General features: G+C 54.9%; 49 protein-coding genes and 1 tRNA gene (1 of these 50 running past the window's edge). 22 read left to right on the plus strand and 28 right to left on the minus strand.

The features are described from left to right. Positions 1-402 precede the first annotated feature (402 nt). From BMW46_RS00005 to BMW46_RS00030, 6 genes are all read left to right on the plus strand, one after another. Positions 403-1,227: a methane monooxygenase/ammonia monooxygenase subunit A gene (locus tag BMW46_RS00005; protein WP_074703664.1), complete on the plus strand. Its 825-nt coding sequence runs from the start codon at positions 403-405 to the stop codon at positions 1,225-1,227. Further along, the gene (locus tag BMW46_RS00010; protein WP_074703665.1) at positions 1,227-2,477 is read left to right on the plus strand and encodes a methane monooxygenase/ammonia monooxygenase subunit B; all 1,251 of its coding nucleotides are present in this window, start codon (positions 1,227-1,229) and stop codon (positions 2,475-2,477) included. The genes BMW46_RS00005 and BMW46_RS00010 overlap by 1 nt, the downstream gene beginning before the upstream one ends. A 165-nt stretch (positions 2,478-2,642) precedes the next feature. Then, positions 2,643-3,233, plus strand: a complete 591-nt coding sequence (locus BMW46_RS00015) for a hypothetical protein (protein ID WP_074703666.1) — start codon at positions 2,643-2,645, stop codon at positions 3,231-3,233. Positions 3,234-3,317: 84 nt separating this feature from the next. Beyond that, on the plus strand, positions 3,318-3,974 hold the full coding sequence (locus BMW46_RS00020; RefSeq protein WP_081355601.1) for a hypothetical protein: 657 nt from the start codon (positions 3,318-3,320) through the stop codon (positions 3,972-3,974). Between the two features lie 293 nt (positions 3,975-4,267). Continuing rightward, entirely contained in the window at positions 4,268-4,693 is a 426-nt protein-coding gene (locus tag BMW46_RS00025) for a copper resistance CopC family protein (RefSeq protein ID WP_081355602.1), read from the plus strand. Continuing rightward, positions 4,690-6,798, plus strand: a complete 2,109-nt coding sequence (locus tag BMW46_RS00030) for a CopD family protein (protein ID WP_074703667.1) — start codon at positions 4,690-4,692, stop codon at positions 6,796-6,798. Before BMW46_RS00025 ends, BMW46_RS00030 begins: the two co-directional genes overlap by 4 nt. A gap of 342 nt (positions 6,799-7,140) precedes the next feature. Here the strand turns inward: BMW46_RS00030 and scpB are convergent, their stop codons facing one another. The 6 genes from scpB to BMW46_RS00065 form a co-directional block, all read right to left on the minus strand. Then, entirely contained in the window at positions 7,141-7,776 is a 636-nt protein-coding gene (gene scpB, locus BMW46_RS00040; RefSeq protein ID WP_074703669.1) for an SMC-Scp complex subunit ScpB, read from the minus strand. Beyond that, entirely contained in the window at positions 7,742-8,590 is an 849-nt protein-coding gene (locus BMW46_RS00045; RefSeq protein ID WP_218141729.1) for a segregation and condensation protein A, read from the minus strand. The genes scpB and BMW46_RS00045 overlap by 35 nt, the downstream gene beginning before the upstream one ends. A gap of 88 nt (positions 8,591-8,678) precedes the next feature. Next, positions 8,679-9,881, minus strand: a complete 1,203-nt coding sequence (locus BMW46_RS00050) for a tryptophan--tRNA ligase (protein ID WP_074703670.1) — start codon at positions 9,879-9,881, stop codon at positions 8,679-8,681. 50 nt (positions 9,882-9,931) lie between these two features. Then, positions 9,932-10,582, minus strand: coding sequence for a site-2 protease family protein (locus tag BMW46_RS00055; RefSeq protein ID WP_074703671.1), 651 nt, complete (start codon positions 10,580-10,582; stop codon positions 9,932-9,934). Further along, positions 10,575-11,207, minus strand: a complete 633-nt coding sequence (locus BMW46_RS00060; RefSeq protein WP_074704407.1) for an L-threonylcarbamoyladenylate synthase — start codon at positions 11,205-11,207, stop codon at positions 10,575-10,577. Before BMW46_RS00060 ends, BMW46_RS00055 begins: the two co-directional genes overlap by 8 nt. Positions 11,208-11,272: 65 nt before the next feature. After that, the gene (locus BMW46_RS00065) at positions 11,273-12,115 is read right to left on the minus strand and encodes a 3',5'-nucleoside bisphosphate phosphatase (RefSeq protein ID WP_074704410.1); all 843 of its coding nucleotides are present in this window, start codon (positions 12,113-12,115) and stop codon (positions 11,273-11,275) included. A 202-nt stretch (positions 12,116-12,317) separates the two neighbouring features. Here BMW46_RS00065 and cysG point away from each other — a divergent pair, with 202 nt between their 5' ends. Further along, positions 12,318-13,739 carry a siroheme synthase CysG gene (gene cysG, locus BMW46_RS00070; protein WP_074704413.1) on the plus strand — a complete coding sequence of 474 codons (1,422 nt, stop codon included), beginning with the start codon at positions 12,318-12,320 and terminating at the stop codon, positions 13,737-13,739. Positions 13,740-13,919: 180 nt separating this feature from the next. On the opposite strand, the gene BMW46_RS00075 is transcribed toward cysG, so the two are convergent. Continuing rightward, positions 13,920-14,558: a peroxiredoxin gene (locus BMW46_RS00075; RefSeq protein ID WP_074703672.1), complete on the minus strand. Its 639-nt coding sequence runs from the start codon at positions 14,556-14,558 to the stop codon at positions 13,920-13,922. A 143-nt stretch (positions 14,559-14,701) separates the two neighbouring features. Then, positions 14,702-16,138, minus strand: coding sequence for a membrane-bound lytic murein transglycosylase MltF (mltF, locus tag BMW46_RS00080; RefSeq protein ID WP_074703673.1), 1,437 nt, complete (start codon positions 16,136-16,138; stop codon positions 14,702-14,704). A gap of 66 nt (positions 16,139-16,204) precedes the next feature. Between mltF and BMW46_RS00085 the strand changes: the two genes are divergently transcribed. Continuing rightward, positions 16,205-16,297, plus strand: a tRNA-Ser gene (locus BMW46_RS00085). Positions 16,298-16,743: 446 nt separating this feature from the next. Here the strand turns inward: BMW46_RS00085 and BMW46_RS00090 are convergent. Together BMW46_RS00090 and BMW46_RS00095 are read right to left on the minus strand one after the other, a co-directional pair. Further along, positions 16,744-18,627 carry a glycoside hydrolase family 15 protein gene (locus BMW46_RS00090; protein WP_074703674.1) on the minus strand — a complete coding sequence of 628 codons (1,884 nt, stop codon included), beginning with the start codon at positions 18,625-18,627 and terminating at the stop codon, positions 16,744-16,746. Then, the gene (locus tag BMW46_RS00095) at positions 18,624-19,460 is read right to left on the minus strand and encodes a glucose 1-dehydrogenase (RefSeq protein ID WP_074703675.1); all 837 of its coding nucleotides are present in this window, start codon (positions 19,458-19,460) and stop codon (positions 18,624-18,626) included. Before BMW46_RS00095 ends, BMW46_RS00090 begins: the two co-directional genes overlap by 4 nt. A 573-nt stretch (positions 19,461-20,033) precedes the next feature. Between BMW46_RS00095 and BMW46_RS00100 the strand changes: the two genes are divergently transcribed. Together BMW46_RS00100 and BMW46_RS00105 are read left to right on the plus strand one after the other, a co-directional pair. Further along, a complete protein-coding gene (locus BMW46_RS00100; RefSeq protein ID WP_074703676.1) occupies positions 20,034-21,047 on the plus strand; it encodes a methyltransferase in 1,014 nt (337 codons plus the stop codon). 47 nt (positions 21,048-21,094) lie between these two features. Continuing rightward, complete coding sequence (locus BMW46_RS00105; RefSeq protein WP_074703677.1) at positions 21,095-21,415, plus strand: hypothetical protein; 321 nt, start codon at positions 21,095-21,097, stop codon at positions 21,413-21,415. 10 nt (positions 21,416-21,425) lie between these two features. Here BMW46_RS00105 and BMW46_RS00110 read toward each other — a convergent pair whose 3' ends face one another. Then, entirely contained in the window at positions 21,426-22,022 is a 597-nt protein-coding gene (locus tag BMW46_RS00110) for a diguanylate cyclase (protein ID WP_074703678.1), read from the minus strand. Then, a complete protein-coding gene (locus tag BMW46_RS00115; RefSeq protein ID WP_074703679.1) occupies positions 22,012-23,790 on the minus strand; it encodes a RecQ family ATP-dependent DNA helicase in 1,779 nt (592 codons plus the stop codon). The genes BMW46_RS00110 and BMW46_RS00115 overlap by 11 nt, the downstream gene beginning before the upstream one ends. A 258-nt stretch (positions 23,791-24,048) precedes the next feature. Here BMW46_RS00115 and BMW46_RS00120 point away from each other — a divergent pair, with 258 nt between their 5' ends. Continuing rightward, positions 24,049-25,878, plus strand: coding sequence for an alpha/beta hydrolase family protein (locus BMW46_RS00120; RefSeq protein ID WP_074703680.1), 1,830 nt, complete (start codon positions 24,049-24,051; stop codon positions 25,876-25,878). A gap of 137 nt (positions 25,879-26,015) precedes the next feature. Here BMW46_RS00120 and BMW46_RS00125 read toward each other — a convergent pair whose 3' ends face one another. From BMW46_RS00125 to BMW46_RS00135, 3 genes are read right to left on the minus strand one after another with little or no spacing between them, the layout of a single operon-like run. Continuing rightward, positions 26,016-26,879 carry a hypothetical protein gene (locus BMW46_RS00125; RefSeq protein ID WP_074703681.1) on the minus strand — a complete coding sequence of 288 codons (864 nt, stop codon included), beginning with the start codon at positions 26,877-26,879 and terminating at the stop codon, positions 26,016-26,018. A 10-nt stretch (positions 26,880-26,889) separates the two neighbouring features. Further along, entirely contained in the window at positions 26,890-27,291 is a 402-nt protein-coding gene (locus BMW46_RS00130) for an ExbD/TolR family protein (protein ID WP_074703682.1), read from the minus strand. Next, positions 27,278-27,925 carry a MotA/TolQ/ExbB proton channel family protein gene (locus tag BMW46_RS00135; protein ID WP_074703683.1) on the minus strand — a complete coding sequence of 216 codons (648 nt, stop codon included), beginning with the start codon at positions 27,923-27,925 and terminating at the stop codon, positions 27,278-27,280. Before BMW46_RS00135 ends, BMW46_RS00130 begins: the two co-directional genes overlap by 14 nt. A 452-nt stretch (positions 27,926-28,377) precedes the next feature. Between BMW46_RS00135 and BMW46_RS00140 the strand changes: the two genes are divergently transcribed. From BMW46_RS00140 to BMW46_RS00160, 5 genes are all read left to right on the plus strand, one after another. Further along, positions 28,378-30,327 (plus strand): PAS domain-containing sensor histidine kinase, encoded by a 1,950-nt coding sequence (locus BMW46_RS00140; protein ID WP_256376890.1) that lies wholly within the window; start codon positions 28,378-28,380, stop codon positions 30,325-30,327. A 12-nt stretch (positions 30,328-30,339) separates the two neighbouring features. After that, positions 30,340-30,780: a response regulator gene (locus BMW46_RS00145; RefSeq protein WP_074703685.1), complete on the plus strand. Its 441-nt coding sequence runs from the start codon at positions 30,340-30,342 to the stop codon at positions 30,778-30,780. Between the two features lie 131 nt (positions 30,781-30,911). Further along, entirely contained in the window at positions 30,912-33,992 is a 3,081-nt protein-coding gene (locus BMW46_RS00150) for an EAL domain-containing protein (RefSeq protein WP_074703686.1), read from the plus strand. A gap of 165 nt (positions 33,993-34,157) precedes the next feature. Beyond that, complete coding sequence (gene pbpG / locus BMW46_RS00155) at positions 34,158-34,994, plus strand: D-alanyl-D-alanine endopeptidase (RefSeq protein ID WP_074703687.1); 837 nt, start codon at positions 34,158-34,160, stop codon at positions 34,992-34,994. A 247-nt stretch (positions 34,995-35,241) separates the two neighbouring features. Continuing rightward, positions 35,242-35,535, plus strand: coding sequence for a LapA family protein (locus tag BMW46_RS00160; RefSeq protein ID WP_074703688.1), 294 nt, complete (start codon positions 35,242-35,244; stop codon positions 35,533-35,535). Between the two features lie 91 nt (positions 35,536-35,626). On the opposite strand, the gene BMW46_RS00165 is transcribed toward BMW46_RS00160, so the two are convergent. From BMW46_RS00165 to glnA, 3 genes are all read right to left on the minus strand, one after another. Continuing rightward, positions 35,627-36,889, minus strand: coding sequence for a putative Na+/H+ antiporter (locus BMW46_RS00165; protein WP_074703689.1), 1,263 nt, complete (start codon positions 36,887-36,889; stop codon positions 35,627-35,629). A gap of 231 nt (positions 36,890-37,120) precedes the next feature. Then, on the minus strand, positions 37,121-37,786 hold the full coding sequence (locus tag BMW46_RS00170; RefSeq protein WP_074703690.1) for a tetratricopeptide repeat protein: 666 nt from the start codon (positions 37,784-37,786) through the stop codon (positions 37,121-37,123). A 59-nt stretch (positions 37,787-37,845) separates the two neighbouring features. Further along, on the minus strand, positions 37,846-39,255 hold the full coding sequence (gene glnA / locus BMW46_RS00175) for a type I glutamate--ammonia ligase (RefSeq protein ID WP_074703691.1): 1,410 nt from the start codon (positions 39,253-39,255) through the stop codon (positions 37,846-37,848). Positions 39,256-39,518: 263 nt separating this feature from the next. Between glnA and BMW46_RS00180 the strand changes: the two genes are divergently transcribed. Next, positions 39,519-39,977 carry a rhodanese-like domain-containing protein gene (locus BMW46_RS00180; protein WP_074703692.1) on the plus strand — a complete coding sequence of 153 codons (459 nt, stop codon included), beginning with the start codon at positions 39,519-39,521 and terminating at the stop codon, positions 39,975-39,977. Between the two features lie 148 nt (positions 39,978-40,125). On the opposite strand, the gene BMW46_RS00185 is transcribed toward BMW46_RS00180, so the two are convergent. Further along, positions 40,126-40,947: an undecaprenyl-diphosphate phosphatase gene (locus BMW46_RS00185; RefSeq protein ID WP_074703693.1), complete on the minus strand. Its 822-nt coding sequence runs from the start codon at positions 40,945-40,947 to the stop codon at positions 40,126-40,128. A gap of 304 nt (positions 40,948-41,251) precedes the next feature. Further along, a complete protein-coding gene (thiC, locus tag BMW46_RS00190; RefSeq protein ID WP_074703694.1) occupies positions 41,252-43,159 on the minus strand; it encodes a phosphomethylpyrimidine synthase ThiC in 1,908 nt (635 codons plus the stop codon). Positions 43,160-43,426: 267 nt separating this feature from the next. Between thiC and BMW46_RS00195 the strand changes: the two genes are divergently transcribed. The 4 genes from BMW46_RS00195 to hpnA all read left to right on the plus strand — a co-directional run bounded on the left by BMW46_RS00195 (position 43,427) and on the right by hpnA (position 48,853). Next, entirely contained in the window at positions 43,427-44,098 is a 672-nt protein-coding gene (locus BMW46_RS00195; protein ID WP_074703695.1) for a protein-L-isoaspartate O-methyltransferase family protein, read from the plus strand. 96 nt (positions 44,099-44,194) lie between these two features. Beyond that, positions 44,195-45,637: a TolC family outer membrane protein gene (locus BMW46_RS00200; protein WP_143049048.1), complete on the plus strand. Its 1,443-nt coding sequence runs from the start codon at positions 44,195-44,197 to the stop codon at positions 45,635-45,637. A 235-nt stretch (positions 45,638-45,872) separates the two neighbouring features. Next, positions 45,873-47,516 carry a MutS-related protein gene (locus BMW46_RS00205; protein WP_074703696.1) on the plus strand — a complete coding sequence of 548 codons (1,644 nt, stop codon included), beginning with the start codon at positions 45,873-45,875 and terminating at the stop codon, positions 47,514-47,516. Between the two features lie 344 nt (positions 47,517-47,860). Continuing rightward, positions 47,861-48,853, plus strand: coding sequence for a hopanoid-associated sugar epimerase (gene hpnA, locus BMW46_RS00210; protein WP_074703697.1), 993 nt, complete (start codon positions 47,861-47,863; stop codon positions 48,851-48,853). Positions 48,854-48,909: 56 nt separating this feature from the next. Here the strand turns inward: hpnA and BMW46_RS00215 are convergent, their stop codons facing one another. The 7 genes from BMW46_RS00215 to prfB all read right to left on the minus strand — a co-directional run bounded on the left by BMW46_RS00215 (position 48,910) and on the right by prfB (position 56,983). Beyond that, a complete protein-coding gene (locus BMW46_RS00215) occupies positions 48,910-50,199 on the minus strand; it encodes a c-type cytochrome (protein ID WP_074703698.1) in 1,290 nt (429 codons plus the stop codon). Next, a complete protein-coding gene (locus BMW46_RS00220) occupies positions 50,196-50,927 on the minus strand; it encodes a c-type cytochrome (protein WP_074703699.1) in 732 nt (243 codons plus the stop codon). The genes BMW46_RS00215 and BMW46_RS00220 overlap by 4 nt, the downstream gene beginning before the upstream one ends. Positions 50,928-50,993: 66 nt before the next feature. Then, positions 50,994-51,305 (minus strand): metal-sensitive transcriptional regulator, encoded by a 312-nt coding sequence (locus BMW46_RS00225; protein ID WP_256376891.1) that lies wholly within the window; start codon positions 51,303-51,305, stop codon positions 50,994-50,996. Beyond that, positions 51,289-51,498 (minus strand): heavy-metal-associated domain-containing protein, encoded by a 210-nt coding sequence (locus tag BMW46_RS00230; RefSeq protein ID WP_074703701.1) that lies wholly within the window; start codon positions 51,496-51,498, stop codon positions 51,289-51,291. Before BMW46_RS00230 ends, BMW46_RS00225 begins: the two co-directional genes overlap by 17 nt. A 54-nt stretch (positions 51,499-51,552) precedes the next feature. Beyond that, on the minus strand, positions 51,553-53,958 hold the full coding sequence (locus BMW46_RS00235; protein WP_074703702.1) for a heavy metal translocating P-type ATPase: 2,406 nt from the start codon (positions 53,956-53,958) through the stop codon (positions 51,553-51,555). A 381-nt stretch (positions 53,959-54,339) separates the two neighbouring features. After that, positions 54,340-55,863, minus strand: a complete 1,524-nt coding sequence (gene lysS / locus BMW46_RS00240; protein ID WP_074703703.1) for a lysine--tRNA ligase — start codon at positions 55,861-55,863, stop codon at positions 54,340-54,342. A gap of 15 nt (positions 55,864-55,878) precedes the next feature. After that, a protein-coding gene (gene prfB / locus BMW46_RS00245; protein WP_143049049.1) for a peptide chain release factor 2 occupies positions 55,879-56,983 on the minus strand; the annotation gives its coding sequence in 2 pieces (ribosomal slippage) (positions 55,879-56,901 and positions 56,903-56,983; 1,104 coding nt in all). A 116-nt stretch (positions 56,984-57,099) separates the two neighbouring features. On the opposite strand from prfB, the gene BMW46_RS15510 reads away from it, so the two are divergent. Beyond that, positions 57,100-57,450: a hypothetical protein gene (locus tag BMW46_RS15510; RefSeq protein ID WP_074703704.1), complete on the plus strand. Its 351-nt coding sequence runs from the start codon at positions 57,100-57,102 to the stop codon at positions 57,448-57,450. Between the two features lie 89 nt (positions 57,451-57,539). Here the strand turns inward: BMW46_RS15510 and BMW46_RS00255 are convergent, their stop codons facing one another. Next, positions 57,540-57,671 carry the end of a PEP-CTERM sorting domain-containing protein gene (locus BMW46_RS00255; protein ID WP_074703705.1) on the minus strand. The gene runs 693 nt beyond the window's last position, so 132 of the gene's 825 nt are visible here — the last part of the coding sequence; its start codon lies beyond the right edge, outside the window; its stop codon occupies positions 57,540-57,542.

Raw genomic sequence — 57,671 nt, forward strand, 5'->3', positions numbered from 1 at the left:
GTCGTCTGGAACGGCCAGAGCAAAGTCATCCTCAACAACCGCATCGTACCGTACGACAAAGCGTTTTAAGGACTGACTCGCTGACACACGCATAGAAGAGCAGCACATAGCCGCATCGCTTCCGAACAGGAGAGCGATGCGGCCAGCGGTAACACAGCCGGGCAGGCTCAAGCAATGCGAAGCGGCGGCACCTGGAGCAAAAGGGGAAGGGAGTCGCTGAATCTGGGGGCAACAAGGAAGCAACAAGGGATTTATACAGTCATGTAGACCCTTATTGAATCAAGAGGTTCCCTGGAACTCGCGGCAAGGTCATCAGGGACTGCAAGGATGACAGGCTGTCAAAGAAGCAACAGCAGCAACGATTGATATGTTTTAGTCGCGTAACATTTGAGGGAGGGTGCGATGAGCAGAACAGATGAAATACTGAAGGCGGCGAAGATGCCGCCCGAAGCGGTAAAGATGTCCAGGATGATAGACGTGATTTACTTCCCGATTCTATGCATCCTGCTGGTTGGAACCTACCACATGCACTTCATGCTGCTGGCGGGTGACTGGGACTTCTGGCTTGACTGGAAGGACCGGCAATGGTGGCCGGTGGTAACCCCGATTGTAGGGATCACCTACTGCGCTGCCATCATGTACTACCTGTGGGTGAACTACCGCCTGCCGTTTGGAGCCACACTGTGCATCGTGTGTCTGCTGACAGGTGAATGGCTGACCCGCTTCTGGGGTTTCTACTGGTGGTCGCACTACCCCATGAACTTCGTATTCCCCTCCACCATGATTCCGGGCGCCCTGGTGATGGATACCGTCATGCTGCTGACGCGCAACTGGATGATCACGGCTCTGGTTGGCGGTGGTGCCTTTGGTTTGTTGTTCTACCCTGGCAACTGGACCATCTTCGGCCCGACCCACCTGCCGCTGGTGGCAGAAGGCGTGTTGCTCTCGGTAGCCGACTACACGGGCTTTTTGTATGTTCGTACCGGCACCCCTGAGTACGTGCGTCTGATCGAACAAGGGTCGCTACGCACCTTTGGCGGTCACACCACCGTTATTGCCGCCTTCTTCTCCGCGTTCGTCTCCATGCTCATGTTCACCGTCTGGTGGTACTTTGGCAAGGTCTACTGCACCGCCTTCTACTATGTCAAGGGTGCACGCGGCCGTGTCAGCATGAAGAACGACGTGACAGCATTTGGCGAAGAAGGCTTTGCCGAGGGGATCAAATAATGAACGCAAAGAACCTGTTCAAGAAGAGTATTGCCGGGGTATGCAGCATTGCCGCCCTGGGACTGGCCCTGACGCTTGATATTCAGCCGGCTGCAGCACACGGAGAGCGCTCGCAGGAACCGTTCCTGCGCATGCGTACCATCCAGTGGTATGACATGAAATGGGGCCCCGAGACCACCAAGGTCAACGATATTGCCACCATGACCGGCAAATTCCACCTGGCCGAAGACTGGCCGCGTGCGGTGGGCAAGCCTGGACGCGCCTTCTTCAACGTAGGCAGCCCAAGCCCCGTGTTCGTGCGTCTTAGCACCAAGCTCAACGGTGAGCCGACCTACATCTCCGGACCGATGGAGATTGGTCGCGACTACGCCTTTGAAGTGAGGTTGAAGGCGCGTATTCCCGGACGCCACCACATGCACGCCATGGTCAACATCAAGGATGCAGGTCCGATTGCAGGTCCTGCCGCCTGGATGAACATCTCCGGCAGCTGGGACGACTTCACCAATCCGGTGAAGCTCCTGACGGGTGAGACCATCGACACCGAGACCTTCAACTTCAGCAACGGCATCTTCTGGCACATCCTGTGGCTGTCCCTTGGCGTCTTCTGGATCGGCTACTATGTAGCGCGGCCCATGTTCCTGCCAAGAAGCCGGGTGCTGCTGGCCTACGGGGACGAACTCCTGCTCGACCCCATGGACAAGAAAGTTGCCTGGGTGGTGTTGATACTCACCTTTGGCATCGTCTGGGGCGGCTATCGCTACACCGAGACCAAGCACCCGTACACGGTGCCGATCCAGGCAGGCGAATCCAAGGTTGAACCGCTGCCGGTGAAACCCAACCCGATCGCAATCAAGGTCACGCACGCCAACTACGACGTGCCGGGACGCGCCTTGCGGGTGACGATGTCTGTTACCAACAGCGGCGACAAGCCCTATCGCATCGGGGAATTCACCACTGCGGGTGTGCGCTTCATCAACAAGGTTGGCCTGAAGCACCTGGACCGCGGCTATCCGAAGGAACTCGTGGCCACCGGCCTGTCGTTTGACAACGAGACGCCGATCCAGCCTGGCGAGACGCGCGAAGTCAAGATGGAAGCGAAAGACGCGCTGTGGGAAGTACAACGGCTGATGGCGCTCCTGGGTGACCCGGAAAGCCGCTTTGGCGGACTTCTCATGACCTGGAGCGATGATGGCGATCGCAACATCAACAGCATCGCAGGTGCGGTCATCCCGGTCTTCACCAAGCTGTAAGGACAAACCCCGGGGTCAAACCCGGGTCAACCTTAAAAGCCGCCCGGCTCCTGCCTGATCAGGGCAGGAGCCGGGCAAAGACTGGAATAGGCAACACGCAAACACCGGTCCGCCACCGTTACAGACGGCAAGGTGGGTCGGTGTTTTTTTAACGAATCTAGAGAAATGCAAGCGAAAGGCACTTCGAGCAGACAAGGCAGCCGGGCAGGTGCCCTGGCACTGCTGCTGATTACCACCCTCTACAGCGGGTTTGTTAGCGCGCATGGCAAGGAATCGCTGGAAGAAGACAGCTGCGTGCGCCGTATCGGCGAGAACATGGTGCATTTGAGCGCCTACCAGCCGCAATTTGAACCCACTGCCCAATATTGCACCGAGATTCCCAAGGGAGGCGATACCTTCCTCGTGATAGACCTGATCGACCCTGCCATGCGCGACATGCCCATTGGCATGAAAGTGGTACGTGGCACGAGTGAAGAGGACGAGACAGTCACGCAACTGCGTCCCGTTCACCATCCGGATGGCGTCATCCAGGGCCAGACCAACCTCGATCAGGGACTCTACACCGTATTCATCACCGCAGAAGGCGTGCCGCCCCTGCGCTACCAGTATCCCCTGCGGGTACAGATGATCAACTATGCCGAAATATTCCGCGCCGCAGTAGGCCCCCTGATTGGCCTGCTGCTGCTTGCCGTGCTGGGATACAAGCTCATGAAATCCCCACGCGTGCAACGCTGGCGCTCCTCGCGCAACCCGTAATGCAGGAAAGATCACCGGATAAATCGGCTCCTGCCGCTGCAGAGGAGCACTGAGCACCCACCCGGGCAAAACAGCGGCGGATAAATGCAACCGCGACCCTTCAGGATCATTGATTCACTGACTCATCATACTTATATAGGCGAATTGATAATGTTCTCATCCTCACTCAAACCTGCCTTGATCGGACTGGTATTTGCCCTGGCCCTGCCCTTCTCCTCCCAGGTGGAAGCGCACGGCGGCCTGGCGCTTGCCGATGATATATGCAAGCTCACCATCGGCCCCTTCACCATGCACTTTACCGGCTACCAGCCGGATGCCACGCAGGAAAAGGAATTCTGCGAAGACATTCCCAATACCGGCCGCACCGTAGTCGCCCTGGACTACATCGAAGAAGCGCTGCGCCCCCTGCCCACCGAAGTGCGCATCATCCGCGACACCGGTTCAGGCGGACAGCCCGCACCCGACGAACAGCAGAAGCTCGATGAAATCACCATCCTGCACATACCGCCCAAGGTCTATCCCAATGGCTCCATCAACTTTGAATACAACTTTACCCAGCCTGGCAAGTTCGTGGGGCTCGTGACCGTCACCGACAAGGAACCGATGGTCTCGCGCTTCCCCTTCTCCGTGGGTGAACCCAAGGGTATGTCGCCCTACCTCATCATCGCCATTGCGGCAGTGATCATAGGAGCGGTCGTCTTCTTCCTGCGCGGACGCAAATCCGCAGGTGCAAGCGCCTGACAGGAAAGGAAGAGAAGTAAGCGCTGACTTCAGTTGACTTGAGCTTGGCTGGCCGCAGCGCCTTTGTTCAAGTGACACCCCCTGCATGGGCCGCGGCCTGACTCTGCTCTGAACCATGAGCGTGGGAAAGAGTCCAAGGTGCAATAAGGAAGGAAGGCAGGAACAAACTAGTCAACAATGAAACCGAGCGCAGATCAAACAAGAACAACCGGGGACAAATAAAAAAGACAAGGACCACAGTGGCTGCCCGAAGCCTGATCTTCGGGTGCAGAGCCCATATAAGAGGAGCAAAAATGCAACCATCGATGATATCTGCCGACAGGAAAGCAAGTCTTCACTTACTGGCAGGCAGCCTTTTGTCGTTCCTGCTGCTGGTGGCGGGGCTGCACAGCAGTCCGGTGCTGGCGCACGCCATGCTGGTCAAGGCAGAACCTGCGCGCCGCGCGCAACTGACACAAGCCCCCACCCAGGTGCGGCTGTTCTTCAACGAAGAAGTCGAAAAGGACTATGCTGCGCTTTCCGTGCTCGACGCCTCCAAGACCCCTGTCACCGAAACCAAACCGCATATCGATGCGAGCGACCCCAAAGCCATCGTTCTGCCCCTGCCGGAATTGAATCCGGGCAAGTACACGGTCAAGTTCCGGGTGCTGTCGGTGGACGGACATGTGGTTGACTCGTCCCACGACTTCACGATAAAGAACAAAGCTGTCGCGAAATGATCGAGGTCATCGCGACGCTCCTGCGCTGGTCGCAGCTGGCGTCCAACATGATCCTGGTGGGCGGCTGCGTGTTTCTGGCCATTGCCGGCTCCGTCCACTCGCCCTGGGTCACGCGGGTGGAGCGCGCGCTGCCGTGGCTTGCCCTCATCCTGCTCACCGGCCTGTTTGGCATCCTGGCAACCACCACGGCACAAGCCACCGGGATTGACGAGAACGCGTGGCATCCGGCCGCCTGGCTCTCCCTCATGGAGAATACGCGCATGGGGCATATCTGGCTGGCACGCGCCGCCTGCGCGCTCGTCGTCTTTGCCATTGCCCTCTACATCCGCTTCTCCCCGCCTGCGCGCTGGCAATACATCCTGTGCGCAAGCGTGGCGGCCTTGACCTTGGGGGTCGGCTCGCTTGCCAGTCACGCCGCAGCCGAGGACCTCTCGGTCATCTCGCTTCTGCCCTACGCCCTGCACATCATCCTGGGCAGCGTCTGGTTTGGCGCCCTGCCGGCTTTCCTGGTGGTCTGCTTTGCCTGCAAGCCCGAGAGCGAATTGAAACAGGCGCAGGCCAGAAACAGCGGGACACAGCCTGCCCTGCAGACGCAGGCGCTCCAGCGCATCCACGCCGTATTCCAGTCGCGCGAGGAAGCCTTCCGGCATGATGCCCAGGCCCTGCGGCGCTTCTCCACCCTGGCGCTGCCCGTCATGCTGGCGGTAATTGCAACCGGCATCCTCATCACCTACCGCATGGTCGATACCAACTACAGCGGACTGGTTGCCACCCAATACGGCTGGCTGCTCAATAGCAAGATCGCCTTGCTCCTGATGGTGCTCATCATCGCCTCACGCGCGCGCTCGAGCTGGCTCCCGCTGTTCTACAAGGACGCAGGCGCAAAAGGAGCGGATAACGGCGGACGCAAACTCAGGAAATGGGTGAGCCTGGAATTCGTGCTGGCCTTAGGCATCGTGCTGCTTGCCACCATCGTAGCCAACACGGTTCCTGCCAAGCACGCCCTGATCCAGGACTGGCCCTATTCCTTCCGTTTCTCCCTTGCCGCCACCTGGGGTGAGCCTACGATCATGGCGCGTGTCTACAGTGGCATCGCCCTGCTCGTTTTAGCCGCGGCCGCAGTCTTCTTTGGGCGCAGGAAGCACTGGGACAAAAAGCTGCGCTTCGGGTTGCCTGCCCTCCTGGCAGTCATCGGACTGGGCGTGGGCCTGCCGCCTTTGACGGTGGATGCCTATCCCGAGACCTACCGCAAGACCCCGGTGCCGTTTGACACCATCTCCATTTCCAATGGCGCCGTCCACTTTGCCGAGAACTGTGTCGCCTGTCACGGGCTGCAAGGCAAGGGCGATGGCGTGATGGCCAAGAGCTTTGCCAAGCCGCCAGTGGACCTTTTGACCGAACCGCACACGGCCCGCCATACCGCAGGCGACTTCTTCCACTGGCTCTCCTTCGGCATTCCCGATACCGGGATGCCTTCCTTTGGCGACAAGCTCGATGAGGAAGACCGCTGGGACGTGGTGAACTTCCTGCACGCCATGTCGCGCGGCTACCAGGCGCGCCTGATGAGTCCCACTGTCAAGCCCGAGCAGCCGCAGCCCAACATGGGTCCGCCCAATTTCTCGTATGTGGCGCAGGATGGCTCAAGCGGCACCCTGAAGGACTTCCGCAACCAGAAGAACGTGCTGCTGGTATTATTCTCCTGGCCGCACTCCCGGGAGCGCCTGGCGCAACTGGAAGCGCTCCATGCAAAATTGCAGGCCGGCAACACGGTGCTTCTGGCGGTGCCCGAGCATGATTTGAGCGCAGCCGCGCTTGACCAGCTCAAGGCGAGCGTTCACTTCCCCATCGTGACCGAAGGGGCGGAGGAGATCGTGCGCAGCTATGCCCTGTTCCGGCGCACGCTCTCCCATCCGGACCTCCTGGGTGCGGGCACGGTGCCTGACCACATGGAGTTTCTGGTGGACCGCTTCGGCTTTCTTCGCGCGCGCTGGATACCCGAACTCGATGGCGCAGGCTGGTCCAGCTCCGACATGCTGATGCAGCAGGTGGCGCAGCTCAACCGCGAAGAGGAGATCCTGCCCCCACCAGGCGAGCATGTGCATTAAACAGCAACGGTAAAATAAAAGGACGGATGCAGAAGTCAGGACGAAGAGGGCGCCAGCCCCCTTAAAGCAGTGTCCGGGCAGGTTCAACTGCCCGATGACGCTTGACATGTCCGCCTTGAAAGCGTTCGTTCTTTTACAGGGCGATCCCGGACGCCACTTCCCTTCGACAGGCATGTACCAGCCCTTCAGGCTCAGGCGCATGGAAAACCGGGGCAATACACCCGGAAAGCAAAAATACGCCGAGGGGGATCACGATCAGAGAAGGGGAAGGGAGAAAGGCGAAATGCAGCATTCCGGAAGGAAGGCTGCCTCAAATTACAATTGAGCCGTGATTCCTCATGTTCAATCGGGATTGCCTGTTTGGGGCATGTTCTCTGGATCAGGCAGTTGTTCCAAGCTTTCCTTCGGTTCAATCAGTGAGCCCAGCTCTTCCAATGGCGGCAATTCCTCCAGGGAGCGAAGTCCAAGATCATTAAGAAATTCAACAGTCGTAGCATACAAGATGGGTCGGCCCGGTACCTCACGGTGACCGACGGCAGATATCCAGCCTCTTGATTCCAATGCCTTTAGTACTGAACTGGCGACCGCAACGCCCCGTATCTCCTCGATATCACCGCGTGTCGCCGGCTGGCGATACGCAATGATGGCGAGCGTTTCCAATACCGCCCGCGAATAGCGGGGTGGCTTTTGCGGATTGAGGCGATCGAGAAATTCCTGCATTTCCGCTTGAGCCTGAAAGCGCCACCCGCCTGCAACCTGTACGAGTTCCACGCCTCTTCCTTCCCAGTCCCTGCTCAACTCGTCCAGCAGGCGCCGCAGGATTTCCGAGCCTAGTTCACCCGCGAACAGTTTTTTCAGTTCCGACAGAGGGAGAGGTTCCGGGCTGGTGAGTAACGCAGCTTCCAGAACCTTTTTTACCTGAGTAGGGGATGAAACAGAGAAACTAGGCGGTGGTAAGGACGCTGATCGGTCGGACATAGATCATTCCAAAAGCACACGGCTGACTGACCTCTACCTGACGTTCCTTCACAAGCTCCAATAACGCCAGAAACGTCACCACAAGTCCCGCTGCTCCAGCAGCGGCATCAAATAAATCACTGAATTCCACAAAATGGTGGCCCTGCACGTGCCGCAGGATACGGGTCATATGTTCGCGGACTGAAAGTTCTTCCCGTGTGATATTGTGCCTGCGATTTACGTTCAGGCGCGCCATCAGGATAAGCCAGGCATTGCGAAGATCATCGGCGTTGACTTCCGGTAGGCGTTCAATCACCTTTTGCTCGATCCATACGCTCGTCAACGCGAAATCGCGTTCTGCCTGGGGCAACTTGTTGAGCTTCTGCGCAGCGACCTTCATCTGCTCGTATTCCAGCAGACGCCGCACCAGTTCTGCTCTTGGATCCCCCTCGTCCTCATCCCCCTTGGCAACGGGTTTAGGCAGCAACATTCGCGACTTGATTTCGATCAGCACAGCCGCCATCAAAAGGTATTCCGCAGCCAGTTCCAGTTTATTCGCACGCATCATTTCGATATAAGCCAAATATTGACGCGTGAGTTCCGCCATCGGTATATCGAGTACATCCAGATTGTGCTTGCGAATAAGATAAAGCAGCAGGTCCAGTGGCCCCTGAAACGTATCAAGAAATACTTCCAGCGCATCCGGTGGAATATATAAATCCGATGGGAGCTCCGTCACCGGCTCGCCATGTATGCGGGCAATGGGATTTACCGCAGGATTTGTCACTGCCGGAGCAGGAGATTCCTCTATGGAAAGGCTTTGAAAGTCGTTCATTCTCGGGTAAGTCGAGCAATGTTTATGACAGATAGCAAGCGTCGATGCGGCCGAACGGACTGTCTATGTGCTCGGCGCGAAGCAAAAATCAGGAATAATCCAGTCCCATTGCCTCTCTCACCTCGCGCATGGTTTCCTGTGCCAGCTTATCGGCCCTCTCGCAACCGTCAGCAATGATATTTCGCACCAATGAAGGCTCTTCTTCGTACATGCGCGCACGTTGATGCATTGGCCGCTGCTCGGTCAGTATTGCATCGATGACAGGCTGCTTGCAGTCCAGACAGCCAATACCCGCAGTGATACAGCCCTCATGAGCCCACTTCTTTGTATCTTCGTCGGAGTATACGAGATGGAATTGCCATACCGGACACTTCTCCGGGGTTCCGGGATCGATACGCCGGACACGCGCGGGATCGGTCGGCATCGTACGAATCTTTCTGGTGACGCTCTCCGGGTCTTCGCGCAGGGTAATGGTGTTGTTATAGGACTTGGACATTTTCTGGCCATCCAGCCCCGGCATTTTCGACGCTGTCGTCAGCATCGCTTCCGGCTCGGAAAGAATCATCTTTCCACCGCCTTCCAGATACCCAAACAAGCGTTCCTGGTCACCCATACTCAAATTTTGCTGCTCATCCAGCAATGACTTCGCCGCCGCAAGCGCTTCCTCGTCTCCCTGTTCCTGGTAGCGATTCCTCAAGTCCCGATAGAGGCGGGCTTTTCGAGAGCCCAGTTTCTTGATCGCCGCTTCCGCCTTTTCCTGGAATCCGGGATCCTTTCCGTAGACATGATTAAAGCGTCGCGCAATTTCCCGAGTGAACTCGATATGCGGCGTTTGATCCTCTCCCACCGGCACTCGTGTAGCCCGGTAAATAAGGATGTCTGCGCTTTGCAGCAAGGGGTATCCAAGAAAGCCATAGGTGTTCAATTCTTTTTCAACCAGCTTTTCCTGCTGATCCTTGTAGGATGGGACACGTTCCAGCCAGCCGAGCGGGGTGATCATGGAAAGCAGCACGTGCAACTCTGCGTGCGCGGGAACACGTGACTGTATGAACAACGTCGCCTGCCCCGGGTCGACACCGGCTGCAAGCCAGTCGATCACCATGTCCCAGACATGCTCCTCGATGATTTCCGGCGTATCGTAATGGGTTGTGAGAGCATGCCAGTCGGCGACAAAGAACAGGCATTCAAACTGGTGTTGCAGTTCTATCCAGTTTTTGAGCACTCCATGATAATGCCCCAGATGCAGGCCTCCCGTCGGCCGCATTCCCGACAAAACGCGATCAGCGAACATAGATCATTGCCTCGGTAACTCCAACCAGAATCCTTCAGTAGAGAAGCAGTTCAATAAGTATCGAAACCAAAAAACAACGCCATCAAATGGATCGTGATTGCAATCAGCGGTCCCATAACAGCCCCGAGTACACCCGTCGCCAGCAGAAACAAAAGGATCATGAAGCCGTAAGGCTCGATCTTCGAAAAATTATAGGCCAGGCGGGGGGGCAGCAGGCTTACCGCAACCCGACCTCCATCGAGCGGCGGCAGAGGTAACAGGTTCAGCACCATCAGCACCACGTTGATCTTGATTCCCGCCTCACCCATCAATATCAGCGGCTCGGCCAGTCCGTCCTGTGGCAACCCGAGAGCAAACTTGATGACGAATCCCCAAAGCATCGCCATGAAGAGATTGGCGCCCGGACCGGCGAGTGCCACCCACATCATGTCTTGTTTGGGATTGCGTAACGCGGAGAAGTTGACTGGCACCGGCTTGGCCCAGCCGAATAGGATTCCGCCGAGCAGCATCGTCACGATCGGCAGAACGATGGTCCCCAGCGGGTCGATATGGCGTATGGGATTAAGGCTGACGCGCCCCTGCGTATAGGCGGTGAGATCGCCGAAATGCTTGGCTACATACCCGTGTGCAGCTTCATGCAGCGTGATGGCAAAAATGACCGGAAGCGCATAAATGGCAATGCTCTGGATAATGCTATCCATTCGGCATTCCAAAGGGTGCAAGGCTGCCCTTGCCTTGCCGGACTACCACAGGCGTATTCCCGGTCAGATCGACCACCGTGCTCATCTCCAGGCCGCAGGCGCCGCTATCCAGTATCAGTTCTACCCGATGCTCGAGACGTGCGCGGATTTCCAGAGGATCGTTAAGTGGAAGCTCCTCCCCTGGCAGTATCAGGGTAGAGCTCAGCAGGGGTTCATTCAGTTCCGCCAGCAGTGCCTGGACGACAGCATGGTCCGGAATTCTCACACCGATCGTATTGCGCTTGGGATGCAGCAGGCGCCGCGGCACTTCCCGGGTAGCCTGAAAGATAAACGTGTAGCAACCGGGGGTACAAGCCTTGAGCAATCGGTATTCCGTGTTATCGAATTTGGCGTAGTGCGAAATTTCCGTAAAGCCCCGGCACATGAGGGTGAAATGGTGGTCCTCATCCACTCCGCGCAGTGCACGAATACGACTCATGACGTTCTTGTCGCCCAGCTGCCCCCCCAGCGCGTAGCAGGAATCAGTCGGGCATACGATCACGCCCCCCGCCTGCACGATGGCCGAAGTCTGCCGTATCAGCCGGGGCTGAGGGTTATCGGGGTGAATGGAAAAGAATTGAGCCACGTAGCAAACAGCAAATTGAATTTTTGGGAATGCCGCCCTCATAAAAAGCGGGCGCGATTTTCGCCTTACATCAGTCCGGGCCAGTCATGCCAGACGGGAGCACAGTTGGCAGGTAAAGGAGGCATTCCACCGAGGTCGAAATAGCTCTCGCCCGGCCCATGAAAATCGGAACCGCGCGACGCCAGCAAGCCCAGCCGCCGGCTATGGTTGGCGAAAAGCAGGGATTGCTCAGGTGTATGGCTTCCGGTAACCACTTCTATAGCCTCCCCACCCAAGGTCTGAAACTCCAGCAGCAGTTCTTCCAGTGCATCCTTGCCCAATTTATAACGCCCCGGATGGGCGATCACAGCTCTGCCGCCACTGCTGCGGATCCAGTTTACTGCATCACTCAGCGAGACCCATTGATGGGGAGCATAGCCTGGTTTGCCTTTTACAAGATATTTCTTGAATACTGTCCGCACATCCTTCGCGTAACCCTGCTCAACCAGAAAACGCGCAAAGTGCATGCGTCCGATCAGCTGTCCATTGCCTGCATTCCTGCGAGCGCCCTCAAAACTACCGTGAATACCGAATTTGTCGAGTTGCGCTGCAATATTGCGTGCGCGCGCCGTCCTGCCCTGGCGGATGGTGCGCAGGCCTTCGACCAGTTGAGGGTCTGCGGGATCGATTCCCAGTCCCACAATATGCACGGTCTGTCCGCGCCAACTGACGGAGATTTCCACGCCATCAATAAACAAAACGCCGTTTTTATCTGCAGCCTCGCGCGCCTCTTGCAGGCCGCCAATATCATCGTGATCGGTCAGCGCCAGCACTTCCACGCCGCGCACAGCCGCATGCTCCACTAACTGGGTAGGAGTCAGTAAACCATCGGAAACCGTGGAATGGCAGTGCAGATCGATATTGAGCATGAAGAGCGGTTCGCACGAAGCGAGAGAATGCATCATAGCAAATAAGGCGCGGTATGAAAAATTTACCTGGAAAAGAAGCCGAAATTCACAACCTCGACTGATGCAAGCGCCCATGCTGCAGCCATGTTCACGGCGCTCTAAACCGGAAGAGTATTTTCGGGTAAAGTATGGAAAAGACTCCTTCCTCATTCAAGCCAAAAAAGTGAATTTCCTGCCGATTTTTCTCGATATCCATGATCGCAACTGTGTGGTGGCAGGCGGGGGAGAAGTGGCCGCGCGCAAGGTCGCAATGCTGCTACGCGCGGGAGCGCGCGTTACCGTAGTCGCTCCGCGGCTTTGTTCCGAACTGCTGGAACAACTGAATGAACAATCACGGGAAGGAAAGCTGGTTTACCGTGCCGAAACTTTCCATGGCGATCATCTGGCAGATGCTGTTCTCGTCATCGCGGCCACGGACGATTTCGCCGTCAATCAAAGGATCTCGGAAGCAGCCAATCGGCTGCGCATTCCTGTCAATGTCGTCGATAATCCTGCCCTATGCTCCTTCATCATGCCCTCGATCGTGGATCGTACGCCGGTTGTTGTCGCGGTTTCGAGCGGGGGTACATCACCTGTTCTGACAAGGCTGCTGCGAGCGCGTCTGGAAACCATGATACCGACGGCTTACGGGCGCTTGGCTGCATACGCTGGCGAGTTCCGCGACAGGGTAAAACACCGTTTCTCGCAGCCGGCGAAGCGTCGCCGGTTCTGGGAGCGGGTATTGCAGGGACCGTTTGCGGAAATGGTGTTCGCGGGTAAGGATCAGGCGGCAAAGGCCTGGCTCGAGCACGAACTCGAAAATGAAACCGAAGAGCCGGTCAAGGGAGAGGTGTATCTGGTAGGCGCTGGGCCTGGCGACCCTGAACTGCTGACTTTTAGAGCCATGCGACTCATGCAGCAGGCAGACGTGGTCGTGTACGATCGGCTCGTATCACCGGAAATCCTGGATATGCTGCGGCGTGATACTCCGCGGATTTATGCCGGCAAGGAACGCAACCGGCACACGATGCCGCAGGAGTCGATCAATGATTTGCTGGTGCGCCTGGCCAGAGAAGGCAAACGCGTGTTGCGCCTGAAAGGTGGCGACCCGTTTATTTTTGGTCGAGGCGGCGAGGAAATCGAAACGCTTTCGGGAAACGGAATTCCCTTCGAAGTGGTGCCCGGCATTACCGCGGCAAATGGAGCTGCATCCTATGCGGGCATTCCGCTCACACATCGGGATTACGCCCAGTCCTGCATATTCGTCACTGGACACCTGAAGGATGGCAGTGTGGACCTGGACTGGCCAATGCTGGCGCGACCGAAGCAGACCATCGTTGTTTACATGGGGTTGCTTGGATTGACCGTGCTATGCAAGCAACTGATCGCACACGGTCTGCCCAATACCACTCCGGCCGCAATCGTGCAGCAGGGCACTACCCGCAAGCAGCGGGTGCTTGCCGCTACCCTCGAAACGCTTCCCGACCTGACCGCTGCCGCTCATCTCGTTCCCCCCACTCTTGTTATCGTGGGTGAGGTTGTGAAGCTGCACCGAAAACTCGCGTGGTTCCAGCCGGAGGGAAATTTACCCGGTGATGCAGAGTGAAATTATTGCGGACGGGTATTCTGCAAGGAGCATTCAATATCAGATTAGACTTTGCCTGGGTCCATCCCGGGCAGAGCCGGACTCCTGGTCTGCATGCCGTAGGCTGAGCTCCACTTGATAATGGTAATGGTGTTTGGCGGCCAGCCAAATGCTACTATTGCTACTATTCGGGGCCTGGGTTTATTTATTCGGCTGGGGCGTGATGCGCAGATAGGGACGTGGAGCGGTATAGCCTTTCGGAAACTTCTGCTTGATCACTGCCTCATCCTGAATAGTCAGCGGGATAATCACATCACCGCCGTCATTCCAGTTGGCGGGGGTGGCGACCGTATAGTTATCGGTCAGTTGCAGCGCATCGATCACCCGCAGCACCTCATCGAAATTGCGTCCGGTGCTCATGGGGTAGGTGAGGATAAGCCGCACTTTCTTCTTTGGGTCAATCACAAAAAGCGAGCGCACCGTCATGGTTTCCGACTGATTCGGGTGAATCATGTCATATAGTGCCGCGACCTTTCTGTCCTCGTCCGCAATAATGGGAAAAGCGACGGTACAGCCTTGCGTTTCCTCGATATCCTTGATCCACCCGGTATGTTTTGCCGCAGGATCGACCGACAACCCGATCGCCTTCACATTACGCTTGTCGAATTCAGACTTGAGCTTGGCTGTCATTCCCAGTTCGGTTGTGCATACCGGCGTGTAATCCGCGGGATGCGAAAACAATACTACCCAGGAATCATCTATCCATTCGTGAAATTTGATCCTGCCGATGGAGGATTCCTGTTCGAAATCGGGTGCGGTATCGCCTAAGCGTAAAGTCATGGCATTCTCCGTGAGTTAAAACATCGATGGGAATTTCATAGGAAATCGGCTCAATATAGCCTGCTTGCTGCAATCACTCAACAACTATTATTTGCTGTCCATTTATGCCTTGAGAGGGTTATTGTTGCCCTCGAAAGAAGGCATCAGAACTCCTGCCACGAATCATCCTCCTTCCTGGCAACGATGGGAAAACCCCACGAATATGGAGGTTCGTATTTCTGCAAAATCTCATAATAGATCCGCACTGATTCTGCCAGTACCACTGCTTGACCTCCGCGCGCAAAGCCATGCTTGAGAGCACGGAAGTGTTCGCTTTGGCTCAGCAACGGCAGCGTTTTTTTCAGGTCGACCCACGCATCAGGACTCAACCCCATCTTTTGCGCCAGTCTGCGCGCATCTTCCAGGTGACTCGGCCCCTGATTATAGGCAGCCAGTGCCATCCAGGTGCGATCCGGCTCCTTGATGCGTGTGGGCAGTTTATCCTTGAGTAATGCGAAGTAGCGTGCTCCGGCAAGTATGCTTTGGCGTGCATCCAGCCTATCCGTCACTTTCATCCGGTCTGCCGTGATTTCCGTCAACATCATGATGCCCCGCACGTTGGAGGGAGAAGTCGCCAGGGCGTCCCAGTGCGATTCCTGATAGGCGAGTGCGGCAATCAATCTCCAGTCGATGCCGCTCAACTCTTCGGCTTCATAAAAATGTTCGCGCAACTCAGGCAAAATGGTGCGGCGTTTCGCAAGAATGCCGTTTACATCCGTATGATGAAGACGTTCTATGTGTCCGTAGTATCGGTCGAGCAAGCGCGTCAACGTCCCATCCTGCTGGATGCGAGTGAAGAATTTTTGTGTCGCCTCCAGTAACGCCTTTTCGGCAAAGGGTGAAAATGCCCATGCTCGTCCTACCGAATCGCCCAAATTGAATGCTGCATTCAGATTAGGGTAAAAATTCTTCGCGAGATTGATCTGGGTTGAATCCGCTACCACATAATCGACCTTGCCTTCCGCCAGTCTAGCCAGCAGTTCGTCGGGCGTGAGGTCCATCTCTTTCCATTTCAGCTCGGGCACCTCGTGCTTTGCCTTGTTCAGCTGCTCAGCGTGAGTTACGCCTTTCGCAATGCGAATGGTTCTTCCACCGAGCTGATGAAGGTTTTTTGGCTTGCTGTAGTCCGTGTTATAGGCGAGCTGGGGTTGTACGAGCTGGTAAATAGGGCCGAACTCGACATGCCGCGAATGCTTTGCGCTGATGTTCATGCCGGCGGCAAGATGTCCCTTATGCTTTTCAAGGAGAGACCATGCCTTATCCAGTCTGGGCACTGTCTTGAATCTCACTTTCATTCCCAGATCTTTCGCAAATTCAGTGGCGAGGTCGTAATCCAGTCCGGCATAACTGCCTTCCGCATTCTCGTAATACGTATCCGGACTATTGACGGTGATCACCACCAGCTCATCCGTTTTGTCGAACGGCAATACCGATCTTTCAAACGAATCACAGGAAGCGAGCAGAGCGCCGCAACCGGAAATAGCAATTAAAAAACGAGAAAGAGATCGCATTGAGAAGAGATAACTAGAATCGGGAAACATTCTGCCATCGAGTCTTGTCCAAGCGCGAGAAAAACATAGGATAAGCTGATAAAATAGTTCATCAACGGAGAGGTACCGAAGTGGCCATAACGGCGCTGACTCGAAATCAGATGGTCAGGGTAACCTGGCACGTGGGTTCGAATCCCACCCTCTCCGCCAACATCTCCAAGTTATTGGCAATTCAATAACTTTCTGATTGGATGCGAGCTCTCATGCTTTGCTGCATAAAATGCTGCAAGCATCCCCTACAGATCAATGTCTAGAAAAATCCTTTACTTGCAAAGCCGCGGGGATAGCTTCTCATTCCGCGTTGCCCCATCCTGATGAGTTTCAGGCGATGACTGGCAAGCGAGAGTTTACCAAAACTCTTGAAACAGCGGATAAAAGTGTTGCTATTCCGAGAATACTCATGCTTGCGGTTGAGCTATAACAACCGGTTGGCAGTTGAAATCAACCTGTTCAAAAACAAAAGCGAGATAAAAGCGGGGGGGCTTCAGTGCTGGTAGGTAGTCTTGGCTTATAGATGTTTGTCGGCAGGCAGACTGCTTTTCTCTGCATCGTGTTTCGCCGCGTCGAAAAAGTCCTGTGGAACTTTGAAAGGGAGGTCAGTCTATCGATCGTTCGCGGTGCTGCTCGCCGGCAGTTCCGGTCCAGGAGGTGTGAGTGGCATGAGGCGACGCGCTGCGATCGGCGCGCTGCTGGGCGGGGCCATTGATGCGGCGAAGATTGTACGCGGTATTGATCAAACCCACGTGGGAAAACGCTTGGGGGAAGTTTCCCAGCTGGCGTCGGTGACGGGGGTGGTATTCCTCGGCAAGAAGTCCGAGGTCGTTGCGTAGAGACAGGAGGCGCTCGAAAAGAACTGCCGCGTCGTGACCGCGGTCAATCATTGTATAGGCATCAGCAAGCCAGAAGCTGCAAACGAGAAAAGTTCCTTCCTCGCCGGCGAGCCCGTCTTTGGTTTCGCCAACGCGATAGCGCAGCACGAGTCCATCTTCCATCAGGTCGCGTTCAATGGCTTCTACCGTTCCCCGAAAGCGGGGATCGTCCGGTGGCAGAAATCCTACTTCCGCCATCAGCAGCAGGGAGGCATCCAGCCCCACGCCGTCGTAATGCTGCACGAATGTGTTCCGTTCCTTATCGTAGCCGCGCGCCAGCACTTCCCGATGAATTTCGTCGCGGAGCGTGCGCCATTTCCCCACAGGACCAGGGAAGCCGAATTGCTCCACAGCCTTTACGGCTCGATCAAACGCGACCCAAGCCATCATTTTCGAATAGACGAAGTGCTTGGCCCCACCGCGCACCTCCCAGATGCCTTGGTCTGGCCCACGCCAAAGACTCTCCAGTCGGGAAAGAAGCGCTTGCTGGAACCGCCAGGCTTCCTGATGCGGCCCGAGTTGCGACTTGCGGGCAGTATAAAGTGTGTCCATCAGTTCGCCAAACACGTCTACCTGAATCTGGTCATGTGCGCCGTTGCCGATGCGCACGGGGAGGCTGTTCTCGTAACCCGGCAGCCAGGGCAGTTCGATTTCAGTCAGACGGCGTTCACCCTCGATCCCATACATAATCTGCATCTGATCAAGGGCGCCCGCGGCAGCTCGGAGCATCCATTCCCTGAATGCCCCGGCCTCGTCGAAGCGTCCTGCATTCATGAATGCATATAACGTGAGGGTGGCGTCGCGGATCCAGCAGTAGCGGTAATCCCAGTTTCGGACTCCGCCGAGCTCTTCGGGGAGAGAGGTCGTAAGTGCTGCGACGATGCCTCCGCTTGGCTGGTAGGAGAGCGCCTTGAGCGTAACGAGCGAGCGCTCGACTGCATCGTTCCATCCGGGTTCCTCGAACTCCGAGAGCTGGCAGATACGGGTCCATTCCCGCCACCAGGCGAGCGTGTGCTCGAGTCTCTTCCTGGCGTCGTCAATGAAGTGGGGCTCCCGATGTAGGGGATGATAGGCGAGCGTGAAGGGGATAACATCGCCTTCTCCCACCTCGAACTCGGCAACGGTGCGCATGTCCTCGCCGCGAAGGGTGACAGGAGTTGCCAATTCCACCGCATCCGGGCCGGCAACGGCATGGATGCCATAGTCGCGGCGGCGTACCCAGGGAATGGTCTTGCCGTAGCCGAAGCGCAGGGCCAAATCCATCCGCATCGCCACCTTGCCTGACACCCCCTGCACAAGGCGAACGACGTCGACTCTCTCGGGATCATTGGAAAGCGGCATGAAATCCACGAGCGTCACGATGCCACCCTCTGTCTCGAAGGTGGTTTCTAGGATCGGCGCATGGGGCAGATAGCGCCGGCTAGGCCGGTTGCTCTCGCCAGCCGGGGAAATCTGCCAGTAACCATGCTTGGATGTCCCCAGCAGTGCGGCAAAGCATGCGTCGGAATCGAACCGTGGAAGGCAAAGCCAATCCATCGAGCCATCACGGGCGACGAGTGCTCCGCTCAGCATGTTGCCAATGAATCCGTATTCCTCGATCGGTTTGCTCATCCCGCGCCACGGAATGCCGGATAGGTGGACATTGCACCATCGACGAACATTGTCGCTCCGTTCATGTAATCCGACAGATCCGAAGCAAGCCACAGCACAGCCTGCGCAATATCGTCAGGTTCACCGATACGCTTGTACGGAATAAGATCGAGCAGGTTTTTCATCGCCTCTTCTGTCTCCCATGCAGAGCGATTGATGGGAGTACGGATGGCGCCGGGAGCCACCGCGTTGACGCGGATTTTCTGAGGGGCAAACTCCTGGGCGAGCGAACGCATGAGCAGATCCACGCCTCCTTTGGATGCTGCATAGTTAGCCTCGAATGCCCAGGGAATCTCCTGATGCACGGAACTCATGCATATGATCTTGCCGCTTGCCCGTGACACGTCGGGTTGCGCGCCCCGTCGCAGGAATTCGCGGATAGCTTCGCGGGAGCAGAGAAATATTCCCGTGAGATTCACATCGATCACCTTCTGCCACTGGGAGAGCGTCATCTCCTGGAATTTCGCACTGCTCTCGATTCCGGCGTTGTTCACCAGGATATGGAGGGTGCCGAAGCGTGCAACCGTCTCCGCGAACATTGCCGCGACCTGAGCCTCGTTGCTCACATCGGCGGCATAGGCAAAAGCGTCCCCACCGACGTCTTTTATTTCTCGGCATACCTCGGCTGCCTCGTTGCTGGCCTCACGAAGATGATTGATTACCACCTTCACGCCCACGCGACCCAGCGCGAGAGCGCAAGCGCGGCCTATGCCTGAAGACGCACCGGTTAGCAGGGCGATTTGTCCAGAAAGGCCGAACGTATCCTTGCTGATCGCGCGCTGTTTTGTGTTCATTGGAATTCTTTTCCCTGATCCTCAATAGCTACCCTGTTGATCGAAGAATTGAACCGGTACAAAGCGCCTGCCTTGATATGCTCCCGCCGCTTCCCGCTTGAGGCGGGTCGACGAGTCGAAGCGCCGGGAGCGGCTCATGAACCACCAAACAACTTATCCCGGACTCTCGAAGCAGCTTCGATTCCTAAAGCTTTCCGGGTGTCTCAGACGACGATTACAGACAGAGGTCCTGTGAATCTTGTAATTCGGGGGGCGTTGATTTCAAAGTAGCACGCCTTCACAAGAGCGTCAAACTCGAACCCAGGCAGAAGAAAGAATTGAATTGGGTTTGTTTCTTTGAAGGAGGAGTTGATTCACTCAGCAAAACTCGGGGATTCGACCCGTACATCTTCTTTCGGATTGACTTCATGGCAAATCCGGGCAACATAGGTATGATATATCCAGCCGCAATTCCCGTTTCCTGTTTACAGGGCCAACAGTACCGAAACAGGCGTAACGCGCGTTGTGGTGAGAAACCCGCGAGTACATGAAATACTCCGCTTTTTAGCCATTATCATTTGCTCAGGAAAATAAATGACAAACCAGCTTACCCCGGAAAATATTCTTAAAACCGGTATGGCCTTCTGGCCGGCAAAGACCCTGCTTTCTGCGGTCGAGTTGGATGTGTTCACTCGATTGGCGCAAGGTTCACTGAGTTTGGATGCCCTGGCCGAACAGGCAGGACTGCATCCACGCGGCGCGCGTGACTTCCTTGATGCCCTTGTAGCGTTAGGCTTTCTGAAACGCGAAGGTGAACGTTACAGCAATACGTCCGAAACCGATCTGTTTCTCGACCGCAACAAGCCATCGTACATTGGCGGCATTCTGGAGATGGCGAATCGCCGCCTCTATCCGATCTGGAGCAATCTTACCGAGGCGCTCCAGACTGGCAAACCGCAGAACGAAATCAGGACGGGGGAGGCCGATCTCTTCGAGAAGCTTTATGCCGATCCTGTCGGATTGAAAGAATTTCTTGCCGCCATGACTGGAGTGAGCCGCGCGGCGAACATGACTATTGCACGCGCCTTTCCGTGGCAGGGCTATCATACGTTCGTTGATGTCGGCACGGCACAGGGGGACCTCGCTGTGCAGATTGCTCTTGCCAATCCTCATTTGCGCGGGATGGGTTACGACCGCCCGGAGGTAGGTCCGATTTTCGAGCAGTACGCTCAAGCTGCGAACGTGGCTGATCGAGTTTCTTTCGTGCCTGGTAATTTCTTCGAGGAAGACCTGCCTAGGGCAGACGTGGTGCTGATGGGCCATATCCTGCATGACTGGGACCTCTCTACAAAAAAAATGCTTACCCAGAAGGCATTCGATGCGCTCCCGGCAGGCGGCGCTTTCGTCGTGTATGAGTCTCTCATAGACGATGACCGGTCACTGAACGCGTTCGGCCTGATGATGAGCCTGAACATGCTGATAGAAACACCGGGAGGTTTCGATTTCACCGGCGCGGATTGCATGGGATGGATGAAAGAGGCAGGTTTTTCCAATACTCGCGTGGAACCCCTTGTTGGTGCGGATTCCATGGTGGTCGGCATCAAATAAACGTCCTTCCGCCCTCATTCCGCCAGTCTCGCCCATATTCGGAAATCATGAAAATCCAGGTCTTTGCACTACTGGCCGTTCCGTTACTCCATGCCTGTGCAGGCACTCCTGAATACACGCAAAGTTCGATGAAATTGAGGGATGGAGCTACCCATTATTTCATTAAAACCCGCATGGGACCCTGTGCCAACAGCCGGGATTGGGCAACTCGAACGTTGACGAAGGGCGCCAATGAAATTTGCAAGAATGGCTACGTGCTCATTGATCAGCAAACACCCATCATCCTCGACCCGATGCGCGCTCTAGATAAGGATGGGGAGCTTTTGTGGCAAATCAGGTGCAACGATACGGAAAAGTCTCAATCCTGACTCTTTTTTCCTACTCGGGATTCTCTTCGTCGCCCGTCCAGGCTTTCGTCGGCACAACCTTCCCATGGTTCGCGCGCAGCCCGCGAAAGAACTCCTCTACAAAGGGAATGACCTCGAACAGTAGCGCAACCGTCATGATGGAAATTATGTAAATTACTGGTAGCTGCTCTTCCTTCCAGGAGAAGTCGAACCGCGGTGTTTCGGGTCCGAACCCGAAAAGTGCCTGGAATTGCCCCCAGTGACGGGAGATCAAGAGCAGGATTGCCATGAGTGGAATCATCTCCTGGAAGCTGTGCACGTGCTGCTCAATGGGTGAGACCCTGCGTACCTTTACCGCGTAGCTCACATCCCAAAGCGCGGTGATCTCATGGAGGAAAAAGGCGGCAATCATGAAGGCGATAATGCCGGCGTTTACCTGAAGGAAGATGGCGGCAAGCAACGGCAGGCCCATCTCGGCGAGCATGATGAGATGGAAGACAGACTCCTTTGCCCCGCTGGTTGTTTCGATATGAGACACACGATGGCACAGCCAATCCGCGAATCCGGCCGCCAGCCAAAGTGGCAGAATAAAGTACATCAGGATGAGAACAACAGGATCATTCAGCATGTATCCTCCCCAGGAACTCCTTGCCCTTATTCTCCGATGCTTGCTGGAGGGGCCTTACGTAGTTTTTCATAAAAGTGCGTGTTTGACTGTCAGGGAAAAGGACTGTCACCATGTCGTAGCGGATGCTCACGACCTTGCCTTTGCCCACTTTCTCGACCTCAACCTCATCCCCCACAGTCACCTCCTTCTCGGGGGGCGATTTATCGGTGCCAAGGGCCATCTGCCCCGTTTTATCCTGTCTTTGAACAGGGTACGCTGAAAGCTCGTTCTCCGGCGGATTGATACAGTTATCGCAGTGGCCGCAATGGTTCCACTCGACTTCCTCGTCAAAGTACTCCAGCAGCACCTTCCAGCGGCAAAAACCGCTCTGGGCATAAAATACCATGCGTTCCAGAGCCTCCCGCTCATGCTCCGCTTTCCTGTGCGTATCTTCCGCGAGTCTGGCCAGGTCTTCCGCTTTCACATCCTTTTTGTGCAGGCGATAGTCCAGCGCCTTGTCCCGCATGAGTATGCCGTGTTCTTCCAACAGTCTAAGCATCACCTGCAGTCTGCGAACCGAAAATTTGTCGATTTTCTCTTGCAGCTGCTCGACCCTGATTGCCGGCGAGCCGGACGATAAGTCTTGCACCGCTTTGTACACTTCGCGCAAGTCCTCCTGGTCGGGGTGATGCCGCGCCAGAAAAAATTGCTGAATGCGCTTATCCTGCGCGTCGTAAAGCAGCGTGCATTCGGCCGTTTTGCCGTCCCGGCCGGCGCGGCCCGACTCCTGGTAGTATGCTTCGAGTGTGCCAGGCATCTGGAAGTGCACCACGAAGCGGATATCGGGTTTGTCGATTCCCATGCCAAAAGCATTCGTTGCAACCATGATCCTGCTTTTGCCTTCCATGAAGGTTTCCTGGTTTTCTGTACGCGTTTTGCGCGGCAGGCGGCCGTGGTAGAGTGCGATGCCATCAATCGTTCCGGCGAGTGTTGCAGCGAGCTCTTCCACTGCTTTCACCGTGGCTGTATAAATGATTCCGCTTCCCTGGCTTTTCTGAATCAAATCTTGCAGCTTCTCCAGCTTTTCTTCCGGATTCGTAACCTGTACGACTGAATAATTCAGGTTGGGCCGGTAGATGCCGGTGTTGACCACATGTATGGAATTACGCCCGAGTTGTTGCGCAATATCCTCGATGACCTCAGGTGTAGCAGTGGCTGTCAGCGCGAGTACCGTTGGCTTTCCCAATGCCTTGATCGCGTCTCCCAGTCCCAGATAAGCCGGACGGAAGTCGTGCCCCCATTGGGAAATACAGTGCGCCTCATCAATGACGAATAGATTTATCGGGATGGCCTGCAGCTCGGCGATGAAATCCGGATGGGACACCCGTTCAGGCGTCACAAATACGACATCGCTATCTGCATTGCGAATATTCTCCAGCGCTTCCGACTCCTGTTCTGCATTCAGCATGCTGTTGACTTGTGCCGCGTCAACCCCGATCTCTTCAAGCTTCTCGGCCTGGTCTTTCATCAGTGAAATCAGGGGGGAAACGACAATCGCCGTGCCCGGCAGATTGAGTGCAGGCAACTGGTAACACAGGGACTTACCGCCCCCGGTGGGCATCACGGCAAGCGTGTCCCGCCCGTTCAAGACACTTTCGATGACCTCTCTCTGGCCGGGACGCAGGTGTGCTAGGCCAAATATCTGATGCAGGCTTTCCTCCAGATCATCCTGATCCGGTCCCTCCTTATCAGCATCAGGACTTTCCATATCGTGAATTTTGGTTGTCATTGCTCTGTTCGCATTTTCTTCCGGTTGAACTCAGTTGCTGCGCTTTATGCATCTGCAGATGATGAAGAAAAATGGGGAGTGGTTCCGTGCGGCGCCTAATATATAATCTCAGCGATGTGCTTTTAATAATGATATGGATGCCCGCTTCGCTTATTTACCGGAAGCTGGGCAGACAATTGTTTGATCCCCGGCTCCTTCCAGCTCTATTCAGGTTTATCGCGAGCCAAAACCCAAATCCAGCATTGCGGGACTCTCGATATGAAACGCTATACCATCGAACAATTCATGGCGACGACCTCAATAATGGGGGCGTCGTTCAGCGCGGATGAGGAGCGCATCCTGTTCAGCAGTAATGAATCGGGTATTTTCAATGCCTACACGCTGCCAGTGACGGGTGGTACGGCAGAGCCGTTGACCTGCTCCCCCATCGATACCACGTTTTCGGTCAGCTTCTTTCCGCACGATGATCGGGTACTGATTACACGGGATTATCATGGCGATGAAAATTATCATTTGTTCCTGCTCGCTCCCGACGGCGAGGAAGAAGATCTGACTCCGGGAGAAAAGCTCAAGGCGCAATTCATGGGCTGGAGCCCCGATGGACATGCTTTTTACGTCGCTACCAACGAGCGCGATGCCAGATTCTTCGATGTATACCGTTATGATGCCGAGACTTTTGCGCGAACCTTGCTGTACAAGAATCACCAGGGGTTCGATCTTGGCCCCATCAGCCGCGATGAGCGCTGGATTGCGCTGAACCGGTCGCATACTGCATCCGACAGTGACATTTACCTGCTCGATGTCGAAAAACAGGAAGTAAGGCATCTCACGCCGCACGAAGGCTCCATCAGTTTCCATGCTGAGACCTTCGATTCCGCTTCGCGCAAGCTCTTCTTTCTTACCACAGAGGGAAGCGAATTCAAGCATTTGCGTACCTATGATCTCACCTCAGGGGTCGTCTGCGACCACGAGAGCGCTGAGTGGGACGTGATGTACACCTATTTTTCATACGATGGCCGATTCCGGGTAACTGGCATCAACGCAGATGGAAGTATCGTCGTTCGTGTTGCCGAAATTGAAGATGGAGAGAGGGAGAAACCTGTAAAACTGCCGGCGCTGCCCCAAGGAGAAATCCGCGGTGTGGTCTTTTCGCAGAGCAGCACGCGTATGGCCTTCTACGTAAATGGCGATCGCTCTCCCGATAATCTGTTCGTGCACGATTTCAATACCGGGCAGTTCTGTCAGCTCACGCAGAGCCTGAACAAGGAGATCGATCCATCAGATCTGGTGGAGGCGGAAGTGGTGCGGTTCCGCTCCTTCGATGGAATGATGATTCCCTCCATCTATTACAAGCCCCATGAAGCATCGGGCACCAGCAAGGTGCCTGCGATCGTGTACGTTCATGGAGGACCCGGCGGACAGACCATGCGGGGTTATAGCGCCCAGATTCAGTACCTCGTGAACCACGGATATGCTGTGCTGGGCATCAATAACCGGGGCAGCTCCGGCTACGGTAAAACCTTCTTTACCGCGGCCAACCGCAAGCACGGACGGGAGCCCTTGTGGGATTGTGTGGAAGCGAAGACCTTTCTGGCCAGCCTCGGTTACATCGACCGTGAGCGCATCGGTATCATGGGCGCGAGCTATGGCGGTTACATGACACTTGCAGCCCTCGCGTTCCGGCCTGAAGCTTTCAAGGTAGGGGTGGACATTTTCGGCGTCAGCAACTGGCTGCGTACCCTGGAGAGCATTCCTGTTTACTGGGAGTCCGTCCGCAAAGCCATTTATGATGAAATTGGAGATCCGGTGGCGGACATCGATTTTCTTGTTGCGACTTCCCCCCTGTTCCACGCCAGGGAAATACGAAAGCCTTTATTGGTCATTCAGGGAGCCAATGATCCACGTGTGGTCAAGGCCGAGAGCGATGAAATGGTGGAGGCGGTCAGAAAGCATGGTATTCCGGTGGAGTATATTGTTTTCCCTGATGAAGGCCATAGTTTTACCAAGAAAAAGAACCAGATCGAGGCCAATCGCCGAATACTGGAGTTTCTGGACAAGTATCTGAAAGGTGATGGAACAAGACTGTAAGCCGGCTGGAAAAGTAGGACAACGTCCTTCCTCCAGCCGTCCGGTATCACCGGTGTAGGGCGGGCTGGGTCCGCTGCTTGCTCCCACCGTAATGTAGTACATGGGATAGAGAATAGCTTCGCCCGTCAGGACGATCTTCATCGCCGTCGCGGGGCAGCCTCCTCTCCAAAAAACTCGCGTATCAGGAAATCCTCCAGACCCTTGCTGTCTTCCGGCCGGGCGGAGAGGACGACCACCCGGTCGAGGCGATAGGATTCCCAGTTGAAATCCCCTTTGTGGTATTGCCGAATCAACTCGATCATTTTTTGAACGATGGCCCGTTGAATATCGCCACCGGGCCCGGCATCGACTTCCACCAACTCCCGGCGGGGAACGCTGCTATCCTTCTTCCAGGCACGAAACAGAAACTGTGCCGTTCGCGGCCCCATCCTGATGATCTGGAATATCCCGCTTGCGCCAGGCTCCTTGAGGTTGCGCATCACGTTAGCCATGCGCAGTTCTTCTTCGGAAGGCTCGCGCTCGACCGCCTCAGGTTCAGCGGGTTCATCCTCGAAAATTCCGCCTGCCCGCCGCCGCTCCCGCGCCTCATTCATATATGCCAGCAGGTCTTTTGGGCGTTCAGTCTCTGGAGAAGCCTGTGGAACAGTTTTCTGAACCGGCGTGCGCTCCTTGCTGCCCTCACGGTTTTCCATTGCTTTTTCCCGTTTGGGTTTCAGCGGCTTGGTTCCTCCTTCTCCCAGCCGCGGTTGAGGCCGAGGCTTAGGAGGAGGTTTGGGCGCAGGAGGGGCCTTGGGACTGGGTGGCGCAGCCGGCGCCACCTTCTGTTCGGGTATTTCTTCAGCCAGTTCCACGAAGCTGGCCTCGATTGCTGGAGGCCCCTTGATCTCCACCTCGGGCGCGGTGAGAAAGAACCCGAACGCCCAGATGATGATCACCCAGAGGACAGACGCCAGCGGCAGGGGCCACCAGATGCGGATTTCCCTCGATCCGGACTTGAGCATGTGTTCGGAATTACTCGTGTTTGACGGCGATCAAAAAGTGCTGTGCGCCCGCACTACGAGCACGCAGCATCGCCTGCACGACAATCCCTTGCGGTGCGTCGCTGTCTGCCGATACCACCACTTTCTGTTCGGAATCGCGCAGCAGTGGTTTGAGAGTGTCACCCAGGGTCTCCAGGGTCACGGGCGTGCGGTTAACAAAGATTTTACTGTCACTCGTCAAGGTCAATGTAACTGGCGTTTTGGCGGTGAGTTTCTCGGCCTCGCCTTGCGGCAGATTCACCTGCAGCGAATCGAGATTCTGCATCGATAATGACGATAGCATGAATGTGGCAAGCAGGAAAAACATCACGTCGATCATTGGGATGATTTCGATGCGCCCCCTGCGGTATTCCCTGGGTTTACGCCGCTTCATGACCGCTCTCCTCCTGATCCAGGCGAATATGATCGATGAGGCGCGTGCCCAGTCGTTCCATCTCATCCATCGTTTGGGATTGAAGGCGAGAGAAGTAATTGAAGCCGAAGAGTGCAATCAGCGCAATCAGGAGGCCAACGACGGTGGCGATAAGCGCTTCGGCTACTCCTCCCGTCACAGCCGTGGGGTTGACTACCCCTTCGCCACCGATGACCTGGAAAGCGCGCATCATGCCGATAACGGTTCCGACAAGCCCGAGCAGAGGCGCTGCGGTGACGATCGTTTCCAATACCCACAACCGGCGTCCCAGCGATGTCTCGATTAACTGGGCTTCGTCTGCCGCGCGCGACTCCGTCCACCAGGACGGATGGTGTCTGTTACTGATCACAACCTCGAAGAAGCGCTTGTAGTAGTGGCCATCATCCAATCCGGAGAGTATTTTTTCCAGATCGGCCCATGCAAAGCCGTAAGTCTCAACCAGATTCAGCAGGTCGTGAGACAGGCGGGCAAACTTCCAATAGATGAACGCCTTTTCAAGCATGATCGCCAATGCGATCACCGCCAGCAATGACAGCGGCACAACGGTAAAGCCGCCGAGTTTCAGCGCGGTCCAGGTTGCATTCAGTTCCTGCATGTTTATCTCCGAGCGGGGACGATAAGTCCCATGTTGATTAAATTGTCGACAACTGTCTCTTCAGGCCTTGCAATTTCCTGCAGCTGGGGAGGACGCTCTCCATCCACCAGGTGCATGTTTATGATGCGGTGAGAGCGGTGGGGCGCGGTGCAAGAAGACGCGCTTTCCTTTTCCACGAATAGGGGAAATTTACAGATCAGGCTGCTTCCATTCTGTCGCTTTCGGTCTGTGGAAAGTTTCGATCAAACACTCCAGCCTAATTTTCATCCTGCCACCCTGTAAAATCTTACAGCTATTCATCCGGCCCGTTTTAGGGTTTCATAGCTCTGTTTTTTCCGAGTTTTTCCGAGTCGAATCGTTCTTGCAAAAGAGCATCAGGTTTTTCCGTAATGATATCCCTAAACCAAAACTACACAGGGAGTGTTGCGTGCGCTTCTGAGAACGCTCGCGATATGACCCGTCTTGCCACTGTGGAGAATGTCCGTACCCCGATTGCAGAAATTCTCGATCAGAGCCTGAACGAAATTTATCTGCTGAATGCTCATACACTGCATTTCGAGTATGCCAGCCGGGGAGCCCGGCACAATCTTGGTTACAGCATGGATTCGCTGCAAAAGATGACGCTGCTGGAAGTCGAACGCGAGTTCGACGAGACATCGTTCCGGACTTTGATTGATCCACTCATGAAGGGTGAGAAAGAAATCCTGGTTTTCGAGGCGACCCATCTGCGTGCGGACGGTACGCATTACCCGGTCGAGGTTCACCTGGAGTTGTCCACCCGGCCTGAGCAAGTGCAATTTCTTGCAATGGTGTTCGATCTCAGCGCGCGCCGCCGCGCAGAGGCCAAGTTGCGTGCAAATGAGGCGCGATTCCGGACAATGGTGAATACCATCCCGCAGCTTGCATGGATAGGGGAGACGGATGGATCCAGGTCCTGGTACAACCAGCGCTGGTACGACTATACCGGAACCACTCCCGAAGAGATGATGGGCTGGGGCTGGCAAAAGGTTCATGATCCCGAACTGCTGCCGGAGGTAATAAAACGTTGGAGCGAGGCTACTGCTGCAGAGCAGCCGCTCGATATGGAAATTCCACTGCGTGGTGCGGATGGGGAGCTTCGGGTATTTCTGACCCGTGCCGAGCCGTTAAGAAACGAGGAAGGTCAGGTTGTGCAGTGGTTCGGGACCAATACCGACGTCCACGATCAGAGACTCCGGGAAGAGGCGCAGCGTGAGACAGAAAAGCGGCTTCAGGTGGTGATGGAGCATATGACCGAGGGGCTTCTCATCTCCGATTTCAATCGTAATCTTCTCCGCTGGAATCCCGCCGCTTTGCGAATGCATGAGATCGAGAATGCGGAAGAGGTTTTTGGCAGTCTTCATAGTTTTGCCCGGATCTATGAGTTATCGACACTCGAGGGCAATGTCGTGCCTATAGATCAATGGCCCTTGACGCGCATTCTCCGGGGCGAGCACCTGCATGATCTGGAGCTGCGCATCCGGCGGCTGGATAAAGAGTGGTTGAGAATCTTCAGTTATTCCGGAACGGTTTTGCGCTACGAGAACAGTAAAGGGCTGGCTTTTCTTACCATTAAGGATGTCACCGAGCGCAAACAGGCTGAGGAAGCCTTGCGTGATGCGAAGGTTAATCTTGAATACAAGGTGAATGAGCGTACCGCCCAGCTTCTTGCCAAGAGCAAGGAACTGGAAAATTTCTGTTATTCGGTATCGCATGATCTGAGAGCGCCCCTGCGCGGTATAGCCGGGTACAGCCGGTTGCTGCTGGAAAACTACTACGAACGCCTCGACGAGGAAGGTCGCAGTTTTCTGACAAATGTCCGTTCAGCCACCAAGCATATGACGGATTTAATCGAAGATCTGCTCTCCTACTCAAAACTTGAGCGGCGAAAACTGTCTTCGATGGTCATCAGGCTTCCCGCTTTCGTATCGAAGGTGTTGGCCCAGTTCGGGGATAATCTGCAAAACGTACGCCTCACTGTCAGTGTGGATGATTTCCACGTTCGCGCTGATCCCGATGGCCTTGCAATCGCTCTACGCAACCTGGTCGATAACGCCATCAAGTTCTCCATACATACCCCGGAGCCTACCATCGAAATCCGCGCCTGGACTTCGGATAGCAATTGCATCCTTTGCGTGCGCGACAACGGCATTGGATTTGATATGCGTTTTTACGACAAAATTTTTGAGATATTCCAGCGCTTGCAACGGGCCGAGGAATATCCGGGGACGGGCATCGGGCTTGCAATGGTGCAAAAAGCTATGGAGCGTATGGGAGGACGGGTGTGGGCGGAAAGCCAGGTAGGCGCCGGGGCTGTCTTTTACCTGCAACTGCCACTGTCTGACCCTACGCCATTCGAGCAGTTACAAGAACAGGACTTATAGGGGTGTGTTTTCATGAACACTGCGTTGCCGATTCTGCTTATTGAAGACAACCCGATGGATGTCGATCTCACACGGCGTGCTTTTGTGCGGCACAACCTGACCAATCCACTCGAAGTGCTGCGGGATGGTCAGGAAGCGATCGATTTTTTTTCGAGCTGGAGAACGAGCGATCTCCCGCCTTCGGTTGTACTGCTAGACCTCAAACTACCCAAAGTAAACGGACTGGAAGTCCTGCGAACCATACGGGAGCATTCCTTGCTTGGAACTGTTCCGGTCGTGGTGCTTACGTCTTCCTCCGAAGATGTCGATGTTCATGAAGCCTATCTGCTCGGTGCGAACTCCTACATCGTAAAGCCGGTGGACTTCGAAAAATTCATTGATGTGGCCCGGCAGATCGAGCTCTACTGGACTGTTCTTAATACCCATTGTTCCGCAAGGATTAGAGGTTTCTGAATGAGTTTCATGCAGGATGCGAGATCGGGCAGGACTCGGGCAATACCCCGGAGGGTGCGAGGATACGATAGGAAACCGAAGTTCTCGAGGGCCTTTTCCGGCCTTCGGGGAGATCATTCAAAGGTTTTTCGATGAGAGTGCTCTACCTTGAGGATAATGCACTGGATGCCGATCTGGTGCGATTGGAACTGAAAAAACGCGCGCCCGACATTCAGCTCGATATCGTCAGTTCACTGGCAGAAGCTTTGCACCGCGTGGAAAGATTCCAAGATCTCTATGGAACCAGCCTCGGTATTCCAGCAATCGCCAGACCGGGAGCCTCTCCTCGCTACGATATCGTCCTGACGGACCTCAATCTTCCGGACGGGAGTGGTGAAACGCTGCTGGCTCAGATTCGCAGACGACATCTACCGCTTCCAGTCGTGGTTCTTACCGGTTCCAGCAGAGAAGAAGCCATCCTCTCGTTACTTCGAGCGGGAGCTGACGATTACGTCATAAAGCACGGGCGCTTTCTCGAAACTCTTGGGCTTGTGCTTCGGGCGACGCTCGACAAGTTCCAGACAGAAACTTACCGCCGCGCTACAGTCCTCCAGGTTTTATACGTTGAGCCTAATCCGCATGACGCCGAAACGATGAAACAGGCACTGGCTTCCACTGCGCCACACCTTCGAATCGAATCTGTTCAGTCAGCTGAGGGGGTTTTTTCCTATCTTGCTGAACAGGATAGAAAGACCGATGTTGACGTGTTGCTGCTCGATTACCGCTTACCCGGGGCCTCCGCGACGGACGTTCTGAAGGAGCTTTGCCAGGTACGGGGACTTGATCTGCCCATCATTCTCTTTATCGGGAGCGAGGATGAGGAGATCGCCCGGCAGTCACTGAAACTGGGTGCTGCCGATTACGTTGTGAAGACCGCAGGCTACCTCCAGCGATTGCCGACTGTCATAGAAAATGTCTGGCTGCGGGCAGAATCGAACAGAAGGGAGCGCGTTTTGCTGGAAGAGAGGACACGACTTGCTCTTGCCACGGAAGCAGCCGCCATCGGTATCTGGGAGTGGAACACTGCGACCAATGAAATGATCTGGAATGACCGGATGTACGAGATCTACGGGATTGCTCCCGGGAGCCGCATCACGTATGACATATGGAAATCCTATACCCATCCGGACGATCTGCCTCAGCAGGAGACGCATCTGGAACGGGTCAGCGCCGAGGATGGACGCGTTCAACTCGATTTCCGGATTTTGCGCGAACACAAGACAGTGCGCTATCTGCATATTGCGAAGGCCTTGAAATGGAGCACCAATCCAGATGAACTGAGAATAGTGGGCACTGCCATCGACATTACCAAGCGCAAGCAAACTGACTTTGCAATCCAGGAGCATGCCATGCAGCAGGGGCTCATTGCCGCGTTCGGGCAACAGGCGCTGGCCAGCGGAAATCTTGCTCTGTTGTGGGGGCAAGCAGCGGTGATTGCTTCTCAAGGTCTCAATGTCGAGTTCTGCAAGGCGCTCCAGCTTGCGCCGGATTTCCGTTCTTTTGTTCTTAAATCCGGGGTCGGCTGGCAGAAAGACTGGATTGGAAGGCAGATATCGTTTACATACGAGAACAGTCAAAATCGCTTTGTACTTGCGAGCCATCAATCCGTCATTGTGGAGGACTTCCAGACAGAAACCCGTTTCAAGCCTTCCAGCATCCTGAGGAGCCATAATATACGCAGTTGCGCAGACGTGCTTATCTCGGGGGCGGGGGGACCTTATGGGATCCTGGGAGCCTATTCGCGCGATCCCCAGCGCTTCACGTCCAGCAGTATCAATTTTCTTCAGAGTCTCGCGAATATTCTCGCAACCGCAATTGACCGCAAGACAACGGAGGAGCGTCTCACCTACCTGGCCCAGTTTGATCCCCTGACGGAACTGCCTAATCGAAGTCTTTTTCTTGATCGTCTCCGGCAGGCGATGGAACATGCCCATCGCAACCGTCGCCGGGTCGGCGTGGTATTTGCGGATCTGGACCGGTTCAAGATCGTCAACGACACAATGGGCCATTCTACCGGTGACGAGCTGCTGATCCATGTCGCAAAGAGACTGCAGCAGTGTGTGCGTTCATGCGACACGGTTGCCCGTCTTGGAGGAGATGAATTTGCCTTGATTCTGTCTGATCTCGTACAAGCTGAAGATGCAACCTTAATTGCGGAGAAGGTTATTTCGGCGCTCCAGGTACCCTTTGAACTGGAAACACAGGAGATCTATGTTTCTGCAAGCCTTGGAATCAGCATCTATCCCGGCGATGGTACCGATGCAGACAGCCTGCTCAGAAATGCGGATACAGCAATGTTCCAGGCGAAAGAGCAGGGGCCGGCAATTTATCAGTTTTACCTTCCACAGATGAATGAGCGCGCGGTGGCTCGCCTGAAAATCGAGACGCAACTTCGCGGCGCTCTGGCCAGACACGAGTTCGTGCTTCACTACCAACCCAAAGCAAGCCTGATCAACGGAGAGATTACCGGTTTTGAGGCGCTCCTGCGCTGGCAGCACCCCGCGCATGGACTGGTGCCTCCACTGCAGTTCATTTCCGTCCTCGAGGATACGGGGTTGATCGTATCGGTAGGCGAGTGGGTGGTGAAAACGGTTTGTGAGCAGATCAGGGAATGGCAGGGCCAGGGGTTGGTGCTGCATCCCATCTCGATCAATCTGTCAGCCCGGCAGTTCCAGCAACAGGATCTGGATAGCATTATCGGGGAAACGTTGAAGGCTACGAACATTGATCCGCGTCTGCTGGAATTCGAGCTTACGGAGTCTGTATTGATGAAGGAGGCCGAGATGGCCGCCAACGCCTTGCAGAATCTGAAAGCCTTCGGTGTCCAGATATCGATGGACGATTTTGGTACCGGCTATTCCAGTCTTGCCTATCTCAAGCGCTTCCCTCTGGATGTACTCAAGATCGACCGCGCCTTCATCCGCGATGTCACGACGGATCCCGACGATGCAACCATTACCGTAGCCATGATCAAGCTCGCGCACAGCCTCGGGCTGAAAGTAGTGGCTGAGGGCGTTGAAACAAGGGCGCAACTGGATTTTCTGATAAGACACGGGTGCGACGAAATGCAGGGCTACTATTTTTCCCAGCCTTTGCCGCTCGAGGGCGCATCCAAAGTGCTCATGGATGGTTACCGCCTGTCAATGAGCAATGGCGCTTGCGCCGAGCAGTAAGTCCCAGTCACTCACCGATCCCCATTCTCACTTGCTTTCCTCCTAGAAAAATCCTTTCCGTGCGCGCCCCTGAACATAGCTCTTTCCCTAGCTCGTGATATTTGGTACTTTACGGCCGTAGGCCCAGTCCGCAGGGAGGGCGGACAACTCCATTGGATAATACAAATGAAGAACGCCATATTGGTGGTTTGCGCCACGCTTGCGTTTATGGGAGGCGCTTTTGCAAAACCGGCTGACTTGTCTCTCCGGTCCAACTCAGCGCTGGTTGTGGATCCACAGCGGGGACAGGTTCTTTTCCACAAGAACGCAGACAGTGTCATGCCGATCGCTTCGATTACCAAACTCATGACCGCAATGGTTGTGCTCGATGCAAAACTGCCGCTGAACCAGGAAATAGTCATCGACTCGGCTGATGTTGATGTCATCAAGTATACTCGTTCCCGCCTGCGGGTAGGAACGAAGTTCACCCGCGGAGAATTGTTGCGACTGGCTTTGATGTCTTCGGAGAATCGCGCTGCTGCGGCGCTGGGACGTACGTATCCCGGCGGCCTGAATGCGTTTGTTACAGCCATGAACCGCAAGGCATTCAAGTTGGGAATGGGCAGCACCTATTTCGTTGACTCGACCGGCTTGAACAGCGGAAATGTCTCCACCGCGCGTGATCTCGCAAAAATGGTCAAGGCGGCACACGGGTACCGTCACATCCGCGTATTTTCCACGACCGCTGCACACGAGGTGGCATCCATGGGGAAGGTACGCAGCCGCAACTTGAATTTCGTCAACTCCAACAGGTTGGTAAGAAGCAGCAGTTGGGATATCGGGATATCCAAAACAGGATTTCTCAGCGAGGCCGGGCGCTGTCTGGTGATGCATGCAAATATCACAGGCAAGCCGACCATAATCGTGCTGCTCGATTCCTGGGGAAAGAATTCCCGGATTGGCGATGCCAATCGTATCAAGAAGTGGTTGGAAACCGGCTTCACTCGCAAAATACGCGGTTAGCGTGTGAAGTGACCTGCTTGTTGGGAGGATAGCGCCACTTTTGTTCGGTTATCCTTTTGTTGATTCAAGTGCATGGAATCGCGTTCGGACCAGCCTTCGGACGCTCTCTTTCCATCACTTTTTACAACCGGAATCGGCAGGTATAGCCCGGCACGTCTTCCACGTTCACATCTGGCACATCGTGCTTCTTGCTGAGGCGGAAGCCGTTTTCCCCAATTCGGATACGGGTGTCCGGAAAGGAGCTGTTATGCAATTGCAATTGATTGCAGCACTCGTCATCGTTTTCCTCATTGTCACGTTTGCGGTTCAGAACGCTGTTGAGGTAAGCGTCATATTCTTACTTTGGCGTGCCGATGCATCGCTTGCCATTGTGATCGCAGTCTGCTTCGGTCTGGGGGCGCTCATAGGAGCGCTCGTTACACTGCCGACCATGTTGCGCGAACGCATGGCGATAGGAAAACTGCATAAGGAGGTCGAAGCGTTACGCGCTGAAAATGACAGCTTGCGCGCCTTGAAGCAGAACGAAGGATCTGTCCCGTAAAGTTAGTGAAGATGCGGCCTGAAATCGGCCAGGCTCGATTTTGTGGAATGACAAGAGAGGGCAACCCGGTCGCCAGTTAGCCAGGGGTTTCCTAGAGCAAGCGGAATGCCAGGAGAGCCACGATAGTCGGTGGTATTGCCGCTGTCAGCAGGCCTAACGGGTGAATGGTCCCATCCTCGAAATTGCCACGCAGAATAGCGACTCCGGCAGGATTGGGTGCATTCGCGATGATCGTGAGCCCGCCCCCTGTAACTGCGCCTGCAACCAGCGCATATTTGAAAGAACCTGACAGCCCCTCTACAAGCGAGCCAAGATAGGTAAGGGCCGCATTATCCGTTATTGCCGTCAGCAGCGTGGCGCCAAAGAATACTGCCTCGCTGCTCATTCCCAGCAATAGCGGCTGCAACCACCACTGCTGCTGCCCGCCCAGCACTACCAGACCAGCCAGGAAAAATGCCACCAGCAAACCCTCCCGCAGGATAAACCGGTTCTGATGTTTTTGATATGCATGGGCGATGCCAAGAAAAAACAGGAAAAGTCCCATAAAGACGGCAGGATGATGAGCAAACGTTACTATTCCGATCAGGAAGATGAGGTGCACAGCTACAAGAAGACTCGGCGCTTTCTCTCCACGATCAGACAAATTCTGCCCGAGCCCGCCTTGGGACAATTCGCGGCGAAACAGCAAAGTGGCGCTCCCCGCATTCACTATCACGACGATAGCTGCTTTCCAACCGAAAGTGGATATCATGAACCAGATGTCCCATCCCCATTTCCCCGCCACCATAAGCACGGGAGGTGCAGCGAAGGGTGTCAAGGTGCCGCCGATGGATACATTGACGAACAGAACTCCGAGGGTAGTATATTTAAGCTTGAGCGAAATTCCACGAGAGAAATAATTGTCTCGAAGAATCAGGGCAGCGAGCGTCATGGCCGCCGGTTCGGTGATGAAGGAGCCGAGCAGTGGAACGAGGGAAAGCGTCGTAAAGTAGAAAACGATCGCGCGCGACAGCGGAATGAATTGCGCCACGGTGCGTACCGAGAGCATGGCAAGCTGGAGGATCGGCTTTGTTCCAGCAATGACCATGATCGCAAAGACGAACATGGGTTCCGTAAAGTTACGCGAATCCAGGTAATGGATTGCGCTGTCACGGCCTTCCACCGCAAACATGAGCAGTATGAGAATCATGGCCCAGAAGCCGAACACGACTTCTACTTCACCCAATAAATGCCATATCCCTGCGTGGGCAGGACGCGCGTTTGCCAATCGCTCAAAAAATCTGGTGGAAAACGTATGCAGGAGTGCAACCCCGAATAGCGCTGCACTGATTATCTGGATTGTTGAAGGTGTCACCAACTCCCTTTATGTAGTAAGGATTTGAGGGTGAGAGGATGGAATACAGTAACCTGCCCTCGGATAGGCATCTCCTTATGTCCTTATGGAGTGAAACTCTGAAGGGCTATCGGAGGTTGACTGAATGCGCCGACATAATGACGAGCAACGTACCCTTTGCGGTAACACAAGCGTAATGCCGACCCTTGCGTTACAGAGATGCCCGGATTCTCGAAACAAACAGCAAAGCCCTTATTTCATTGCATCCAGGTTTGCCTGCGCGTCGGCATTACCCTGGGCCGCCGCTTTCTTGAACCATTCTTTCGCCTTGGCTTCGTCTCTGGGCACGCCTTCACCTGAGTAATACATCACACCCACGTTATTTTGCGCGTCGACATTACCCTGTTCGGCCGCTTTTTGAAACAGCCCGAACGCCTTGACGGAATCTTTAGGAACGCCCTCGCCGTTGGCATACAGCAACCCCAGGTTGAATTGAGCATCCGCATAGCCCTGCTCAGCTGCGCGATGAAACCAGGCGGCGGCGGTAGCGGGATCGTTACTCAGGATTTTGCCCGAAGCATCCTTGGATATCGCTTCACCCGTATAGTACATAACGCCGAGGCCAGTCTGTGCTTTGGGATCGCCAGCCTCCGCGTCTTTTTTCAACTGCAGAAATTTTTCCTCAGGTGTGGAATCGCTCTCAGACCCGGCCGGCATGATTTCTTTCAATACTGCAGACTTCTCTTCCGGGCTCAGGCTTTCTTCCAGCACTGATGGCATTTGCTTTTCAGAAGTGAACTCATCCGGCAGTTGCGCCTGCTGCTCGCCGGGTTTTTCCGCATCCTTCGCTGTTTTCTGACCACATCCCGCAAGCATGAGCATCGGCAGCGCGAGCAATGTAACAAAAAGAATTTTCATCGGATATTATGTCCTGATCAATGAAACAGCATGAGCGGTTCGAGCGTGAGAAACAGTGCTCACAAGCTGTAGTACATATCGAATTCGACCGGATGCGTCGTCATCCGGAAGCGCGTAACTTCTTCCATCTTGAGCTCGATGTAAGCATCTATCATATCATTCGAAAACACTCCGCCGCGAGTGAGGAAATTACGGTCCTTATCCAGGCTGTCCAGTGCTTCATCCAGGGAAGCGCAAGGATTGGGAATTCTGGCAGCCTCCTCGGGTGGAAGGTCGTAGAGATTCTTGTCCATCGGATCGCCCGGGTGACTCTTGTTCTGGATTCCATCCAGCCCCGCCATCAGCATGGCAGTAAATGCAAGGTAAGGGTTCGCGGTAGGGTCAGGGAAGCGCACCTCGATCCGGCGGCCTTTGGGGTTGTTGGCATAAGGAATGCGGATGGCGGCCGAACGGTTACTTACGGAATATGCAAGATTGATGGGTGCTTCAAAGCCTGGAACGAGGCGCTTGTAGGAGTTGGTCCCGGGATTGGTGATGGCGTTCAAGGCCTTGGCATGCTTGATGATTCCGCCAATATAATACATTGCCATTTCCGAAAGCCCGGCATAACCGTTTCCGGAAAACAGGTTTCGTCCGCCTTTCCAGATCGACTGGTGCACGTGCATCCCGGAGCCATTGTCACCTACAATGGGCTTTGGCATGAAGGTTGCCGTCTTTCCATACGAGTGGGCAATGTTGTGCACCACGTATTTGAATACCTGCGTCCAGTCCGCACGCTTCACCAGGCTGCTGTACTTGGTGCCTATCTCACACTGTCCGGCAGTGGCCGTTTCGTGGTGGTGCACTTCAACTTCGATACCCATTTCCTCAAGCGCAAGACACATCGCTGACCGGATGTCATGCAAGGAGTCGATCGGGGGAACCGGGGAATAGCCCCCTTTGATACCAGGACGATGCCCGATATTGCCACCCTCATATTTTACTCCCGAGCTCCAGGCTGCTTCTTCCGACTCGATTTTTACAGAACAGCCGGACATGTCGGCATGCCAGGTTACGGAATCAAAAATGAAGAACTCAGGCTCCGGGCCGAAAAACGCGATATCGCCGATGCCTGTCGACTTGAGGTAGGCTTCGCCGCGTTTTGCCAGGGAACGAGGATCCCGGTCGTAACCCTTCCCATCCGCGGGCTCCACCACATCGCAGGTGATGAACAGTGTAGCCTCGTCCATGAATGGATCCATCCGCGCAGTACCGGTATCCGGTATCAGGAGCATATCCGACGCCTGCACCCCCTTCCAGCCGGCGATGGAAGAGCCATCGAATGTATGACCGTCCTCCAGTTTATCCGCATCGACGACGTGAGCGGGCAGGGTTACATGCTGTTCTTTACCGCGGGTATCGGTAAATCGTAGATCAACGAATCTGACTTCGTTGTCCTGAATCATTTTCAGAACATCGGCTACCGCCATTTCAGTCTCCAAGCCATATCAATATGCAAGCGTGCGAAAGCGCCTTCCTTTTAAAAAGTTGAGTGTCCTCATATAAAGGGAATTTGCGGAATTGATATTATATCCCAGGAGGGGAGCGGCCATTCCCTCAGCAATAAAATACCGCAAGTTGGAAGAGGCAGAGTTTGTTGCATCCTGTCCCTCGATTGAAGTTTTCCAGGCATCCAGATAGCTGAAAATCGATTACCATTACATATTATTTCATTCGCGTCATGGTAAATCATATGGAAACCGAAACAATTACTGCAATACTCGAAAGGGCGCATAAGCGCGCCGAGGAAATGGATCTGCCCTATCAAGGGGCGCTGTTACCGGCGGAGGCGCTTACCTTGCTTCAGGAAGCGCCAGAGGCGAAACTGGTGGATGTGCGTTCACGTGCGGAATGGGATTGGGTAGGAAGAATTCCGGGTGCAGTGGAAATCGAATGGCAGTCTTATCCGGGAATGCGTTCCAACCCTGATTTCATCAACTATCTTTCCAGCCAGGTAGATCAGGAATCGTTGGTCATGTTCATCTGCCGTACGGGAGGGCGCTCGCATCAGGCCGCAGCTACCGCTTCCGAACTGGGTTATACGAATTGCTACAACGTTCTCGAAGGATTCGAAGGTGAGAAGGACGCAACCGGCCATCGCGGTAAGAAAGGTGGCTGGAAGGCGGCAGGACTACCTTGGGTGCAGAGTTGAGCGTCTTTCGTCTCCATCGCCCTAAGTTAAGGTGCCCCTGTTCATTCTGGCTCTCGAGAGGCTCAGGGGAGGCTTATCGCGGGGACAATAATCTGGAAAATAATGGGGCGTCAATGCATGAACAAAACCCATTGGACAGGAATCCTTCTTACGCTGACCACTGAACCATCCCGGAGTAAGCCGTAATCAGGACGATAATTCCGAATCCGATGCGATACCAGGCAAAAACGGAGAAATCGTGCTGGCTGACAAAGCGGAGTAAACCTCGCACCGCCAGGAGAGCGCTGATAAAGGACGCCACGAACCCGATCGCGAACACGCTCGCATCATCCAGCTGAAGAATATCGCGATTCTTGTAAAGATCATAAAAAGTCGCCGCGAACATAACTGGAATCGCGAGGAAAAATGAAAATTCAGTAGCGGCCTTGCGCGACAGGCCGAAGAAGAGGCCCCCAATAATGGTGGCGCCCGAGCGCGAAGTGCCGGGTATGAGCGCCAGACACTGCGCCAATCCCACTTTCAAGGCATGTTTCCAGTCCATGTCTTCGACCCGTTCCACGTCCACCACATGTTGCCTGCGCTCAGCCCAAAGAATCAGAAGGCCGCCGGCAATGAATGCCAGCGCGACCGGTACGGGATGAAACAGGTATTGCTTAATGGTCTTGATGAACAGCAAACCCAGAATTGCGGCTGGCAGAAACGCGATGAGAAGATTCAACACGAAGCGGTTTGCATCCTGGCGGGAGCCGATGTCCATCACCACATGACGAAGCTTGACGCGATATTCCCAGCATACCGCCAGAATTGCGCCAAGCTGAATGACGATAGTAAATACCTTGCCCTTTTCGTCATTGAAGTTGAGCAGATCGCTGACCAGAATCAGGTGACCAGTGGACGAAATCGGAAGAAATTCCGTCAGACCTTCGACTATGCCAAGGATGAGCCCCTTGAGGAGAAGAAACCAGTCCATTCCAGATTATCCGGCAGAAGCCGGGAGACCGCGGGTAACCGGGAACGAACGGGAATGAACCATGGTCTTACCAGGGAATACAGGCAATGGGTATCCAGTAGAGAAGTAACGCCGAGCGCGCGACTGTTTATTTTTTCGCTATTATCGCATCAAACCGGTTTCGGTTTGAGAATACTTGCGATGCTTTTGCGGGAGGCGTGCAGGAATGAATGTCCTGGCGCAATGTAATCGCCCGCATCCTTCTGTCGCTTTCCCTTTTTTTGCTTTTCAATGGCAAGCCGGCATAAACCGGCTGTCATGCCGCTTACACCTTGCTATAAATCTCTGTTCCCCTTGCTACAAATTCGCTCGCTTTTTCTTCCATGCCTTTTTCCAGGGCCTCTTGCTCACTGACACCTTTGCTCGCCGCAAAGTCGCGTACATCCTGTGTGATTTTCATTGAGCAGAAATGCGGACCGCACATCGAACAGAAATGGGCGAGCTTTGCGCCTTCCTGCGGCAGGGTTTCATCATGGAACTGCCTTGCCTTGTCAGGATCGAGGCCAAGGTTGAACTGATCTTCCCAGCGAAACTCAAAGCGCGCTTTGGAAAGAGCATTGTCGCGTAATTGAGCGCCGGGGTGCCCTTTTGCCAGGTCTGCGGCATGGGCAGCGATTTTATAAGTGATGATGCCATCCTTGACGTCATCCTTGTCCGGCAGGCCGAGATGCTCCTTGGGCGTCACATAACATAACATCGCGGTACCGTACCAGCCGATCATGGCAGCGCCGATGGCAGAGGTAATATGATCGTAGCCAGGGGCGATGTCGGTAGTGAGCGGCCCCAGCGTATAGAACGGGGCTTCGGCACAGTATTTCAGCTGCATATCCATGTTCTCCTTGATGAGATGCATGGGAACATGGCCGGGACCTTCGATCATCACCTGCACATCATGCTTCCAGGCAATCTGCGTCAGTTCGCCCAGGGTTTTCAGCTCCGCAAACTGGGCTTCATCATTCGCATCGTATATTGAACCGGGGCGCAATCCGTCGCCGAGGGAGAAGCTCACATCGTAAGCCTTCATGATTTCACAGATTTCCTCGAATTGCGTATACAGGAAACTCTCTTCGTGGTGGGCAAGACACCACTTCGCCATGATCGATCCGCCGCGGGAAACGATACCGGTGAGCCGTTTTGCCGTCATCGGAACATAGGCGAGCCGTACGCCGGCATGAATGGTGAAATAATCCACACCCTGTTCAGCCTGCTCTATCAACGTATCGCGAAAAATTTCCCAGGTCAGGTCTTCTGCCTTGCCATTTACTTTTTCCAGAGCCTGGTAGATCGGCACCGTGCCGATGGGAACGGGACTGTTGCGTATGATCCATTCGCGCGTTTCATGAATGTTTTTTCCCGTGGAGAGATCCATTACGGTATCTCCTCCCCAGCGTATCGCCCATGTCATCTTTTCCACTTCTTCCTGGATGCTTGAGCTTAGCGCCGAATTACCGATATTCGCGTTGATTTTCACCAGAAAGTTGCGCCCGATGATCATTGGTTCGGATTCGGGATGATTGATGTTGGCGGGAATGATTGCGCGTCCCTGGGCGACTTCGTCGCGTACGAACTCTGGCGTGATGTGGCGGGGCAGAAACGCGCCGAAATCCTGGCCCGGGTGTTGGCGTGCAAGCAGTTCCCGCTGTTGATCGGCCAAATGCTCGCACCGCTGATTCTCCCGTATGGCAATGAATTCCATTTCCGGTGTGACGATGCCACGTCGGGCATAATGCATTTGTGTCACGTTTGCTCCAGCTCTGGCGCGGCGAGGGCTGCGTTTCAAGTCGAAGCGTAATTCGGCGAGGCCTGGGTCGTTCAGACGTTGCCTGCCATAGATGGAGGCCGGACCCGAGAGAATCTCCGTATCTCCGCGCTCATCTATCCACTTTTCGCGCAGCGGCGCTAGGCCGGCGCGAATGTCAATTTTGATTGCCGGGTCGGTATAAGGACCGGAAGTATCATAGACATAAATCGGCGGATTTTTTTCCGCTCCCATGCTTGCGGGCGTATCGGACTGGCTGATTTCACGCATGGGAACCCGGATATCCGGGCGGGAACCGCTCAGGTAGGTTTTTTGTGACCGGGGCAGAGGTTTGACTGTGCCTTCGTCAACTTGCGCAGTCTTGCCCGAAAAGGGCAACGAACTTTGTGCCGCGCTTGAAACTGTTGCATTCATATTACGCTCCTTGAGTGCCATAAAGGAGCGGGACGACCGGACAACCGATTCCCAGCTTCCCTACGGCGGCATTATCCGTGTCAGGTAGAGGAACCGTCGAATAAGCGTGATATGCAATGTACTTATCCGCAGGTTCCATGAGGGACTCTCTCACCAGTTTCCGAGTGCTCGCGGAAACGGACCCCTAGCTGCTGCTGTGAAGCTAACGGAAATGTGGAATAATTGCAAGTTTGTTATGACATTTCATATAGGAGCAGATGGTTGGATATGGATCTCGAACAAAGCCGGTATAACATGGTGGAGCAGCAAATTCGTACGTGGGAAGTGCTGGACCAGGAGGTTCTCCAACTATTGTTCGAGCTGCGGCGCGAGGAATTTGTCCCGGCAGCTTACCGTTCACTTGCATTCGTCGATATGGAAATCCCGCTGGGCTACGGCGAGGTAATGCTCGCTCCCAAGGTTGAGGCGCGGATTCTGCAGGAGTTGAGAATCAATAATACTGACAGAATTTTGGAAGTGGGGAGCGGCAGCGGTTACCTGACTGCGCTGCTTGCCAAAAAAGGCGGATTTGTTCATAGCGTCGAAATTGTGCCGGAACTGGCAGCCATGGCCGAAAAAAACCTGCAGAACCACCAAATTACCAATGTCCTGGTGGAAAATGGCGACGCTGCCCGCGGCTGGCCCCGGCATGGCCCCTATGATGTTATCGTCCTGACCGGATCCACCCCGGTGCTGCCTGAGGGATTTCAGAAGAGCCTTAAAACCGGCGGGCGTCTCTTTGCTGTAGTGGGCGATCCACCGGTAATGCAGGCTCTTCTGATTACTTGCGTGGCACAGGAGGAAAACGGGCGCGCGGGCGCGTATAGCACAGTCGGCCTGTTCGAAACCTGTATTGCGCCACTCAGAAATGCAAAGCAACCGGCGAGATTTACATTCTGATCTTTCGGCGCGAACTTCAGGAACTGCAGTCCACGCGACGTATCCATTGCTACTTTCCTATAGCTATCCATCTATCTTTAACTGTAGTCAACGAAGATGTTCCTTTCACGCAGCGCAAAGCAATCCGGAATTAAATCCAAAATTGCGCCGTACGTCCATGCGGTCCTGTTTATCGGGGTGCTGAGCACTCCGTTGCAGGCTGCCGACATGATGGACATCTATCATGAAGCGCTGGAAAATGACGCGCAGTTTCGTGGAGCCCGCTTCACGCACCAGGCCGCGCAGGAAAAACTGCCCCAGGGCCGGGCGGGCCTGCTGCCCACGGTTACGCTTGCGGGGGTGCGCCGGCGGCAGTGGATTGATATAGAAAGAATCGGGGGAACTGGAACGGCGACCGGAACGGGTGTGGCCGTCAGACCATCCGAAGTTGTCATCGATAACCAGAGCCTGACCATTACCGCAACCCAGCCGATTTATCGCAAGGAGAATTTCGCGATCTACGAACAATCGAAGCTTCAGGTTGCGCAGGCTGATTCGGAGTTCATCATGGCAGCGCAGGATCTGATCCTGCGTGTGGCGCAGGCGTATCTGGATATTCTGTTGGCAGAAGTAAACGTGGAGGTTGCAGAGGCACAGAAAAAAGCCATCAGCGAGCAACTGGCACAGGCAAAGCGCAACTTCGAAGTCGGGACTTCTACCATCGTCGACACTCACGAAGCTCAGGCGCGTTTCGATCTGACGGCTGCGCTGGAAATAGGCGCGCTGAACGAACTTGAAGTGCGTAAACGAACACTCGAACAGATCATCGGGCGGATACCGGAAGATCTGGCCCATCCCACGGAGACACCCTCCGATCTGCTGACGCTGAAGTACCCCAGGATGCAGGATTGGATCAGCGTGGCCGAACAGAACAATCTCGCGCTGAAAGTCCAGGAGGCAGTGTACGAGATTGCAAAAAAGGATGTTGAACGGGCTCAGGCGGGACATTATCCGACACTCGATCTCGTTGCGATATACAGTGACCAGAAAGGGGTGGGTGGTACGATCACAGGGCGTCCCATTGACCTGACATCGAAAGAAATCGGGGTACAGCTCAGCTTTCCGCTGTTTCAGGGTTTTGCCGTGCAGTCGCGCGTGCGCGAAGCAGTGGCTATCCAGGAAAAGGTGTTGCAGGACCTGAACAATACCCGGCGCAACAGCGTACTGCAGGTAAGCCAGCAGTATCTCAATGTCACCAACGGCATTGCACAGGTAACGGCGCTGAAGCAGGCCCTGGTATCCAGTCAGAGTCAAGTCGATTCCACCAAACTCGGCCAGGAAGTAGGGGTCCGAACCGAGGTGGACGTGCTGAACGCACAGCAACTGTATTATTCCGCGCGGCGAGACCTCGCGCAGGCGCGCTACAATTTTCTCATGTCACGATTGCGGTTGAAGGCAGAGGCGGGAGAACTGGACGAGGAGGATTTGAAGGAGGTGAACGATGTGTTGTTCCGGCCACAATTCCCAGGCCCCCTCCAGCCACCGCTTGCCGCGCATTGACGGGCGGCTGCCCGGGTGGTAGATTTTCAGGGGAAGATATCGCCTTTTCTCACTGAAACGTGAAAGGTGGCCATGCACCCCGATGGGCGCCCCATCGAAGCAGGCCTTCCACCAAAGGGATGCTAGGCTGCCGTAAACTGTTTTTCAGGCCACTGTCTTCTCCTCCGGACATCCCTCATTTCAGGAAGGTTGCCAATCTTATCCCGGAAATTGATCAATCCAACATTACCTGATCATGAATTCGCCCTCTGCTCCCAATTCATACTGGAATCAAAAACCTGTTCTCTCCAGTGGTCAGAAGCCCAGCGGTATTCGAGACAGTCGGCCGAAGGAAGACGACTACGGCGTACTGGATGCGAAAACGTTCGATGCAATCGAAGCCGATGAGTTATTCGATTCGGTCAATCATGCTATTACTCATGCGGGGCAATCCGTGCTCTATCGCTCGCTTGCGCGGCCAGAGACAGATGCGACGCTGATTCAAAAGAAACAGGAAGCAGTACGGGAACTCGCGTCAAATTCAATGCTTCGTGAAGGGCTTCAGCACTTCGTCGATACGATGAAAGAGGGAGAGCAGTCTCTTTATCATTTACTCTACGGTACTTTTACCGGGGGAATTGCCGTAGACAATTCCAGGGGCGGTAAAGATGAAATGGAGTTCAGCGGTTATGGTTACCATCAGTTCATCGATGGCACGGGGTTTGCGATCGACATGATCGAGACGGTGGAAATTCTACCCCAGCCGCAAAGCGCTTATCTCCGGGAGCTATTCCAGGCTGTTCGCGACTTTGGCAAATCGAGGATCTATTCCCTGATGCGCGGACCTGTCTATGTCTCCGAAGGAAAATTCAAGACCCGGGAAGAAAAGCCGCGCTATCTGCCGCTCTCGCGCTTCAGGCCCTCCATGTTCAAGCCGATTCCGGTGTTTTTCGCCGTGGCTGCGCTCGGTGCGGCGCTTTATTTTTTTCAGGGATTGCTGGCGAGTTTCGGCATCGCTTATCTCGGCTATGGGATACTCGCGCTGGCAGTGCCGATTTTGCCCGTTGTTCTGATTGCAATTGCCGCCTCCGATCGCGATACTGTCATCTATCCACTACGCAAGCTGTTCAAGCACAGTCCTGAACTGGCGCGATTGGTGGATGCGCTGGGAATGCTAGATGAACTGCTATCCTTCCATCACTATTCAGTAGCCTTCGGCGGCAAGATGACTTTGCCGGAAATATCGGAAAGCGAGTGGCATGCACTGGAAGTCACGGAAGCGCGGAATCCCGTACTCGGGAGGGCCAACTCCAATTATGTGCCGAATGATGTTTCGCTCGATGATGCCGGCCGCTTGCTGGTCATTACCGGACCCAACAGCGGCGGCAAAACTGCGTATTGCAAGACAGTCGTCCAGATTCAACTGCTGGGACAGATAGGTTCCTATATTCCCGCTGCTGTCGGACGTCTGGTGCTGGCTGAGCATATTTTCTACCAGGTACCGGACCCCGGCCATCTGGATGAGGGCATGGGGCGCTTTGGCCACGAGTTGAAACGCACGCGCGAAATTTTCTTCAATTCCACGCCACACAGTCTCGTCGTGCTGGATGAGCTTTCGGAGGGAACGACATTCGAAGAGAAGATGGAACTCTCAGAGTATGTTCTCGCTGGTTTTTACAAGCTTGGCGCAAGCACCTTGCTGGTTACCCATAACCATGAACTGTGCGAGCGCTTGCAGGACAAGGGGATAGGCCGCTATCTCCAGGGTGAGTTTTCGCCACAGGGTCCGACCTATCGACTGATTCCGGGTGTTTCCCGGGTGAGTCATGCGGATCGGGTTGCGGCTGCCCTGGGTTTCAGTAAGGAAGATGTGGAAAAGCACTTGGCCAGCCGCAGCTAATTGAAGGGGATTAGCAGGTGGAGCGAAGAGAGATTTTATACTGTTGAACGCATTTTGTTCTTTGTAACGCTTCGTCTTGTTCTGGTTCAGACATAATGATCTATTGGTGAATTATCCAGAATTCCCGTATAAAGAACCTCACTTGGCTTCCTCGAATGGAAGGTTGTGTGAGTGCGCAACGCCTCGCGGCAACGCCTCTGCGGATTCGAGTCCGCCGCCATCTGATCCTCGATCATTGCGAACTGTGGTGGGCTCTGACAGGAGCAGCATTCATCACTGAACGATAACAAAAGCGAGTGATTGCTCGCAGGTTCGCACCAATCCAGACGTCGAAAGGGTCAGATATGACTAAGTCTTTAATAACCGGAGCCAACGGATTTGTCGGCTCCGCAGTAACGCGCTGTTTACTGGAAGCGGGCCATGAGGTGCGCTGTCTTGTCCGGCCGGGAAGCGACCGGCGAAACCTTGATAAGTTGCCCGTTGAAATTTCGGAAGGTGATTTGCGTTCTGCTTCCTCGCTGAAACGGGCAGTCGCCGGGTGCGATAACTTGTTTCATGTGGCAGCAGACTACCGCCTGTGGGTACCCAATCCGGATACCATGTACGAAATCAATGTAAAGGGAACCCGGGCCCTAGTTCTTGCAGCCGCTGAAGCTGGAATGAAACGCATGGTCTATACCAGCAGTGTGGCGACACTGGGCACGGCTGAAAATGGCGTTCCTGCCAACGAAGATACGCCTTCCAGCCTGGGATCGATGTGCGGACACTACAAGCGATCGAAATTCATGGCTGAAGAAATTGTTCAGCAGATGACCCGGGAACATGACCTGCCCATGGTCATCGTCAATCCTTCCACGCCAATAGGACCGCGTGATATCAAGCCAACCCCCACCGGCCGCCTCGTAGTGGATACATTGCGCAATCGAATGCCGGCATACGTGAATACCGGATTGAATATCGTGCACGCTGACGATATCGCTGAAGGCCATCTGCTGGCATACAAGCATGGAAAACCTGGCGAGCGTTACATCCTCGGGGGGGAAAACATGACCTTGCTGCAGATTCTGCAGAAAATCGATGAGATAAGAGGCAAGCGGATCAGGCGGTTTGGCCTTCCCGTCAAGTTGGTGGTGCCCGCTGCCTGGTTGATGGAAAAAATGTCCGCCGTTACCAAGGTTGAGCCGCGCGCTACCGTGGACAGCGTCTCCATGGCAAAGAAAAAGATGTTCTACTCCAGTGACAAGGCCGTAAGAGAACTGGGTTATCGCTATCGCCCGGCTGCGGCTGCGCTCGAGGATGCAATGAACTGGTTCCAGGCAAACGGTTACTGTGGCTAGCCCGGGGATATTTCATCGACTCGCGGATAATGGCAAGGTGGAGCCACCGGCGCATTCTACTGTGCGCCTTTTCGGCTTCGGTCCACCTGTTCCGGAGTAACGAGGCTTCCCCGGTTGCCCCATGAGTTACGGATATACGATAGCACCAGTGCAATCTCCTTGTCGGGCAGCACTTGCGCAAATGGCGGCATTCCGTAGGGACGCCGCTGGGCCTCGGTGACAGGAGCATATCCGCCATTGAGAACGCTGCGGATCGCGTTGGTCGGGGATGCCATTGTCACCCCACGGTTGCGGGCAAGCGCCGGATAGCTTCCCGGTGCGCCTTCCCCCAGATTTCCATGACAGTCCTGACAATAGGTTTCGTAAATCTGCCCTCCTTTTTTAAGCTGCTTGTCGACTTCTTCGGTAAGAGGAGGGGCGATTCCACGGGAGCGAGGCTCGGTTTCGGGCAAAGACTTCAGATATTTCGCCACCGCGCGTGCATCGTCTTCTGTCAGGAACTGGAGACTCTGGCTGACAACATTCGCCATCGGTCCGGTAGTCACAGCGCGCGAAGCGGATCCGGTTTTTAGCAATCTGGTAATGTCTTCGATTGGCCAATCGGCGGTACTGGCTTCCTGCAGGGAAGTCAGTGATGGCGCATACCAGTTTGAACCCATGAGCTGACCTCCTCCCAGGATATCTCCTTTGCTTATTCCCAATAGGTTGCGCCGGGTATGACATGCGTTGCAATGGCCGAGCCCCTGCACGAGGTAGGCCCCCCGGTTCCATTCGTCATCCTGCAGCGTATCAGGAAGATATATGCCGGGAGAAAAATAAATAAGCTGCCAGACCTGCAGCAGTGGACGCCAGTTGAAAGGGAAATTGATGCGGTTGGGCGCATTGCGCTGCCTCACGGGGGGAAGTGATTGAAGGTAGGCAAAGATGGCATCGGAATCTTCGCGCGATACCCTGGTATATTCCGAATACGGAAATGCCGGGTAAAGGAGATTTCCATCGCGCCCCCTGCCGTTATGGAGAGCCCGCCAGAAATCTTCCTCGCTCCAGAGGCCGATACCCGTTTCTTTATCAGAAGTGATATTAGGCGTGATGAATATGCCGATCGAAGTATCGAGGAGGTGTCCTCCAGCGTATGGGAGTCCGCTATAGGCCGTGTGACAACCGAGACAGTTGCCAATGCGTGCCAGATAAGCACCGCGTGCTCGTTGCGCCTCGATTTCGGCAGTATCGCGTATCTCCGCTACCTCCGGCTTTTCAGCTGCTGGTGACAGCGTAACGGGGGGTGCCAGCAAAATGCTCAGACCGGTAAATCCGGCGATCAGGATTGTGACGAAACCGTATCTCATTTGGGAGAGTTCGCTTGTGGAATGATGCTGGCGCAGCGTCTTGCCAGTCTTTTGGGTAGTTCTACTCCCGCCCCTGCATGCCTCTCGTCCGACTCCGGAACAGGTTGCGCGGCCAGCCACATGGCAACAGCGCTTACCTCTTCGGTGGTAAGCTTCTTTGCTATTTCCGACATGCAGTCCGGCGTCCGCCCGCGCATCAGCGCGCCATGCTGCCAGTTGCCGAACTGGGCCATGATATATACGCGTGGTAGGCCAAGAAGACCGGGAATGAACGGTGCTATTCCCATCAAATCCTTGCCGTGGCAACCGACGCAGGCTGGTATATTCCGGCCTGCGTCACCATGATCGATCAGTTTGCGCGCTATTTTGACTTTGGGCGATGAAGCTCGCATTGGTTCAGGTGGAGGAAAGGCTTGTTTTAGCGAGGCAAAATATTCGGCCATCTCCCACAGATAGCCGTCGGGCAGGCCTTCGAGCAGCAGGGCCATGGGCCGGTAGTGGCGGCGGCCATCCCGAAAATTCCGCAACTGATTGAAAAGATAGCCTTCCGGCTTGCCGGCGATGCGAGGGTAGTATTCATCTCTACCCTTTTTATCTTCCGGGCCATGACAAATGATGCATGCCTTCACACGTTCTTCCGCGGTGTCCGGAATCTCGCGGGCTACAGCAGGCAACCCAATCAACAGCAAGACGATCAGGGCTGATTTAACGAGGATAGGAGGACTCATTGTGAGAGGTTCTTCTTGTAAGATTGCGACCGTTGCAATAAAAAATTATCCTCGATCGGGGTCACGCTAGCGGGCGAATCTGCGTACCACTGCCATCAGCTCATCGATTGCTGCGTCTCCGTCTCCCGACTTGATCGCGCTCTGCATGCAGCCGTGCGTATGATTTTCAAGCAGACGCATCGCGACAGCGTCGAGCGCGGACTGAAGCGCGGATACCTGGTTCAGGATGTCAACGCAATAACGGTCTTCCGTGATCATTTTCGCCACGCCGCGCACCTGACCCTCGATGCGGTTGAGGCGTTTTATCAACGCTTCCTTATCCGGCTGTACCACCGCAGTGGGCGTGTGGCAAGGTTTCTTCTCAGTTTTCGACTTCAAAGCCCGCATCCTTGATTGCCTCTCTGAATTGATCGGTATGAGCCTTGGAAGCATCATACTCGATGGTCACCTGTTGCTGTTCCAGGGAGACATTTGTATTGCTCACGCCAGGTATCTTTTCCAGCACATTCTTCACGCTATTGACACAGCCCATGCAGGTCATTCCTTTGATTTTTACGACTTCTGCTTGCATTTTCTGCCTCCTTTGGTTGGCTGAGGTTATTAGCCTCTCAGCAGGTGATGAAGCTCAGGCACTCGCTCGCCAGCGCTTCAACAACAGTGAATTGCTTACCACCGACACCGAGCTCATTGCCATCGCCGCACCTGCAATGACAGGATTGAGCAGACCCATCGCTGCAAGCGGTATGCCCAGGACATTGTAGAAAAAGGCAAAGAAAAGGTTCTGCCGGATTTTTCCCAATGTCATGCGTGAAAGCGAGATGGCGTCGACCACACTCATCAAATCATCGCGCATGAGGGTGATGTCGGCTGCCTCGATCGCAACGTCCGAACCCGCGCCGATGGCAAAACTTACGTCAGCCATTGCCAGTGCGGGCGCATCATTGATTCCATCGCCCACCATGCCGGTAACTTTGCCACTTTCCTTCAACTTACCCACCTCTGTGGCTTTGTCCTGCGGCAGCACTTCGGCCCGATACGCGGTTATCCCCGCCTGCCCTGCGATTGCAGCCGCGGTTGGTGCATTGTCGCCGGTGAGCATCACAACCTCGATACCCATCGCTTTTAATCGCGCCACCGCCCGTGCTGAAGTTGTCCGGAGCTGGTCGGCGATGGCGAGATAGCCCAGCACCTGGGCGGATTCCTTGTCAGAAGGCGTATTCACAGCGGCAAGACCGATAATCGTCTTGCCTTCGGACTGGAGAGCGGATACCGCGTTCTCATCAACCCGCGCCCCGTGTTCTCGCAGGAATCCAGGTGAGCCGAGAATATATCCGATATCGCCAATATTGCCAGAGATGCCGCTGCCGGTGACTGCCTGAAAATTCGTTACAGATTCCGGTTGAATACCCGTTTTACTGGCATGTTCCATGACTGCTTTTGCCAGAGGGTGTTCCGAACCCTGTTCAAGGGTCGTCGCAATGCGCATCAGTTCTCGTTCTGTAAAGGATCCGGCAGGAATGATATCTGTAAGCGCTGGTTTCCCTTCGGTGAGCGTCCCTGTCTTGTCCAGGATGAGCGTCTCGATTTTTCCGGCATGCTCGAGCGCTGCGGCATTCTTGACCAGCACGCCGCTCTGCGCGCCGCGGCCCACACCTACCATAATGGCGGTCGGGGTCGCCAGTCCGAGCGCACAGGGACAGGCGATCACCAGCACCGCCACAGCACTGACCAGGGCCGGGACAAAGTTGCCCGCCAGCCACCATGTCAGAATAAAAGTCAGAACACTGATGGCAGTTACGATTGGCACGAAGATACCGGATATGGTATCCGCGAGGCGCTGGATAGGCGCTTTCGAGCCCTGGGCTTCCTCAACCAGGCGAATAATGGCTGCGAGCTGGGTGTGTGCACCGACACCTGTAGCGCGGCATTTCAGCATGCCCTGCTGGTTCACAGTCGCGGCATATACCGTGGCGCCTGCCTGCTTCGCCACGGGAAGACTTTCCCCCGTCAGCATCGCTTCGTTTACACTGGATGCGCCTTCGAGGACGATGCCGTCTACCGGCAGGCTTTCTCCCGGGCGAACCAGAAAAATATCGCCCACCTTGAGCTTACTCACGTCCACCTCGATGATCTCGCCGTTGCGTTCCACACGCGCTGTCCTGGGTTGCAACTTGACGAGTTCCTCGATGGCGGCGGAAGTCCTGCTTTTTGCACGCGCTTCCATCAATTTGCCGAGCAGCACCAGAGTGATGATGGCCGTGCTCGCTTCGAAATAGACATGCTGATCCAACCCCAGCAACGTGACCACCGCGCTGAAAAGATAAGCCATGCTGGTGCCCAGCGCGACCAGTACATCCATATTGGCGCCACCGCCTCGCAATGCGTGCCAGGCACCCACATAGAAGCGCTTGCCTATCCAGAACTGTACCGGCGTGGCCAGCAGCAACTGGAGCCAGCGCGGCAGCAGTTCCATCTCACCGCCCCAGAACATCGGCCCCATCTGCACCAGCAGTGGCGCACTGAGTGCCACGGAAATCCAGAACATGCGAAGCTCCGCCTGATAGGTAGCCAGCTTGCGGGCTTTCTCTTCGGCACGACTGGTATCGCTGAGCTCCCGGGCTCCATAGCCGGTTTTGACGACAGCATTGATGATATCTTCCACCGTTTCCACGGCAGGGTTGTAATTGACCTGCGCCGTTTCAGTTGCCAGATTGACGGAGGCGGTAACGCCCGAAAGCTTGCTCAATGCCTTCTCGATCCGGGCGCTGCATGCCGCACAGGTCATGCCAGTGATCTGCAACTGCACCGACTGAGGGGCGACATGGAAACCTGCTTTTTCGATCGAATGGATCAGGTCTTCCGGTTGAGTGGCCGAAGCATCAAACTCGATCCGCGCTTTTTCGTTGGCGAAGTTTACTGCTGCCTGAACGCCGGGGAGCTTATTGAGGTTTTTTTCGATGCGGGTCGCACATGCCGCACAAGTCATGCCTTCGATGGGCAGTTCGATATGCCTGAGAGTAAGAGAACTCATGATGGCGTCTCCAAAACGGTCAGCTAACTTTATACCCTACGGGGGTATATGTCAAATCCCTTCGGTCATTTTGCCCCACAGATTGCAAATACCCGGGTACGGTATTTAAATTTTGGCAGGGAATGGAGTAAAAGGTTCAGGCAGACGATTTCATCTTTCGGTCTGAAAAAGATGGCGAAGGATGAAATGGGCTTCCCGATGCGGACAAGCCTGGGGAAAGCAAGTCTGGGAATGGTGAATCCAGCAGTGTTGAGGCAAAGCTCAAGCTCCGCCAGATGGGGTCAGGAGCAACTCAGCCGCCTGAAGAGTATATTGAAGAGCGTATTTGTTACGCAGTTTTTCAAAAAACAGGCCCTAGACAGCCGAAAACGATCCAGATATTCAATCCTCCCGACGCAATTGGGGGAACAGAATGACATCGCGGATACTCGGGCTATCGGTAAGGAGCATGACCAGCCGGTCGATGCCGATACCTTCTCCCGCGGTGGGAGGCAGGCCGTATTCGAGTGCGCGGATGTAGTCGGCGTCGTAGTGCATGGCTTCCGCATCGCCTGCTTCCTTGGCCCTGGCTTGCTCCAGGAAGCGCGCCGCCTGATCCTCCGGATCATTCAGCTCCGAGAATCCGTTTGCAATCTCACGCCCGGCTATATATAGCTCAAACCGGTCGGTTATTGCCGGATTCCTGTCGTTGCGGCGCGCAAGCGGCGACACTTCCGCCGGATAATCCACTATGAAGGTGGGTTCGAACAGCAAATGCTCGGTAGTTTCATCAAACAGGGTAAGCTGTAATCCGCCTACGCCATCCTCGGGTTTATAAGGAATTCCGAGTTCCTGCAATTTGTCGATCAGGAATGCGCGATCGTCGAGCTGCGCCTCCGTATATTCGGGATGAAATTTCCGGATAGCCTCGGTGATGGTGAGCCGCTCGAAGGGTTGGGCTAGATCCAGTTCGCGCTCCTGATACGTGAATCTGGTAGCGCCCAGCACCTTTAGCGTTACTTCCCGCAACAGGGCTTCGGTAAGATCCATCAGATACGCATAGTCCCGGTAGGCCTCGTAAAACTCCAGCATCGTGAATTCGGGGTTATGCCGAGTGGAAATCCCTTCGTTCCTGAAGCTGCGGTTTATTTCGAATACTTTTTCCAGTCCACCTATTACCAGACGCTTGAGATAAAGCTCGGGTGCAATACGCAGATACAACTGCATGTCCAGCGCGTTGTGATGCGTGATGAAAGGGCGTGCCGCCGCACCCCCGGGGATAGGATGCATCATGGGCGTTTCGACTTCCAGATAGCCATGCCCGACCAGAAATTCGCGGATGGCCTGGATGATCCTGGAGCGCGCGATAAACACCTTACGGCTGCTTTCATTCGTGATGAGGTCGAGATAGCGCTGCCGGTACTTCTGCTCCTGGTCGGTCAGGCCGTGAAATTTTTCCGGCAGCGGTCGCAGCGATTTCGTGAGCAATCTCAGGTTTGTCACCCGTACCGACAATTCCCCGGTGCGGGTTCTGAACAGTGTGCCTTCTGCGCCCAATATGTCGCCAAGATCATAATGCCTGAATGCGTCATAAGCGCTGTCGCCTGCTACATCCTTTGCAATGTAAAGCTGGATGCGACCACCCATATCCTGCAGAGTGGCAAAGCTTGCTTTGCCCATGACCCGCTTGAGGACCATGCGGCCAGCCACGCGCACGGGCACCGGTTCTGCCTCCAGCGTTTCGTTGGGATGTTCGCTATACGCGTTATGAAGGTCCGCCGAAAAATGTTCGCGGGGAAAGTCATTGGGAAAGGCATTGCCCGTTGCACGCAGCGCATCCAGTTTTGCTCGCCGTTCCTCGACGAGCCTGATCTCTGCCTGAAACCGATTCGTTTCCTCCGAATCTTTCTCTAAAGCCTCATCCATCTTCGATCGGTCCTCTTATACGCCTTGTTTCAAGCTTGCTTCGATAAAATCATCCAGATCCCCATCGAGGATAGCCTGGGTGTTACCGCTTTCCACCCCCGTCCGCAGGTCCTTGATGCGTGCCTGGTCCAATACATAGGAGCGGATCTGATGTCCCCAGCCGATATCGGTTTTCGTATCTTCTATCGCCTGCTTTTCCTCATTGCGTTTGCGCAGCTCCGCTTCATAAAGGCGCGATTTCAGCATCGCCATCGCATCCGCGCGATTACGATGCTGCGAACGACCGCTCTGACATTGAACAACGATACCGGTAGGGTTATGTGTAATCCGGATCGCCGAATCAGTCTTGTTGATGTGCTGGCCACCCGCACCGGAAGCACGAAAGGTATCAACCCGCAGGTCTGCCGGGTTGATATCGATTTCGATGGTTTCATCCACCTCTGGATAGACGAATACGCTCGCAAACGAGGTGTGACGGCGATTGCCGGAATCGAACGGCGATTTGCGCACCAGGCGATGGACGCCGCTTTCGGTGCGAAGGTAGCCATAGGCATATTCACCCGATATTTTGAGGCTCGCGCTCTTGATTCCCGCCACTTCGCCCGGTGATTCTTCCATTACTTCCACCTCGTAGCCGCGGCGCTCGCAATAACGCAAATACATGCGCTCCAACATGGCTGCCCAGTCCTGCGCTTCAGTACCGCCCGAGCCGGACTGGATATCCACGAAGCAGTTATTCGTATCCATGGGATTGGAAAACATGCGTCGGAATTCCATATCCGACACTGCTTTTTCCAAATGACTGATGTCGCGCGCCACGCTTTGAAGAGTGGCGTCGTCATCCTCTTCTTCCGCCATCTCGAACAGCTCTCGCGCATCCTGTAGCTGGCGGGAGATTGTTTCCAGGTTGATGACGACGTTTTCCAGGATTTTTTTTTCGCGCCCCAGTTCCTGGGCACGCTTGTTGTCATCCCAGACAGCCGGATCTTCCGTCAGCCGGTTAAGCTCGGTCAGGCGTGTTTTCTGGGTATCGAAGTCAAAGATACCTCCGCAGTTCTGCTGCCCGGCTATCCAGATCGCCGAGCTGGTGGGTGAGAGCGTTGATGTGTTCTGCTTCCATGAAAAAATGCTTTCGAAGTATGAAGGGAATAAAAGGGAATTATACAGGAAGCAGCGCGTTGCCTCAGGCTGGGAGGCGTATGATCCGACTCTTTCGGCCAAGTGAGATTCTCGTCGATGGAATTTACCTGGCAACCGTTGGGCAGACTGATCGAGTTCGAGCAGCGAGACCAAGGCGGTGTACAAACACGGGTTGCTGATGAGGTTGCTCGCCTCAGCGGCATGAGGAGCCGAAAGTGTCCCAAATTCGCGCTACAAGCTGCAAAACATCTTGCTCGAGTGCTTGATGCAGGCGTTGGGGAGCTGGATCAGCAAGTGGAGATTGTTATTCGGCCTGCGCGCGATGTGCATACAGCTGCCATTACGGTAACTGGTAACGTAATACTCAGCCTGGATGGCGAATTGATATTCAACGCTGCCCGTGCTTTCTGCAATTGGGATGAAGGGTTCAGGGGACAAGGAGCGTGAGCTTTTGTGTACTGCCGCGCGGATAGCAGGCTGAGGATGCAAAGCCAGATGAATTTACAATAAATTTTGACTCTCAGGCTTGGCAAGATTCACAGCCTTGGCTTCCGGCGTTGCCAGCTATAGCCGAGCAGGCCGAGAATACCAGTGCTAAAAAGCATGAGTGTGCCGGGTTCGGGAATTTCAGCCACCTCAGCCGTTGCAACAGCAAAAAAGTTGTTTGG

The sequence above is a fragment of the Nitrosospira multiformis genome (genome assembly GCF_900111585.1).
In the GTDB taxonomy this organism is placed as follows: Bacteria; Pseudomonadota; Gammaproteobacteria; order Burkholderiales; family Nitrosomonadaceae; genus Nitrosospira; species Nitrosospira multiformis_B.

What these genes read in the sequence shown, in the direction of transcription:
- BMW46_RS00020 (WP_081355601.1), top strand. Translation starts at nt 3,318, where the DNA reads ATGCAACCGCGACCCTTCAGGATCATTGATTCACTGACTCATCATACT.
- BMW46_RS00215 (WP_074703698.1), bottom strand. Translation starts at nt 50,199, where the DNA reads ATGAGATACGGTTTCGTCACAATCCTGATCGCCGGATTTACCGGTCTG.
- BMW46_RS00105 (WP_074703677.1), top strand. Translation starts at nt 21,095, where the DNA reads ATGAAAATCCAGGTCTTTGCACTACTGGCCGTTCCGTTACTCCATGCC.
- BMW46_RS00235 (WP_074703702.1), bottom strand. Translation starts at nt 53,958, where the DNA reads ATGAGTTCTCTTACTCTCAGGCATATCGAACTGCCCATCGAAGGCATG.
- BMW46_RS00135 (WP_074703683.1), bottom strand. Translation starts at nt 27,925, where the DNA reads ATGCAGGAACTGAATGCAACCTGGACCGCGCTGAAACTCGGCGGCTTT.
- BMW46_RS00220 (WP_074703699.1), bottom strand. Translation starts at nt 50,927, where the DNA reads ATGAGTCCTCCTATCCTCGTTAAATCAGCCCTGATCGTCTTGCTGTTG.
- BMW46_RS00050 (WP_074703670.1), bottom strand. Translation starts at nt 9,881, where the DNA reads ATGTTCGCTGATCGCGTTTTGTCGGGAATGCGGCCGACGGGAGGCCTG.
- BMW46_RS00065 (WP_074704410.1), bottom strand. Translation starts at nt 12,115, where the DNA reads ATGCTCAATATCGATCTGCACTGCCATTCCACGGTTTCCGATGGTTTA.
- BMW46_RS00150 (WP_074703686.1), top strand. Translation starts at nt 30,912, where the DNA reads ATGAGAGTGCTCTACCTTGAGGATAATGCACTGGATGCCGATCTGGTG.
- BMW46_RS00010 (WP_074703665.1), top strand. Translation starts at nt 1,227, where the DNA reads ATGAACGCAAAGAACCTGTTCAAGAAGAGTATTGCCGGGGTATGCAGC.
- BMW46_RS00200 (WP_143049048.1), top strand. Translation starts at nt 44,195, where the DNA reads ATGTTCCTTTCACGCAGCGCAAAGCAATCCGGAATTAAATCCAAAATT.
- BMW46_RS00160 (WP_074703688.1), top strand. Translation starts at nt 35,242, where the DNA reads ATGCAATTGCAATTGATTGCAGCACTCGTCATCGTTTTCCTCATTGTC.
- glnA (WP_074703691.1), bottom strand. Translation starts at nt 39,255, where the DNA reads ATGGCGGTAGCCGATGTTCTGAAAATGATTCAGGACAACGAAGTCAGA.
- BMW46_RS00130 (WP_074703682.1), bottom strand. Translation starts at nt 27,291, where the DNA reads ATGAAGCGGCGTAAACCCAGGGAATACCGCAGGGGGCGCATCGAAATC.
- BMW46_RS00110 (WP_074703678.1), bottom strand. Translation starts at nt 22,022, where the DNA reads ATGCTGAATGATCCTGTTGTTCTCATCCTGATGTACTTTATTCTGCCA.
- BMW46_RS00125 (WP_074703681.1), bottom strand. Translation starts at nt 26,879, where the DNA reads ATGCTCAAGTCCGGATCGAGGGAAATCCGCATCTGGTGGCCCCTGCCG.
- pbpG (WP_074703687.1), top strand. Translation starts at nt 34,158, where the DNA reads ATGAAGAACGCCATATTGGTGGTTTGCGCCACGCTTGCGTTTATGGGA.
- BMW46_RS00195 (WP_074703695.1), top strand. Translation starts at nt 43,427, where the DNA reads ATGGATCTCGAACAAAGCCGGTATAACATGGTGGAGCAGCAAATTCGT.
- BMW46_RS00145 (WP_074703685.1), top strand. Translation starts at nt 30,340, where the DNA reads ATGAACACTGCGTTGCCGATTCTGCTTATTGAAGACAACCCGATGGAT.
- BMW46_RS00045 (WP_218141729.1), bottom strand. Translation starts at nt 8,590, where the DNA reads ATGAACGACTTTCAAAGCCTTTCCATAGAGGAATCTCCTGCTCCGGCA.
- BMW46_RS00055 (WP_074703671.1), bottom strand. Translation starts at nt 10,582, where the DNA reads ATGGATAGCATTATCCAGAGCATTGCCATTTATGCGCTTCCGGTCATT.
- BMW46_RS00100 (WP_074703676.1), top strand. Translation starts at nt 20,034, where the DNA reads ATGACAAACCAGCTTACCCCGGAAAATATTCTTAAAACCGGTATGGCC.
- BMW46_RS00230 (WP_074703701.1), bottom strand. Translation starts at nt 51,498, where the DNA reads ATGCAAGCAGAAGTCGTAAAAATCAAAGGAATGACCTGCATGGGCTGT.
- thiC (WP_074703694.1), bottom strand. Translation starts at nt 43,159, where the DNA reads ATGAATGCAACAGTTTCAAGCGCGGCACAAAGTTCGTTGCCCTTTTCG.
- BMW46_RS00095 (WP_074703675.1), bottom strand. Translation starts at nt 19,460, where the DNA reads ATGAACACAAAACAGCGCGCGATCAGCAAGGATACGTTCGGCCTTTCT.
- hpnA (WP_074703697.1), top strand. Translation starts at nt 47,861, where the DNA reads ATGACTAAGTCTTTAATAACCGGAGCCAACGGATTTGTCGGCTCCGCA.
- scpB (WP_074703669.1), bottom strand. Translation starts at nt 7,776, where the DNA reads ATGTCCGACCGATCAGCGTCCTTACCACCGCCTAGTTTCTCTGTTTCA.
- BMW46_RS00120 (WP_074703680.1), top strand. Translation starts at nt 24,049, where the DNA reads ATGAAACGCTATACCATCGAACAATTCATGGCGACGACCTCAATAATG.
- BMW46_RS00115 (WP_074703679.1), bottom strand. Translation starts at nt 23,790, where the DNA reads ATGACAACCAAAATTCACGATATGGAAAGTCCTGATGCTGATAAGGAG.
- BMW46_RS00015 (WP_074703666.1), top strand. Translation starts at nt 2,643, where the DNA reads ATGCAAGCGAAAGGCACTTCGAGCAGACAAGGCAGCCGGGCAGGTGCC.
- BMW46_RS00025 (WP_081355602.1), top strand. Translation starts at nt 4,268, where the DNA reads ATGCAACCATCGATGATATCTGCCGACAGGAAAGCAAGTCTTCACTTA.
- lysS (WP_074703703.1), bottom strand. Translation starts at nt 55,863, where the DNA reads ATGGATGAGGCTTTAGAGAAAGATTCGGAGGAAACGAATCGGTTTCAG.
- BMW46_RS00030 (WP_074703667.1), top strand. Translation starts at nt 4,690, where the DNA reads ATGATCGAGGTCATCGCGACGCTCCTGCGCTGGTCGCAGCTGGCGTCC.
- BMW46_RS00170 (WP_074703690.1), bottom strand. Translation starts at nt 37,786, where the DNA reads ATGAAAATTCTTTTTGTTACATTGCTCGCGCTGCCGATGCTCATGCTT.
- BMW46_RS15510 (WP_074703704.1), top strand. Translation starts at nt 57,100, where the DNA reads ATGGAATTTACCTGGCAACCGTTGGGCAGACTGATCGAGTTCGAGCAG.
- BMW46_RS00180 (WP_074703692.1), top strand. Translation starts at nt 39,519, where the DNA reads ATGGAAACCGAAACAATTACTGCAATACTCGAAAGGGCGCATAAGCGC.
- BMW46_RS00075 (WP_074703672.1), bottom strand. Translation starts at nt 14,558, where the DNA reads ATGACTTTACGCTTAGGCGATACCGCACCCGATTTCGAACAGGAATCC.
- BMW46_RS00140 (WP_256376890.1), top strand. Translation starts at nt 28,378, where the DNA reads ATGACCCGTCTTGCCACTGTGGAGAATGTCCGTACCCCGATTGCAGAA.
- mltF (WP_074703673.1), bottom strand. Translation starts at nt 16,138, where the DNA reads ATGTTTCCCGATTCTAGTTATCTCTTCTCAATGCGATCTCTTTCTCGT.
- BMW46_RS00205 (WP_074703696.1), top strand. Translation starts at nt 45,873, where the DNA reads ATGAATTCGCCCTCTGCTCCCAATTCATACTGGAATCAAAAACCTGTT.
- BMW46_RS00185 (WP_074703693.1), bottom strand. Translation starts at nt 40,947, where the DNA reads ATGGACTGGTTTCTTCTCCTCAAGGGGCTCATCCTTGGCATAGTCGAA.
- BMW46_RS00090 (WP_074703674.1), bottom strand. Translation starts at nt 18,627, where the DNA reads ATGAGCAAACCGATCGAGGAATACGGATTCATTGGCAACATGCTGAGC.
- BMW46_RS00005 (WP_074703664.1), top strand. Translation starts at nt 403, where the DNA reads ATGAGCAGAACAGATGAAATACTGAAGGCGGCGAAGATGCCGCCCGAA.